Origin of the sequence: Streptomyces sp. H27-C3 (genome assembly GCF_030063415.1) — a bacterium.
Lineage (GTDB): Bacteria > Actinomycetota > Actinomycetes > Streptomycetales > Streptomycetaceae > Streptomyces.
In genome coordinates, this window is sequence record NZ_JASITA010000044.1 from 1 (window position 1) to 54,574 (window position 54,574).

General features: G+C 70.2%; 66 protein-coding genes and 1 pseudogene (1 of these 67 cut by a window edge). 42 read left to right on the forward strand and 25 right to left on the reverse strand.

All coding sequences use genetic code 11. The annotated features are described in order from the left end of the window. From QMK30_RS31745 to tap, 6 genes are all read right to left on the reverse strand, one after another. Positions 1-563, reverse strand: a 563-nt coding sequence (locus tag QMK30_RS31745; protein WP_283521790.1) for a reverse transcriptase N-terminal domain-containing protein, incomplete at its 3' end; no start/stop codon positions are given. Positions 564-1,210: 647 nt separating this feature from the next. Continuing rightward, entirely contained in the window at positions 1,211-1,492 is a 282-nt protein-coding gene (locus QMK30_RS31750; RefSeq protein ID WP_283521791.1) for a hypothetical protein, read from the reverse strand. A 106-nt stretch (positions 1,493-1,598) separates the two neighbouring features. Next, positions 1,599-2,186 (reverse strand): telomere-protecting terminal protein Tpg, encoded by a 588-nt coding sequence (gene tpg, locus QMK30_RS31755; RefSeq protein WP_283521792.1) that lies wholly within the window; start codon positions 2,184-2,186, stop codon positions 1,599-1,601. A 53-nt stretch (positions 2,187-2,239) separates the two neighbouring features. Then, positions 2,240-2,743 carry a hypothetical protein gene (locus tag QMK30_RS31760; RefSeq protein WP_283521793.1) on the reverse strand — a complete coding sequence of 168 codons (504 nt, stop codon included), beginning with the start codon at positions 2,741-2,743 and terminating at the stop codon, positions 2,240-2,242. A gap of 106 nt (positions 2,744-2,849) precedes the next feature. Then, positions 2,850-3,413: a telomere-protecting terminal protein Tpg gene (tpg, locus tag QMK30_RS31765; protein WP_283521794.1), complete on the reverse strand. Its 564-nt coding sequence runs from the start codon at positions 3,411-3,413 to the stop codon at positions 2,850-2,852. Positions 3,414-3,421: 8 nt separating this feature from the next. Continuing rightward, entirely contained in the window at positions 3,422-5,689 is a 2,268-nt protein-coding gene (gene tap / locus QMK30_RS31770) for a telomere-associated protein Tap (RefSeq protein ID WP_283521795.1), read from the reverse strand. A 122-nt stretch (positions 5,690-5,811) separates the two neighbouring features. On the opposite strand from tap, the gene QMK30_RS31775 reads away from it, so the two are divergent. Next, positions 5,812-6,078, forward strand: coding sequence for a type II toxin-antitoxin system Phd/YefM family antitoxin (locus QMK30_RS31775; protein WP_283521796.1), 267 nt, complete (start codon positions 5,812-5,814; stop codon positions 6,076-6,078). Next, the gene (locus QMK30_RS31780; RefSeq protein ID WP_283521797.1) at positions 6,075-6,320 is read left to right on the forward strand and encodes a type II toxin-antitoxin system RelE family toxin; all 246 of its coding nucleotides are present in this window, start codon (positions 6,075-6,077) and stop codon (positions 6,318-6,320) included. The genes QMK30_RS31775 and QMK30_RS31780 overlap by 4 nt, the downstream gene beginning before the upstream one ends. A gap of 652 nt (positions 6,321-6,972) precedes the next feature. Here the strand turns inward: QMK30_RS31780 and QMK30_RS31785 are convergent. Both QMK30_RS31785 and QMK30_RS31790 read right to left on the reverse strand, forming a co-directional pair. Then, positions 6,973-7,917: a hypothetical protein gene (locus QMK30_RS31785; protein WP_283521798.1), complete on the reverse strand. Its 945-nt coding sequence runs from the start codon at positions 7,915-7,917 to the stop codon at positions 6,973-6,975. Positions 7,918-8,072: 155 nt separating this feature from the next. Continuing rightward, positions 8,073-8,705: a serine/threonine protein kinase gene (locus QMK30_RS31790; RefSeq protein WP_283521799.1), complete on the reverse strand. Its 633-nt coding sequence runs from the start codon at positions 8,703-8,705 to the stop codon at positions 8,073-8,075. A gap of 200 nt (positions 8,706-8,905) precedes the next feature. On the opposite strand from QMK30_RS31790, the gene QMK30_RS31795 reads away from it, so the two are divergent. Continuing rightward, a complete protein-coding gene (locus tag QMK30_RS31795; protein WP_283521830.1) occupies positions 8,906-9,196 on the forward strand; it encodes a transposase family protein in 291 nt (96 codons plus the stop codon). On the opposite strand, the gene QMK30_RS31800 is transcribed toward QMK30_RS31795, so the two are convergent. Together QMK30_RS31800 and QMK30_RS31805 are read right to left on the reverse strand one after the other, a co-directional pair. Continuing rightward, positions 9,161-10,744: an ISL3 family transposase gene (locus QMK30_RS31800; RefSeq protein ID WP_283521800.1), complete on the reverse strand. Its 1,584-nt coding sequence runs from the start codon at positions 10,742-10,744 to the stop codon at positions 9,161-9,163. The genes QMK30_RS31795 and QMK30_RS31800 overlap by 36 nt on opposite strands. A gap of 112 nt (positions 10,745-10,856) precedes the next feature. After that, a pseudogene (locus QMK30_RS31805) lies at positions 10,857-11,060 on the reverse strand (ATP-binding protein); the annotation flags it as partial. On the opposite strand from QMK30_RS31805, the gene QMK30_RS31810 reads away from it, so the two are divergent. Further along, complete coding sequence (locus QMK30_RS31810; RefSeq protein WP_283521801.1) at positions 10,984-11,664, forward strand: hypothetical protein; 681 nt, start codon at positions 10,984-10,986, stop codon at positions 11,662-11,664. The pseudogene QMK30_RS31805 and the gene QMK30_RS31810 overlap by 77 nt on opposite strands. Positions 11,665-12,055: 391 nt before the next feature. On the opposite strand, the gene QMK30_RS31815 is transcribed toward QMK30_RS31810, so the two are convergent. The 9 genes from QMK30_RS31815 to QMK30_RS31855 all read right to left on the reverse strand — a co-directional run bounded on the left by QMK30_RS31815 (position 12,056) and on the right by QMK30_RS31855 (position 23,090). Further along, positions 12,056-12,880 (reverse strand): DciA family protein, encoded by an 825-nt coding sequence (locus QMK30_RS31815; protein WP_283521802.1) that lies wholly within the window; start codon positions 12,878-12,880, stop codon positions 12,056-12,058. Further along, positions 12,877-15,510 (reverse strand): hypothetical protein, encoded by a 2,634-nt coding sequence (locus QMK30_RS31820; protein WP_283521803.1) that lies wholly within the window; start codon positions 15,508-15,510, stop codon positions 12,877-12,879. The genes QMK30_RS31815 and QMK30_RS31820 overlap by 4 nt, the downstream gene beginning before the upstream one ends. A gap of 1,021 nt (positions 15,511-16,531) precedes the next feature. Beyond that, the gene (locus QMK30_RS31825) at positions 16,532-17,755 is read right to left on the reverse strand and encodes a ParB/RepB/Spo0J family partition protein (RefSeq protein WP_283521804.1); all 1,224 of its coding nucleotides are present in this window, start codon (positions 17,753-17,755) and stop codon (positions 16,532-16,534) included. Further along, entirely contained in the window at positions 17,752-18,903 is a 1,152-nt protein-coding gene (locus tag QMK30_RS31830; RefSeq protein ID WP_283521805.1) for an AAA family ATPase, read from the reverse strand. Before QMK30_RS31830 ends, QMK30_RS31825 begins: the two co-directional genes overlap by 4 nt. A 142-nt stretch (positions 18,904-19,045) precedes the next feature. Then, entirely contained in the window at positions 19,046-19,513 is a 468-nt protein-coding gene (locus tag QMK30_RS31835) for a deaminase (RefSeq protein WP_283521806.1), read from the reverse strand. Beyond that, positions 19,513-20,193: a RibD family protein gene (locus tag QMK30_RS31840; RefSeq protein ID WP_283521807.1), complete on the reverse strand. Its 681-nt coding sequence runs from the start codon at positions 20,191-20,193 to the stop codon at positions 19,513-19,515. Before QMK30_RS31840 ends, QMK30_RS31835 begins: the two co-directional genes overlap by 1 nt. A gap of 3 nt (positions 20,194-20,196) precedes the next feature. Beyond that, positions 20,197-21,642, reverse strand: a complete 1,446-nt coding sequence (locus QMK30_RS31845) for a helix-turn-helix domain-containing protein (protein WP_283521808.1) — start codon at positions 21,640-21,642, stop codon at positions 20,197-20,199. A 122-nt stretch (positions 21,643-21,764) separates the two neighbouring features. Then, the gene (locus QMK30_RS31850) at positions 21,765-22,328 is read right to left on the reverse strand and encodes a GNAT family N-acetyltransferase (protein ID WP_283521809.1); all 564 of its coding nucleotides are present in this window, start codon (positions 22,326-22,328) and stop codon (positions 21,765-21,767) included. Positions 22,329-22,331: 3 nt separating this feature from the next. Further along, a complete protein-coding gene (locus QMK30_RS31855) occupies positions 22,332-23,090 on the reverse strand; it encodes a GntR family transcriptional regulator (protein WP_283521810.1) in 759 nt (252 codons plus the stop codon). Positions 23,091-23,282: 192 nt separating this feature from the next. Between QMK30_RS31855 and QMK30_RS31860 the strand changes: the two genes are divergently transcribed. From QMK30_RS31860 to QMK30_RS32000, 29 genes are all read left to right on the forward strand, one after another. Further along, entirely contained in the window at positions 23,283-23,663 is a 381-nt protein-coding gene (locus QMK30_RS31860; RefSeq protein ID WP_283521811.1) for a hypothetical protein, read from the forward strand. A gap of 789 nt (positions 23,664-24,452) precedes the next feature. Next, positions 24,453-24,719 (forward strand): WhiB family transcriptional regulator, encoded by a 267-nt coding sequence (locus tag QMK30_RS31865; protein ID WP_283521812.1) that lies wholly within the window; start codon positions 24,453-24,455, stop codon positions 24,717-24,719. A gap of 294 nt (positions 24,720-25,013) precedes the next feature. Then, entirely contained in the window at positions 25,014-25,208 is a 195-nt protein-coding gene (locus QMK30_RS31870) for a DUF5999 family protein (protein ID WP_283521831.1), read from the forward strand. Positions 25,209-25,309: 101 nt separating this feature from the next. Continuing rightward, positions 25,310-27,856, forward strand: a complete 2,547-nt coding sequence (locus tag QMK30_RS31875) for a hypothetical protein (RefSeq protein WP_283521813.1) — start codon at positions 25,310-25,312, stop codon at positions 27,854-27,856. 188 nt (positions 27,857-28,044) lie between these two features. Beyond that, on the forward strand, positions 28,045-28,659 hold the full coding sequence (locus QMK30_RS31880; RefSeq protein WP_283521814.1) for a hypothetical protein: 615 nt from the start codon (positions 28,045-28,047) through the stop codon (positions 28,657-28,659). A gap of 1 nt (position 28,660) precedes the next feature. Then, the gene (locus tag QMK30_RS31885; protein ID WP_267823155.1) at positions 28,661-28,876 is read left to right on the forward strand and encodes a hypothetical protein; all 216 of its coding nucleotides are present in this window, start codon (positions 28,661-28,663) and stop codon (positions 28,874-28,876) included. A 683-nt stretch (positions 28,877-29,559) separates the two neighbouring features. Then, positions 29,560-30,030, forward strand: coding sequence for a hypothetical protein (locus QMK30_RS31890; RefSeq protein WP_267823153.1), 471 nt, complete (start codon positions 29,560-29,562; stop codon positions 30,028-30,030). 16 nt (positions 30,031-30,046) lie between these two features. Next, on the forward strand, positions 30,047-30,439 hold the full coding sequence (locus QMK30_RS31895) for a hypothetical protein (RefSeq protein ID WP_283521815.1): 393 nt from the start codon (positions 30,047-30,049) through the stop codon (positions 30,437-30,439). A 13-nt stretch (positions 30,440-30,452) separates the two neighbouring features. Next, a complete protein-coding gene (locus QMK30_RS31900) occupies positions 30,453-32,657 on the forward strand; it encodes a hypothetical protein (protein WP_283521816.1) in 2,205 nt (734 codons plus the stop codon). Next, complete coding sequence (locus QMK30_RS31905; RefSeq protein WP_283521817.1) at positions 32,654-33,115, forward strand: DUF6197 family protein; 462 nt, start codon at positions 32,654-32,656, stop codon at positions 33,113-33,115. Before QMK30_RS31900 ends, QMK30_RS31905 begins: the two co-directional genes overlap by 4 nt. A 17-nt stretch (positions 33,116-33,132) precedes the next feature. Further along, a complete protein-coding gene (locus QMK30_RS31910; protein ID WP_267823146.1) occupies positions 33,133-33,333 on the forward strand; it encodes a hypothetical protein in 201 nt (66 codons plus the stop codon). 134 nt (positions 33,334-33,467) lie between these two features. Further along, the gene (locus QMK30_RS31915; RefSeq protein ID WP_267823144.1) at positions 33,468-33,803 is read left to right on the forward strand and encodes a hypothetical protein; all 336 of its coding nucleotides are present in this window, start codon (positions 33,468-33,470) and stop codon (positions 33,801-33,803) included. 271 nt (positions 33,804-34,074) lie between these two features. Beyond that, the gene (locus QMK30_RS31920; RefSeq protein WP_267823142.1) at positions 34,075-34,536 is read left to right on the forward strand and encodes an RRQRL motif-containing zinc-binding protein; all 462 of its coding nucleotides are present in this window, start codon (positions 34,075-34,077) and stop codon (positions 34,534-34,536) included. Between the two features lie 113 nt (positions 34,537-34,649). Then, complete coding sequence (locus tag QMK30_RS31925) at positions 34,650-35,159, forward strand: hypothetical protein (RefSeq protein ID WP_283521818.1); 510 nt, start codon at positions 34,650-34,652, stop codon at positions 35,157-35,159. After that, entirely contained in the window at positions 35,156-35,467 is a 312-nt protein-coding gene (locus tag QMK30_RS31930; protein ID WP_267823139.1) for a hypothetical protein, read from the forward strand. Before QMK30_RS31925 ends, QMK30_RS31930 begins: the two co-directional genes overlap by 4 nt. Further along, the gene (locus QMK30_RS31935) at positions 35,464-35,676 is read left to right on the forward strand and encodes a hypothetical protein (protein ID WP_267823137.1); all 213 of its coding nucleotides are present in this window, start codon (positions 35,464-35,466) and stop codon (positions 35,674-35,676) included. Before QMK30_RS31930 ends, QMK30_RS31935 begins: the two co-directional genes overlap by 4 nt. 14 nt (positions 35,677-35,690) lie before the next feature. After that, positions 35,691-35,996: a hypothetical protein gene (locus QMK30_RS31940; RefSeq protein WP_267823135.1), complete on the forward strand. Its 306-nt coding sequence runs from the start codon at positions 35,691-35,693 to the stop codon at positions 35,994-35,996. A gap of 101 nt (positions 35,997-36,097) precedes the next feature. Further along, the gene (locus QMK30_RS31945; RefSeq protein ID WP_267823133.1) at positions 36,098-36,400 is read left to right on the forward strand and encodes a hypothetical protein; all 303 of its coding nucleotides are present in this window, start codon (positions 36,098-36,100) and stop codon (positions 36,398-36,400) included. Positions 36,401-36,486: 86 nt separating this feature from the next. Further along, the gene (locus tag QMK30_RS31950; protein WP_267823130.1) at positions 36,487-37,164 is read left to right on the forward strand and encodes a GGDEF domain-containing protein; all 678 of its coding nucleotides are present in this window, start codon (positions 36,487-36,489) and stop codon (positions 37,162-37,164) included. After that, positions 37,161-37,604, forward strand: coding sequence for an ASCH domain-containing protein (locus tag QMK30_RS31955; RefSeq protein WP_267823128.1), 444 nt, complete (start codon positions 37,161-37,163; stop codon positions 37,602-37,604). Before QMK30_RS31950 ends, QMK30_RS31955 begins: the two co-directional genes overlap by 4 nt. Next, positions 37,601-37,879 carry a hypothetical protein gene (locus tag QMK30_RS31960; protein WP_267823126.1) on the forward strand — a complete coding sequence of 93 codons (279 nt, stop codon included), beginning with the start codon at positions 37,601-37,603 and terminating at the stop codon, positions 37,877-37,879. Before QMK30_RS31955 ends, QMK30_RS31960 begins: the two co-directional genes overlap by 4 nt. 21 nt (positions 37,880-37,900) lie before the next feature. Beyond that, complete coding sequence (locus QMK30_RS31965; RefSeq protein WP_267823124.1) at positions 37,901-38,107, forward strand: hypothetical protein; 207 nt, start codon at positions 37,901-37,903, stop codon at positions 38,105-38,107. Beyond that, positions 38,107-38,592 carry a hypothetical protein gene (locus tag QMK30_RS31970; RefSeq protein WP_267823122.1) on the forward strand — a complete coding sequence of 162 codons (486 nt, stop codon included), beginning with the start codon at positions 38,107-38,109 and terminating at the stop codon, positions 38,590-38,592. Before QMK30_RS31965 ends, QMK30_RS31970 begins: the two co-directional genes overlap by 1 nt. Then, positions 38,589-38,762, forward strand: a complete 174-nt coding sequence (locus QMK30_RS31975; protein WP_267823120.1) for a DUF8839 family protein — start codon at positions 38,589-38,591, stop codon at positions 38,760-38,762. The genes QMK30_RS31970 and QMK30_RS31975 overlap by 4 nt, the downstream gene beginning before the upstream one ends. 22 nt (positions 38,763-38,784) lie before the next feature. After that, complete coding sequence (locus QMK30_RS31980; protein ID WP_267823118.1) at positions 38,785-39,231, forward strand: NUDIX domain-containing protein; 447 nt, start codon at positions 38,785-38,787, stop codon at positions 39,229-39,231. Then, complete coding sequence (locus QMK30_RS31985) at positions 39,228-39,647, forward strand: hypothetical protein (protein ID WP_283521819.1); 420 nt, start codon at positions 39,228-39,230, stop codon at positions 39,645-39,647. The genes QMK30_RS31980 and QMK30_RS31985 overlap by 4 nt, the downstream gene beginning before the upstream one ends. Positions 39,648-39,786: 139 nt before the next feature. Then, on the forward strand, positions 39,787-40,392 hold the full coding sequence (locus QMK30_RS31990) for a hypothetical protein (protein WP_267823114.1): 606 nt from the start codon (positions 39,787-39,789) through the stop codon (positions 40,390-40,392). Further along, the gene (locus QMK30_RS31995) at positions 40,374-40,811 is read left to right on the forward strand and encodes a RapZ C-terminal domain-containing protein (protein WP_267823112.1); all 438 of its coding nucleotides are present in this window, start codon (positions 40,374-40,376) and stop codon (positions 40,809-40,811) included. The genes QMK30_RS31990 and QMK30_RS31995 overlap by 19 nt, the downstream gene beginning before the upstream one ends. Further along, the gene (locus tag QMK30_RS32000) at positions 40,808-41,491 is read left to right on the forward strand and encodes a hypothetical protein (protein WP_267823110.1); all 684 of its coding nucleotides are present in this window, start codon (positions 40,808-40,810) and stop codon (positions 41,489-41,491) included. Before QMK30_RS31995 ends, QMK30_RS32000 begins: the two co-directional genes overlap by 4 nt. A gap of 88 nt (positions 41,492-41,579) precedes the next feature. Here the strand turns inward: QMK30_RS32000 and QMK30_RS32005 are convergent, their stop codons facing one another. The 3 genes from QMK30_RS32005 to QMK30_RS32015 form a co-directional block, all read right to left on the reverse strand. Continuing rightward, positions 41,580-42,392 (reverse strand): hypothetical protein, encoded by an 813-nt coding sequence (locus QMK30_RS32005; protein ID WP_267823108.1) that lies wholly within the window; start codon positions 42,390-42,392, stop codon positions 41,580-41,582. Then, positions 42,392-43,177 (reverse strand): ParA family protein, encoded by a 786-nt coding sequence (locus QMK30_RS32010; RefSeq protein ID WP_267823106.1) that lies wholly within the window; start codon positions 43,175-43,177, stop codon positions 42,392-42,394. Before QMK30_RS32010 ends, QMK30_RS32005 begins: the two co-directional genes overlap by 1 nt. A gap of 442 nt (positions 43,178-43,619) precedes the next feature. After that, a complete protein-coding gene (locus QMK30_RS32015) occupies positions 43,620-43,817 on the reverse strand; it encodes a hypothetical protein (RefSeq protein WP_267823104.1) in 198 nt (65 codons plus the stop codon). A gap of 159 nt (positions 43,818-43,976) precedes the next feature. On the opposite strand from QMK30_RS32015, the gene mobF reads away from it, so the two are divergent. Then, positions 43,977-45,746, forward strand: a complete 1,770-nt coding sequence (gene mobF, locus QMK30_RS32020; RefSeq protein ID WP_502963265.1) for a MobF family relaxase — start codon at positions 43,977-43,979, stop codon at positions 45,744-45,746. Between the two features lie 896 nt (positions 45,747-46,642). On the opposite strand, the gene QMK30_RS32025 is transcribed toward mobF, so the two are convergent. After that, the gene (locus QMK30_RS32025; protein WP_283521820.1) at positions 46,643-47,077 is read right to left on the reverse strand and encodes a hypothetical protein; all 435 of its coding nucleotides are present in this window, start codon (positions 47,075-47,077) and stop codon (positions 46,643-46,645) included. 511 nt (positions 47,078-47,588) lie between these two features. Between QMK30_RS32025 and QMK30_RS32030 the strand changes: the two genes are divergently transcribed. From QMK30_RS32030 to QMK30_RS32065, 8 genes are all read left to right on the forward strand, one after another. Then, the gene (locus QMK30_RS32030; protein WP_283521833.1) at positions 47,589-48,791 is read left to right on the forward strand and encodes a hypothetical protein; all 1,203 of its coding nucleotides are present in this window, start codon (positions 47,589-47,591) and stop codon (positions 48,789-48,791) included. Between the two features lie 137 nt (positions 48,792-48,928). Next, a complete protein-coding gene (locus QMK30_RS32035) occupies positions 48,929-49,387 on the forward strand; it encodes a hypothetical protein (RefSeq protein WP_283521821.1) in 459 nt (152 codons plus the stop codon). Positions 49,388-49,669: 282 nt separating this feature from the next. Continuing rightward, positions 49,670-50,620 (forward strand): hypothetical protein, encoded by a 951-nt coding sequence (locus tag QMK30_RS32040; RefSeq protein WP_283521822.1) that lies wholly within the window; start codon positions 49,670-49,672, stop codon positions 50,618-50,620. 77 nt (positions 50,621-50,697) lie between these two features. After that, entirely contained in the window at positions 50,698-51,009 is a 312-nt protein-coding gene (locus QMK30_RS32045; protein WP_283521823.1) for a hypothetical protein, read from the forward strand. Continuing rightward, positions 50,978-51,505: a DUF6879 family protein gene (locus QMK30_RS32050; RefSeq protein ID WP_283521824.1), complete on the forward strand. Its 528-nt coding sequence runs from the start codon at positions 50,978-50,980 to the stop codon at positions 51,503-51,505. The genes QMK30_RS32045 and QMK30_RS32050 overlap by 32 nt, the downstream gene beginning before the upstream one ends. A 30-nt stretch (positions 51,506-51,535) precedes the next feature. Further along, the gene (locus QMK30_RS32055) at positions 51,536-52,387 is read left to right on the forward strand and encodes a helix-turn-helix domain-containing protein (RefSeq protein ID WP_283521825.1); all 852 of its coding nucleotides are present in this window, start codon (positions 51,536-51,538) and stop codon (positions 52,385-52,387) included. 97 nt (positions 52,388-52,484) lie between these two features. After that, positions 52,485-52,667 (forward strand): hypothetical protein, encoded by a 183-nt coding sequence (locus QMK30_RS32060; protein WP_283521826.1) that lies wholly within the window; start codon positions 52,485-52,487, stop codon positions 52,665-52,667. A gap of 44 nt (positions 52,668-52,711) precedes the next feature. After that, positions 52,712-53,104 (forward strand): DUF6415 family natural product biosynthesis protein, encoded by a 393-nt coding sequence (locus tag QMK30_RS32065; RefSeq protein WP_283521834.1) that lies wholly within the window; start codon positions 52,712-52,714, stop codon positions 53,102-53,104. A gap of 7 nt (positions 53,105-53,111) precedes the next feature. Here QMK30_RS32065 and QMK30_RS32070 read toward each other — a convergent pair whose 3' ends face one another. Both QMK30_RS32070 and QMK30_RS32075 read right to left on the reverse strand, forming a co-directional pair. Beyond that, a complete protein-coding gene (locus tag QMK30_RS32070) occupies positions 53,112-53,816 on the reverse strand; it encodes a hypothetical protein (protein WP_283521827.1) in 705 nt (234 codons plus the stop codon). 336 nt (positions 53,817-54,152) lie between these two features. Then, on the reverse strand, positions 54,153-54,574 hold the 3' end of the coding sequence (locus QMK30_RS32075; RefSeq protein WP_283521828.1) for a DEAD/DEAH box helicase. The gene runs 2,416 nt beyond the window's last position; the window shows 422 of its 2,838 coding nt (coding positions 2,417-2,838); its start codon lies off the right edge, out of view; it ends in the stop codon at positions 54,153-54,155.

Here is a 54,574-nt window from a genome sequence, read left to right on the forward strand (position 1 = left end):
CCCGCAGCCGCCTGAACGTCCACCGAGACAAAGGCGGCCGACTCAGCATCCCCTGGACCAGGGAAAACGAGGCCATCTGCCATCAACTCGCCGCTCAGACAAGGCCGCACACTCCAAAATCCCAAATCGTCACAGCAGGAGGCGCAGTATGAAACCACCATCGGAATTCCTAACGGTCTGGACTTTCCGTTAGCCTTAGGAATGTACACACGTCTGACAGGTGATGGTTTCACGATTGTGCCTGCGATGAGTTGTCGGGCGAGTTTGCCCCGCTCCGACGGCCCCATCGCGACGGCACCGTCCACCCCTGCCGTCTTCTTGCCGGTGCTCATCTGCGCCACTCTGCGGACACTTGTCAAGGTATTCGCTCGGGAACGCAGCATGAGCTTTTGCAGGTTGCGCACCTGCTTCAGATTTCCACTCTTAGATGCCCTGAAAATTCTCTGACGCAGTTTCTCGACGGCCAGGTACTCCGCCTTCCAGTCCACACTGGTCCAGAATTGGGAGTTACTCGGCTCGCCATCAACTCCGTTCGGGATGACCTCGCAGTCATCATGTTGCATGCCGCTCACCCGTCCCGTCTAACTTGCGTCGATGTATAAGGTCCCGCTCATCGTCTCTTCAGTGTCCACCTGGTTCGCGTGGGCTCCCTTTCGGGCCGGGCCACAGTCAACCCGTATCCGCCGGGTTATAGGAACGTCAGGCGTGAGACCTTGTGCGACGTTCCCCTTCCCCTGAACTTTCGCTCAAGCGGCTTTTGCTTATCGAACCATCCTGTCCCGCATAGGGTTTCGACCATTGTTGCCTCCGGCTTACCGGTTGACTATTCCGGACCTATACGGGGTTTCCATGTTCCGCTGTGATGAGTTGCGTTCGGGGTGGGTGCCTTCTCTGAGCCGACTCCTGCGGTAACCTACGGTCGGGCTGTCCTCGGCCCATGGCCCCCGCATCAGGGCCTCCGTCGCACGGTGTTTCTCAACACCAGGAGTTATCGCCGCCGAATGCTGGCCATCGGCGCGGCGTTGTGGCTAACGACTCTTTAAATCGAAGATTCACTTGCGTTCACCCGTCCGAACTTCCCCTTCGCTTGTTCCCCCACGATGGCCCGCGGGAGTCTTGAGCTTGACCACCTCCGCTCGGGACCTCGGATTGCTCCTCGGCCCTGGAGGCTGGGGACCGACCATCGGTCACAGGTCAGGGAGTTGGCGTCTCACTGCCCAACCCCTCTCATCGTCAGCGACCTCATGTCGCACATGCGCGCCCACTCCGCGAGCTCCGCCGGCCCTCGCTCATCGTTGGCCAGGTCCTCGTGCCGGGAATCCTGCCGGGCCGCGAAGTGCGCGTCCTCGAGCGCGGCCGCGGCCTCCGTATGCGTCATGCCCCGGGCGCGGCGGCGCACCGAGCCGCGGCCCACCTTCGCCTGGTCGACCGGTGCGGGCCCGGGGCCGCCGGTGAAAGGGCGGCGCGGTCGCCGGTGAGAGGGAGTATTCATCCGGGGGCCTCGCTGTTTCATTGCGGAAAAGGGGTACGGCCCGCTGCCAGAGCGCTCCGTCGGCGGGCCGTACCCCAGGTTTATAGCAGGCGGAGATTCACCGCACCTAAAACGACAGATTGATGTATCCGACTGACGTGAAATCGGAGCGCAATCCCTTCGCGCGCGTGCCCCAGTCGGTGAAATACGACTCCGTTATGGCCTCCGCGACAATGGGTTCCAGGTCTTCATCCGTTGCACCGTCGTCGCGAGCGGCCAGGATCTGAGCCACGTACGTGGGGGAGATCGGCGTGCTGATGTACCGCACACGGCCGTCGTCCGAGCTGCCGTTCGCGGTGAACCCGAAGTATGCCTCGCACTCCACCCACATCCCGCCGGAGGTGGCCGCGCGCTCCCTTGCCTGCGCCCTGACCTGCGGTTGCCACTCGGATTCGGTCTCCCTCACCAGGGCTTCCTGGAGCTTCTTCTGTGGCTTCTTGAGCTTCCCGGCGCGGTAGCGCTCCACTGTGCGCCGGGAGGTGTTCAGGCGCTCGGCGAGCTCCTTGGTCGAAGCCTTCGTGCGCGTGAGGAGGAATTCGACTTTAGCCTTGGCGGACTGCGGGATCTTCCGGGTGAAGACGGCGCGTTCCGCGCGGGCCAGGGCGTCCAGGACCTTGCCCCGCGCGGGGACCGGCTGCTCGTGTTCTTGGGTCATGTCCGCATGCTCGAACGCGGAACCTGTGGACAGAGGCCAGGCGTTCGGGTGGCTCAGGCCAGCGCGGTGCGTCCTGTGACTGGCCGCGATAGCTGGCGGTTGGCCACGGAGTTGGCGGGTCCAGAGCCGAGGACCACGTGACCTGCGGATTTGTCCGCGAAACCGGCCGTTTCGACCGCAGGGCCGCCAACTATCCCGGCCAGCGCCCGCCAACCGCGTTGGCCAGAAACTCCGTGACCAGCCAGAACGCCAACGTCCGGCCGCCAACAAGCGTGTCCAGTCACACGTCCTGCGTCCGTGGCCTCGACCAGGTCCGGCCGTTCACCGTTGGCCGGCTGGACGACCCGCACCAGGTTCTTCTGCCACAGCGAGACCGACGCCCCGTAGAGCGCGAACTGTTCGTCTGCCCAGGCGACGCGGATCGGGTCGTCCTCGGGGGCGTGCACCTCGGGCGGGACAGCCCGGGTGAGGGCGGGGAAGAACGTGGACATCGCGGCCGGGGCAGGCGCCTGGGAGACGGCGGCCAGCAGGGCCCGTTCGTGGGTGTTCAGATCCATCGCCTCAGCGTAGAGGTCGTGCCACCGGCGCGAAGTCCGCCGTGCCCCCGGAATGCCGTGAGCCCCGGACGACGGTCCGGGGCTCACGGGTTGTTCGGGGTACGGCCTACAGCTGGAAGCCGAGGTTCAGCACGTCGTTGATCTGGACCTCCTGGAGGGAGCCGGCGCGGCGGCCGCTGTCCTGGAAGTAGACCTCCTTGAGGGCTTCGGCGGTGAGCTCGCGCAGCCGGTCCTCGGTGGCGCCCTGCTCCTGGGCGTCGAAGAGGCGGGCCGCGTACTGGGGCGGGAGGGCGACGGTGAGGTGCCGTTCGCGGTCCTCATCGGTGGAGTCCATCGACGCTCCGGCGTAGCCGAGGCGGGCGTGGACGTCGATGACGATGCCGCCGGTGGTCGCCGCCTTCTCCTTCGCCTTGGCCCTGATCTGCGGCTGCCACCGGGCCTTCACCTCGCGCTCCAGGCGCGCGGCGAGGTCCGGGCGGGGCTTCTTGATCTGGTCCTTCACGTACCGCTCCACGGTGCGCTGGGAGACCCGCAGCATCTGGGCGACCGCCTTCGTGCCGCCGAGCTGCTTGACCAGGTACCGCATCTGCGGGCCCGCGTTCTTCGGTGCCGGGCGGGTGAACGCCTTCGCCACCGCCTGGTTGAGGCCGTCCCCGAACTCCTTGGTCATGCCGCTTCCTACTCCCCGTTGTCCTTGTCGGTGACGGTGCCGTCCTTGATGTACCGGGCGAGGTTGAGCTCAGGGGCCTGGAACTGCTCCCGGGCTCCCTCTCCCCACAGCGTGGTCTGCGTGCCCTCGTGCTTCACCAGGCCCGGGTTGACCCCGAGCTTGAAGCCGCCCGGCAGCGGCTTGCCCTCGCGGTAGGGCAGGAAGTCCAGCGGGCTCTGGCCGTCGGTCGCGTAGACGACGCAGTCGGAGAGGATCGCGACCGGGTACTGCCCGGTGAACGCCGCGTGCTTGACCATCTTCCTGTGCAGGTTCATCCGGGTGCGGGAGATGACCGCCGCGCGGATGTCGGGCCGCCACGTCGGGCGGGACAGGGCCCGCCACCGCTCGCCGGACGTCCAGCCCTCACCGCGGGGCCGCTCGCGCAGCTTCCCCAGCCCGCCCTTCACCGTCGCCTTGACCGCCCCGACGACGATCGCCATCTCCGGGTCGCGGCTCTTGTAGCCGTCCATCGCCGCCAGGAAGTCCTCGGGCGACAGATCAGCATCGACACCGAGATCGGCCATCGTGGTCAGGTAGGCGTCGCGCAACCGGCCGTACCAGCCGTCCAGGTAGCGGCCGGTCTCGTACCGCACGTGCGCCTCGGTCGGCGTGACGTCGTATCCGAGCTCCACCGCGTAGGCGACGGTCGGCGTCGCGTACCAGGCCGGCCCCGTCGGGCGGTCGCCCTTCGGCGTGAACGGACTGGGCAGCAGCGCGCCGTCCAGCTCCACCCACTCCTTGCCGGCCTTCACCCTGGAGAGGTCGACGTGGGACAGGTCCACCAGCCACGAGCCGGGCAGCTTCGGGTCGAACACCGGGTTCTTGACGTGCGTCGGCTCGCCCAGGCCGACGACCAGCCCGTTCGCTCCGGCGGCGAACGCCATGTTGACGTCCAGGCCCACGAGGTGGCTGCGCATGCATTCGGCGTCGGTGAGCGGGCGCGCCCAGTCGTACGCCTCCTCGAACAGCTTCTCGCCGGGGCCGCGGACGTGGAAACGCGGCAGGTCCACCAGGAGCGGGTGCCCGTCGGGGGCCTCGCACGGCGCGCAGTCCACCGGGTCCGTGCCCAGCGACCCGGGCGTCTTGTCGTCGGCGCGCCGCATGAGGCCGGTCTCCTCATCGCGTACGGCGTGGGTCGGCGGGTGCAGGGCGGTCATGAGCTCGAGGCCGGTGACGGCGGTGGAGCCGCGCGGCGTCATCACCCGGGACGCGTACACGCCCAGAACACGGGCGAGCTCCGCCGCCGGCAACTGGGCGGCGCCACCCCAGAACCGGGCGTCCAGTGCGTTCCACGAGGGGATGCACAGCTGGACGCACTGGCGGTCGGACCCCTGGGCGGGGCGGTAGATCCGCGCCCACGGCCCGAACCCCCGCTTGGTGAGCTGCCAGTCGGCGCGGGTCAGCTGCTTGGCGACCTTGTGGCCCTCCGGGATCCGCCCGGCGATCCGCTCCTGCTCGGTGAGGGTCACCGGGAGGCCGTAGCGCTCGCACGCGGCCGCGGTGAGCACGATCAGCGGGTCGGCCGGCCGTCCCGGGCCGGACAGCTTCGGCTGACCGAGCTTGGCCTCCTTGAGGGTCCAGTCCACCAGGGACGGCAGGCTCTTGGCGGGCACGTCCAGGACCAGGCCGCCGACGCAGTACGCCATCACCTTCCCGTCCTCGACGTCGATCACCGCGAGCGGACCGTTCTCGAACCGCGGGTCACTCTCGCCCGCCGTGGTCGCGGCCGGGGCCGCCTTCTTCGCACCCGGACGGCGCGACGTCGACGTCGGCCTGGCGGTGCCCGCCGAACGCGGCGCGGCCACCGGAGCAGCAGCAGCAGGAGCAGCGGCGGCAGGAGTGGGAACGGAATTGGTCTCGGTGTTCTCAGGTGCAGTCATGACCGCAGCCTCGGACGCCGCCCCTGTGGACAGAGGCCGCGCTTCCGCCGGGGCGGGCGTAGCGGTGAACGTGTCCGGCACCGCGACGTCGGGGGCGGGCACGGTGGTGTCGGCCGGGGCGGGGTAGAGCTCCGCGAGCTTGTCGAGCAGCCGGGCGTAGGCGTCGCGTTCCGGCGGGCGGGGCTCGGTCTTGCCGGACTCCCAGCCGCTGACCGTGGCACGGCGCACCTGCAGGGTGGTGGCCACCTCGTCGATCGTCAGGCCGTGTGCGGCACGCAGCCGCTTGCGTTCCGCCGGGGGCGGCAGTGTGGCGCGGGACGCGACCAGCGCGTCGACCGCGTCGAACAACTCGGACATGGGTTACCTCCTGACCAACACCCTACCCCATGGAACGTACGATGCGCGTACGTTTGCCGTACGAACTGCGTATGACGTGCGTTCGGTGGTGGGAATGTGCACACTTCCGTAAGGTGGTGTGCATGACGACGGAGAGCAGCACCTACTCGATCGTGGAAGCCCGCGCGCGCCTCGGTGCCATCGCGCGTGAGGTCAGCGCCACCCGGGAACCGGCCGCCATTACCGACCACGGCCAGACCATCGCGATACTGGTCAGCCCCGCCGACGCCCTCGAACTCCAGGAGCTGCGGGCCCTGGCCGCCTACCGCGCGCGCCAGGAACGCGGCGAGAGCGCGGGCGTTCCGCACGATGAGGCGTACCGACGCGTCTTCGGCGGAGCCCAGGCGTGAGCTACGAGGTCATCTGGGAGCCCGAGGCCCTCGCCCAGGCAGAGCGGTTCGCCAAGGACGACCCCGCCGGAGTCCGGCAGGTGTTCACCGCCGTCGACCGCCTCGCCGAGGAACCGCGCCCCGAGGGCGCGTTCGGCAGCACCGACGTCCTGCGCATCCACGTCGGCCGCTACCGCGTGATGTACGCGATCAGCGACAGCCAGGTCCGCGTCAGCGTCATCCACCTCGGACGCCTGCGCTGAACGACGCACGAAGGGGCGGCCTCTCCCATGAGGCCGCCCCTTCGCTCTGTCTGCGCGGCCCGGACCGGACAGGCCGGGGCTGGAAGACGGAGCCGTTCAGCGCGTGCGCGGCCGGGTCATCCGGGCGTGCAGCAGGGTGCTGCGGGTGAGTTCGCTCCCTTGCTTGTGCTGGTCGTTGAACAGGGCTGTCAGCCCTTTGGGGGCGTTCCAGTGCTCCCGCAGGTTCACCGTGGCACCCAGGTCGTCCAGGAGGGCGTTGACGACGGACGCGGCCTCGCTGGGCCGGTCGCCCCAGCCGTCGCCCCACCACAGGTGCTCGGAGGGTGTGCAGGGAGCGGGATGGACGTGGCCGTCGCTGGTGGTGATCCACACGGTGTGGTGCAGCACCGCCGAAGCGAGCTCCGCGCCGCCGGCCGGAAGGGACAGCGGAGCGTAGAACCGCCAGACCGGCTTGCCGCGATCGCCCGATGTCCGCAGGACGGGCATGTCGGTCAGCGGGTCGACGAAGAACGCCTCTGCGGAGTCGCCGCGGGCGAGGACGGCGTGGGCTGCGGTCGGATCGCACAACGTGAGCCGGCGGGCCCACTGCTCGATGACCGTGCCGGACCGGTCGGGCACTTCGGTGAACGCCCCGTAGGGCAACAGGTCCGGTTCACGGCCGACGGCGACCTCGAGCGCGGCGACGGCGTCCGGGTGGTTGCTCAGGGCCAGTTTGTGCCAGCCGGATTTGAGGACCTCGCGATCGCCGCCGGACCGCAGAGGGTGGTGGGTGGTGTCGGGCACCGCGGCGATGACGACGGGGTTCGGCGTGTCGCGGGAAGATCTCGTTGTCGTGCCCGACGCTGTTGGTGCGGTTGTTGCGGATGTCGTTGGCCATGTCGGTGACGGCCAGGTGCGAGGTGACATCGAAGTGGTCGTTGCCCGCGATGCGACGCAGGATCTTCTCGTTCTTGTTGGAGGGCACCTGAGCGACGGCGGCCGGGGTGCCGGGCTTCCATTCGCGGATCAGTTCCGGCACGCGCAGCAGTTCGGGCCACCAGGGCAGCGCCTGGCCGGCGAGGGCGGCGACGTTGCCCCACTCGACTTCGTACTCGATGCGGGGATGGGCGGTGTCGGCGGCGACCAGGGCGGGGCCGGTGAAGCTCATGTCCCCGTACAGGGCGCAGACGATGCGCACCCCGTCCGGGTTCCCGGCTTCGGTCAGAGCGGTGGCGACGTCGGTGGCGACCTTGCGATCGTCGTTGTGCACGATGCGGATCGTGCCGATGGCCGTGTGCCAGTCCAGTGCCGGCCCCCGGGCTGTGTCCTTGTATCCGTCCCACCTACCGGGCGTCAGGTCCTCGGGCAGCGGGCGGAGCAGGATGGCGCCGCGGTGGGTGAACTCCGGGGTGTCGGCAGCCCACCGGTAGAGCTGGGTGCCGTCCCACACCTCCTCGGGTTCCTTCTTGTTGCCGAGCCCCGCGAACGGGTCGTGCGGCGGCTCCGTCGGCTGCGGAAAGTCGTCGTACTTCCGTACCAGCCGCCACAGCCCGAAGGAGTTGACGCCCAGCATCTCCTGGACTTCTGTCTTGGACAGATAGCTGTCGCTCACGCCCATGCCGATGTTCCTCACCGTCCGGGGCCGGTAGTGGCCCAGCCCAGATCATGTGACGGACCGGCAATCGGCACGGGCAGAGCTCAAATGCCCGCCCGGATTCCCACCCGCATTGGCCGAGAAGACGCCCTTGCCTGGGTAGTCCGGACGGCCGGGTCTTATCCCTCGATCCGTATGACGACGAAGAGGTCCCCCGCCTCCCCGCCGTTTCTACCGGGCCAGCCCAGTCCTCTGAGTCGCAGTCGCTGCCCGGGTCGCACTCCTGGGGGAATCCGGATCCGGTGGGCCGTTTCTGCGGAGACCTCGCCGCTTCCTTGGCAGGATTCGCAGCCCGGTGTGACGTGCGCACCGGCTGTGGAAGCGCAGTCCGGGCAGGGGTTCCGGTCGGTGAGGAGAAGCTGTGTGACTGCGCCGAAGGCCGTGATGCGAGGGCTCACGGCGGATCGGACGTACCTGTCCGGCCCGCGGGTGGGCAAGTCCTCGTCGAAGTACCGCCGGTCGATCTCGCGGAGGGCGAGCATGACCTCGAAGGCGTCGGCGGGGCGGTCGTCGGGATCCTTGGCCAGGAGCCGGGTGACGAGCGCCACCAGTTCCGGCGGGGTGGCGAGCCGGCGTTTGAGCAAAGGCGCCGGCTGCTCGTTGAGGTGCTGGTTGATCAGGTGCCAGGAGGCCCCGGGGAACGGCGGCTGCCCGGTGATCATTTCGTAGAGCACGCACCCGAGCGAGTACAGGTCGGATCGGTGGTCGAAGGTGCCGTTGAAGCACTCGGGTGTCCACGGACAGTGGGACATCCGGGTGAGCGGACAGTTCAGGTGGTTCTCGCAAGATTTTCGTGAACGGGTGACAATCCGTCACGACGGTGGCATCGTCCGTACTGTGTGCTGACTTGCTGGACATCGTATTTCCGCAGCTTGGCCCGGTAGAGGTGGGGCGGGTGCAGCGGGATGGTGGCGTGGTGCACGTGACCGCGCGTACTCGGGAAGGTGTCCCCGTGTCGTGTCCGGGGTGCGGCGTGGAGAGCGTTCGGGTTCACAGCCGCTACCAGCGACGGGTCAAAGACTGCGCTGTCGGCGGGCAGCCGGTGGTAGTCGAGTTGACGGTGCGTCGCCTCTTCTGTGACCAGGACTCATGCCCCCGGCGAACTTTCGTGGAGCAGGTTGACGGGCTGACGGTCCGCTATGGCCGCTACACGCCAGGTCTGCGGTTCTCGCAAGATTTTCGTGAACGGGTGACAATCCGTCACGGATCATCCGCAGATGACGCGTTTGCGGAGGAACGGTAGGCCGGCGCGGCCGTAGGTCTGCCGTTTGAACAGCTTGATCCGGTTGTTCTGGCCCTCGACCTGGCCGGAGCTCCATTCAAGGGTGACCCCGGCGTGGACGGCGGCCAGGTCGCGGGTGAGGCCGTCGGCGAAGGAGACCAGCTCTGCGATACCGCCGTCCTTCGCAGTGACGATCCAGGAGTCGATCTCGTCCGCTCCCAGCCGGTTGACCAGGACCTTCGCGAAGCCGGCGACCAGGTCCCCGGTGGTGGCCAGTTCGGGGCAGCGTTCGCGCAGTTCCTTGAGCTGCAGCCTGTTCTGTTCGGTGTGCTCGTCGGGGTGGGTGAGCAGAAGCCCGGCGACCTTGCGGGGTGTGGGGGCCGCTTTGGCCGGTGCGCTGCCGCCTTCGCGCAGGCGCTGCACGAAGCGCCGGACCGTGCGTTCGCTGGTGAGGACGCCTCGGGCTTGGAGTTCGCGGTGGAGCAGGTCGGCGCGGTGGCAGCCCTCAGTGAAGCGACGCACCAGGTAGTCGGCGTGTCGGTCCAGGACGCCGTAGCGGCCGCTGGGGCCGAGGCCGAGGAGGTCCTCGGCGTCATGGGCCTGCATGTACCTTCGCACCGTCTTGTAGTCCAGGTGCAGTTCGCGGGTGATGACGGTGATGGTCGCTCCGTGGTCCATCAGCGCGTGGACAGCAGTGTGCCGATCCCGGGTCCGCGTGACCAGGCGCGATTCCGCCGGTTCGGCCAGTGGCGCGGCACGCTCCTGCGGGGTGGCCGGGGCAGGCGTCCAGCCCCGGCGCAGGCGTATGACCGTCTTGTCGACTGCCCGCCCCAGGTTGTGCCACAAATGCCACCGATCGGCGACCTGTACCGCGTCGGGGGCGCCCTCGCGGGCGGCCTCCGCGTACGCCCCGCTGCGGTCACGACAGATGATCTCGACGCCGGGATGGGCACGCAACCACTCCCTGACGACCTCCACGGTCCGACCGGGCAGCAGATCGATCACCCGGTGGGTCTCCAGATCGACCAGACACGTCCCGTAGTGATGACCACGTCTGGTTGCGAAATCGTCGATCCCCAGCACCCGCGGGCACACCAGAACCGGCTCCGGCAGCGCCATGACCAGGGAGATCAGCGCGACCCGGCTGATGGCGACCTGCAGCACCCGGGCCAGGCGCGCTCCGGCACTGCCGGCCAGCGCCAGACCCACCGCGCCGAGCACGGCCAGCAGACCTGGCGTGTAGCGGCCATAGCGGACCGTCAGCCCGTCAACCTGCTCCACGAAAGTTCGCCGGGGGCATGAGTCCTGGTCACAGAAGAGGCGACGCACCGTCAACTCGACTACCACCGGCTGCCCGCCGACAGCGCAGTCTTTGACCCGTCGCTGGTAGCGGCTGTGAACCCGAACGCTCTCCACGCCGCACCCCGGACACGACACGGGGACACCTTCCCGAGTACGCGCGGTCACGTGCACCACGCCACCATCCCGCTGCACCCGCCCCACCTCTACCGGGCCAAGCTGCGGAAATACGATGTCCAGCAAGTCAGCACACAGTACGGACGATGCCACCGTCGTGACGGATTGTCACCCGTTCACGAAAATCTTGCGAGAACCGTTCAGGTCCTCGTGTGCGGACAGCTGATCTCCCTGTCCGGTATGACTATTTGTCCCTCGGTCGGGCTCAGGCCAACGGGGTGACACCCTGGCCTGTGGTGGCTTGGGTGAGCCGAAGCGAGGAGCCCTCGGTGAGGATGATGTGGGCGTGGTGCAGGAGCCGGTCGACGGCCGCGGTCGCCAGGGTTTTGGGCATGATCGAATCGAATCCCGAGGGGTGCAGGTTCGAGGTCACGATCACCGAGCGGCGCTCGTATGCGGCGTCGATGACAGGCGCCCTCCTTGAGCTCCAGCTCCGCGCGGACCGCCCGCAGGTTCTGCGCTATCGGCCCGTTGATGACAAACGCCGGCGGCCGCTGCTCACGCTCCAGGCGCCGGGTGACCGCACGGTGCAGGACCGCCAGAGTCTGCTGCTCGAGGTCGCCCTCCTGCAGCAGCTGCTCCCAGCCGGCCAGGATCTCCCCGAACACCTGGTGCACGACGTCTTCGGCCGCGCGGCGGCTGCCGAGGTGGATCTCGGCGAAGCCGTGGAAGAACTCCTGGTGCCCGAGGAAGAAGCCCTCGAAGTCCAAGGGCAAGGACAGGGGCGCCGCCACGGGCCGGCTGTACTGGTCCTGGGGCGATACATCACCGAGGACGCCGTCGTCACTCATTCGGGCCTCCGGCATGCAGTACTCATCGCGTATCGGGTCCTCTTCGTTGAGGGCGGCGCAGCACAACAGGCCCGCACCGAAAGCCCGTTGGCTCTCAAGCACCACCATGTCGAGAACCGCGACGGATCACTCAACGCCACGGCAGAAAAATTACCCGATGATCACGCGCAGGAACGCTACGTAGTTTCGGGCGTCGAATCTCCGTCCAAAAAGGACCTCTGAGCAGGGAAGACCCGCACCCGTCCGCAGGGTCACCCCACGGCCTCACTGCTTGAAGTGTCCTAAATCACAGCCGAGTTGAGCGGAAATCGGCACCACTCGAAACGCCCTGGTCGATTCCGGTGCCCGGCGCCAGCCTCTGCACCCGAACGGGTGAAAATCCTCGATCACGGCAACCCAGAGACGTGCCCCTGTGCCCTGAACCGGTCTCTCAGCCTGTAGTTGGGCACGGTTCCGGTCTCCGCCCGTACGCCTGATGCCCGCCTCCGGGTGACACGCCCCCGGAAAGCGGAGAGACGGCGCGCCGCCCGGGCGCCACCGTCCCCCGGTTCGAGCGACGGCTCGTTGTTTCCCACGTGAAACAACGAGCCCAGACGCCGTACGGACAGGCCGCTCACGCTGTCGTGCGCAGTGCAACGGCCTGCGGCACGGCGATGCCCGCGCGTTCTTCCCGCGCCCTGCGCAGCGCGGCGGCCTCGGTCAGGGCGGCCTGGCGGCGGCGCTGGACGCGGGCCTGGTCGATCGGGGCCGGCGCGTCATCCGGCACGGCGGGCGGCTCGGAGAACGCGTGGCGGGACATCTCCCGCATCGCGGCGTCCTGCCGCTCCACCGCGGCTGCGATACCCGGGTCGACCCGGGACGGCACCACGGCCTCGCGGTGCGCTTCGAGGGCGCGGCGGTAGCCGTCCGGCGGCGTGCGGCGCTCCACCGGCACGGCGGGTGCGGTCGGGTGCGGGGCCGGTTCGGCGGCGACCGTGGCGGGGCCGGCCTTCACGGGGGCGGGCGCCATGACGTGCAGGGCGCGGACGTTTGCGCCGGACACCTTCTCGTTGGCGGCCGCGATCAGCTTCGGTGCGCTCCAGCGCAGCTGCGTGCCGACGGCCGGGGCGTCGGGGACGACGTCCAGGCGCCCGCTCGCTACGTCGAACGCCGTGGCCTTCACGCGTCCGGCGAGCTCGGGTGCGGCCGCGGCGAGGATGGCGTCGAACTGGGCGAGGACACTCCCGCCAGCGGCCGGGGCGACCATGCCGCCCTCCGTCATCATCATGCCGATCGCGCTCCCCAGCCCGAGCGGCTCGCGGCCGTCACGTCGTACGGCGGTGCCGGTGCGCCGCTTCGGCTTCTGGCGGGTGGCGCCGTTCTTCTTCGCTGCCTCCCGGGCGGCGAGCAGGGCCTGGCGCGCGAGGTCGACGCCGCTCAGCTCCGTCTCGGTGGTCACGCGATCACCGCCGTGTCGCCGTCCAGCTGGCGGGTGGCGAGCTCGGGCAGCCGGTCCGTCCACGGCGCGGGCACGGCCGTCTCGGTACGGGCCGCCGCCTGCTCGCGCAGCTGCTTCAGACGCGTGGCCAGCAGGTACTCGACAGCGCGCTCCCGGGCGGTGTCGGCGGCCTTTGTCGCCGCCGCGACGGCGTCCGCGCCGTTCGGGTTGTGCTGGAACCAGCGCCGGTTCTGCTCGGTCCGGTACGCCCGCCGCGCCTCGGCTTCGGCTTCCTCGCTCCGTCCCAGCATCGACAGGGCGTTGCGCCGGTACTCCGCAAGGGCCTGCTCAGCGGTGTGGAGAGCGCCGAACGCGAGGACGGATGCGGTGCCCGCCGGGTCGCCGTTCTGGTCGGCCGGGTCCATGGCGCGCAGGTAGTCGGCGCGGACAGCAGCGATCTGACGCTCCAGCGCCTCCCGCACATCGGCGGTGACGGCGGCGACGGCGCCCGGGTCGGTGAGATCGGCGGACCAGGTGGCCGCGACCATCCCGGCCTCCACAATCAGGGCCTCGGTCCGGCGCCGGTAGTCGCACGCCTCGCACAGCCCGGCCGCCCGGTGCTGCCCGCAGTCCTCGCATGCCAGTGCCTGGCGCACCGCATCGGCAGCAGCCGCGGCCGCCGCTTCGCGCTCCGCCCGCTCCTGGTCAGCCGCACGGGCCGCTTCCCGCCGGGTCTGCTCCGCGCGGGCCTGCTCACGGCGCCACACGAAGTTCTCCGCCTCGATGGCCGCCTGCTCGCGCAGCCGCTCCTCGAGGACGCGCCGGCGCTCGTCGTCACCCAGGCCGGGCAGCGCCTGGTCAATGTCCGCAGCGAGCCGGGCGCGGCGGGCACGGCGGACGTGGATCACGTTGGCGCAGTTCTCGCAGTCCTCCTCCGTGTCGAGCCGGACCCCGTCGTCGCATTTGCGGTGCGAACAGGCCGGCCGCTGGGGCAGGCCCCGCCCGATCAGCCATCCGTACGGGCCGGTGACCAGGGCCTCGCCGCCGGTCTCCGCCAGCCGGTCGGTGAGCCGGTCGGCCAGCAGCCGCGGCGCACCCTCCGGCGCCACTCCCAGGCCCACCATCTGCGCCAGCTCCGCCTTCGCGGCCGCCTCCACCTGGTCCTGCTGCCAGCCGTTCTTCAGCCGCTCCCACAGCCACGAGACCGGCCCCAGAGCCACCCGCAGACGAAGATCAGCCGGAAGGCCCACCCTCCGCTGCTGCTGCGTCTTTCCACCACCCACGACCTTCAGCCGGCCACCAGCGCCAGCTACGGCAGCGCGCTGCCCCACCCGCTCATCGACCGAGGACTCATTCGGCTTTTCCCCGCGCAGCGGGCCAACCCCGGCCACCGGCGACCCGGTCCCGGCAATGGCGGCTTCGCTGTCGGCGGCCTGGTCCTCGCGTACGCACACGCGCTCCGGCCGACGGCCTTCAGCCCCACGGCCTTCGCCGGAAAAGCCACAATCAAGCTGGAGAGGAACGACGGGAGTAGCCATAGAAGCGTGGTCTGCGTGGAGCTCTGCACTACCGGGACGCTCCTGATCCGCCGGATCTCCGGGGTGCTCAGCACCGCCGATCCCAGACGTACCAAGGGCACCAGCAGCACCGGCCGGAGCATGATCTCCGACTGCACTATCGGGACGCTGCGAAAACACGGCACCGGGCCCCGAAACAGCCTCCACGGGGGCCAGGGTGCGGCCGTACGCGCGGGCCACGGGGAGCAGCATGACCCGGGCCCGGCCGCGCATCCGCGTCGACGTCGCCTTGCGCTGCCGCGCCACGACACCGGCCTCCGTCAGCCGCGCCAAGACCTTCCGCGCCCCCGAGGGCGAGCAGCCCAGCAGCCGGGCCAGCGTCGCCGCTCCCCGCCCCTCCTTGGCCTTCACCGAGCCGCCGCACAGCTGCAGCCAGCCCGAGGCCCGGGTGTTCAGCACCATCAGCAGCAGTCCGAGCCGGTCGGTCGCAGCGCCCTTGCCCCGGCGGCCGGCCAGCAGCCCCGGCGGCGTCGGCTTCTTGTTCTCCGGCGTCCAGCCGTGCCCGAACAGCGCCTCACACAGGTGCAGCAGCGTCGCCAGCTCCGCCTTCGTCAGCGCCAACGGGTGCCCCGCTCCCCCGCTCTTACGGGCCTTCCACAGCGGCATGACCAGGCAGTCCAGCCCGGTCGGGTGCCCCTTCGCGTTCCTCTTCTCCTTGGTGTGCACGCCGTCCGACTTCCGCAGCGGCGCCAGCACCCGGCGGTTGACCGTCGACTCGCCCACCCCCAGCCAGCGGCCCAGCTCCGCGACCCAGATCGAGGTCTGGTTGTCGTTCTTCTGGCCCTTCGGTGCCCGCGACTTCGCGTACAGCACCACCGCCGCGAGCCTCGCCACGTCCGACTGCCCCGCGATCGACGGATCCGCCAGCAGCGCCTGAACCGCGCCGAGCAGCCGCAGCCGCATCGGGCGACCGAGACGCAGCGGGTCCTCCGGGCCCTTGCTGTCCGGCTTCCCGGAGGCCGGCACCGACCGCAGCGCGGACCGCTGCCCGGGAAGCAGGGCTTCGCCGACGGAGTTGTCGACGTCGTCCCACAGCGGGTGGTCCAGCACGGCGGCCGCCGTACCCGCGCTCATCGGCCCACCGCCCCGACCGGAGCGGCGGACACCGCACGGGCCGAACATTCCAACATCGTCTGTGTCGTCATCGGGCCGGTGTACACGCCAAAGCGGACACCCCCGTTTAGAGCGGTCAGGACCCTCGTTTCGTCATCCACCCGCCGACCCTGCACCGGGCCGCCTGTGGACAGAGGCCCTGACGCCCCGATACCCCCCGGCGCTCCCGCACGGCGGGCAACAATCTTGAAATCCGTCCCGCCACACGGGATGACGCTCTCGTGAACGCCGATCCGGTGCATGAGCGGGGCGTCCGGCGCGACCATGGCGCTCACCGGTCCGCCCAGACGGAGACGGGGGCGCGGCGAAGAGGAACAGATCATCCGGCGAGCCTGGAGGAGCGGACCTGTGGACAGAGTCCGGGCCGCGAGGGCGTACAGCCCCCCGCGAGAAGAAGGTGCGCAAACCTGCGACGGTGTGACACCCGTGACCAAGTTGTTATGGGGAGTAATGCCGCGAACTACGCAAATAGCATGAGCAGATCCCGTCACACGGGAAGCCCGCGCCCCCCGAACCGGGGTGAAACGGGCAGACTCAGGCTGACAGGGGACACCACTCTCGTGCACTATGAGAACGACCCACCTTCCATATAGCTGGACCGACCCGAGCCCCTCGGGGCTGGACCTGGCCAGATGTGCGGATGTGTCGGGTAAGCCCCCCTTCGTGAGAAGCGGGGCGTACTCGGACCGGGTGGGGGGAGATTTCTCCTCCCCTCCCGGTTCTGCTGAACCGCGAAGCCCCTGTGGTGGGGGCCGGGCGGGTGATGCAAGTTGCTGATCTGGCTGTGGTGGCCGTGGTTAGTGGCCGGTGGTGCAGGCCCTGGTTAGGGGCCGATTGGTATGAGCGGCTGGTAGCCGCAGCTCAGGACCAGCTCCAACTGGAATCTGAGCGACCGACACGGGTTTTGAGCCCGGTCGGTAGACGGGCCGCGCGAGGCCAGCGGATGGTTAGTCCGCTTCTTGGCGCGCGCGGCCGATGGCCGTTAGGTCATCCCGACCCCCTTGATTCCGAGGCCGGCGTCGGCGTCCGCGGAAGCGGCCGGGGCAATGTGATCATCTTGCTCAAACGGCTGGGTAGGGCCCGGAGTTCCACCCGCAGACGGGGACGGAACGCGAGGCATCTCCGATTCGGTAAGGAGTCTGCCAAGGAGTGCCTGGGCGTCTGGCGCCATCCTCCGCTGGATGAGTCGGTGGACGGCGTGGGCATCGGACCAGGACACCCTGTCCGGGATCGTTTCGCCGCTAGGGGAGGACGACATTTTCAGAACGCCGTTCTGAACTGCGCTCGCACTCGGTTCCGGAACGGCGTTGTGAAGGCCAGGCTTGGAAGCTTCGGGAGGGGCACCGCGCGGGGCCTTCCGGGCGAGGCGCTTTGCCTCAGCTGTCTGCTGCGCTTCGGATCGCTTCGCGTCAGCTGCGGCCCGCTGCTCCTCAGCGGGAAGATGGCCAACGCCCCGCAGGTGGGAGACCATGCGTTTGCCGTCTTCAAGGTCCCGCTGCAGTTCCGGCGTCAGTTTCAGCAAGGACAATCGCTGAGAGACCCACACCTGAGTGACATCGAGGACTTCTGCCACTCTTTCCTGAGACCCGTAAAAGGCGATGAGGTCCCTGAGCGCCTGGGCAGTCTCGAGTGGCTCATGCTCTTTGCGGAGCGCGTTGGCGACTAGGGCGGATTCGAGGACTTCCTCGGGGCTCGTACCAAGCTGGTCGTTGACGACGACCTTCAGCACGGCCAGACCGGCTTCGGTCGCGGCGGCCAAACGCCGGTTGCCGTCGATGACGACGTACTGGGCGGCGGCGGGAAGCTTGGCCTGCTGGTCGGGCTTGGCCGCAAGGTACGCGGCACGGGTCATGACGGCGGCTGGCTGCAGCTGACCACGGCGTTTCATGCTGGCACCGAGGCGGGTGACATCGCCTAGATCGTCACGGGGGTTGTCCGGGTTGTGGCACACCTCTGCGAGGGGCAGTTCCGTAGGAGGGCCGACGGTTGGGGCCGGACGGCGCATCCCCATGGGGGTGGGCACTTCCCCCGCAGCGATCCTGCGCGCCTGGGCTTCCTCCCACTCACGCATCTCCCGCTCGTCGTCGCTCTCCTCGCCGGAACCGAGTCCGTAGTGGGCGAGAAGGTCATTGCGGGTGGGCTCGTCCGGGTCGCGTTCCTCGCTCTGGTAGCGGGGAACGGTGTCCTTCTTGCGTCGGGTCGTCACGCCGCCAGCTCCTTTGCCATACTCCGCAGTCCGCCCACAAGTTCACACTCCGGCGCCCATTCGAAGAGCGGCGTGTGATTGTCCGTCGCGTCGCGCTGCTCCTTCAAATCGCCGAACAACGCCAGGACGCCGGGGTGAGTGCGCTCCTCCCACTCCTCCCGCTTCCTCTGCACGGAGGCGCCGCGTCGACCGTCGTAGGCGTTGATGATGAAGCCCAGCTCGTCGACCTGGACCCGCGTCATCCGCATCAGATCCAGTCGCTGGTTGTTGAACAGGTCGTACGCCTCAAAGGAAGGAGTGTCGGCCCACACCGGCATCAGGACACCGGTCCGGTCTGCGAGTTCGCCCTCACGACGCTGGACGTAGTGCATCGCGATATCCATCGACAAACCGAGACTGGGCGGGCCATCAAGGATGATCACGTCGTAATCCTTCTCGACCGGCTCCAGGGCGCGGGCGAGAGACTCCTCACGGCCCGTGCGCATCGCACTCATCACAGCGTCGAAGAGAAATGCGTCGTTGCAGGCCGGGAGCAGGTGCAGGCGCCCGGCGAAGCGCTCTTGCGGCATGACGACAATGGAACGGCGGATGTGACGGCGCGCGTTGCCCAACATGTGCGCCAGCAGGCTCGCGCCGGTGTTGATCGGGATCAGCTTCTGTCCCAGCCGGCGGGTCATGTGCCCCTGAGGGTCATAGTCGATCAGCAGCACCCTCAGACCCAGCGCTTCGGCGAATGCCTGGGCAAGCCCGGCGGCGATGAAACTCTTTCCCACCCCGCCCTTCTGAAGCGCGACCAGGATCCGCTGCACCGGCTGCGCCAGGAGGTGCTTGGCCGGGGACGGGTGGCTGATCAGCCAGTTGGTGATGGCCTGGGCGATTCCCTGCACCTTGGTGATGCCCCGACAGTCGCACTCAGCGACGAAGCGAGCCACGCCACCGGCCGGGAGGTAAGTGCCCCACGACCGTGCGCCCTTGACCTCGACAGGCTCGGCACCCGGGTTCTCGTACCAGAGCCCCAGCGCGTGGGTAGCGGCGTCGGAGACATTCAAGCCGTGCTCCGTCGCCCGGATCTTCAGATCGCGGCGCATCTCTGGGGTGAGGTTCACTACCAGTTTATCAAGGGGAGCCTCGCCGCTCGAAGTCGTCATGCGGGCAACTTACCAATTATCTTCGTGTGACACGCCGATGACGTACCGACAAGATGCTGTTCATGCTGATGGAACCGGGAAGTATGGAACCAAGTGCCTTCAGCGAGGGTGAGCAACTGGACGTCGCCGAAGCGCCACTCCGTCATGACAGTCCTCCTAGATGGGCGTTGACCGCCTTCGCGGCCGCCGCCAGTTCGGGCAACTCCACGACCGTCACCCCGGCCTCCACCAGCTCCTCGTAGCCGACGCAGTCGTCGACGAACAGCGACGGCTCCCGCCAGGCGATGACGACGCGCGGGATGCCGGCCTCGAGGATCCGCTGCGCGCACGGCGTACGGGAGGCGCTGCGCTGGGAGCAGGGCTCCAGCGTGCTGTAGATCGTGGCCCTCGTGAGGCGCGGGTCGTCATCGGAGAGTTGAGCGAGGGCGACCTCTTCCGCATGCTCGTGTGGCCCGGTCGCCCGGGAGTAGCCGGACGCCAGCTCGGTGCTGTCCTCGCCGACGATGACCGCGCCGACCGAGTAGGCCCCTGCGGCCGGCGGGCACAGCGCGGCGAGGTCGATTGCACGCTGCATCCAGCGCAGGTCCTGGTCTCGGTCGGGTGCGTACATCAGCCGCGCTCCTTCGGGGCGTAGCGGACGAAGACGACGTCGTCGATCGCGCGGACTTCCAGGACCTTCATCCGGGCAGTCGTCCCGCCCGGGTAGTCGCCGGCACCGAGGAACCGTGCCGCTTCGGGCTGGCCCACGAGCAGCGGGGCGATGGCGAGATGGACCTCATCAGCCAGGCTCTGCGCCATGAGCTGGGTGTGGATCGTGCCGCCGCCCTCCACCATGAGCCGGTCGACGCCGCGGCGACCGAGCTCATCAAGGACCAGGCCCCAGTCGAGCTCGGTGCCGACGCTGACCACGTCGGCCAGATCGCCCAGGGTGGCGCGCACCTTCTCCACCGCGCCCTCCACGGTGACCACGAGCTTCTTGCCGCCGTGGTGCCAAAACTTGAGATCTGCGGACAGATCACCGCTTGCGGTGACGGTCACCTTCAGCGGGAATTCAGGCTTGCCCTCGGAGACGCGCTGAGCTCGCCGCGCGTCGCTGTTCACCAGCAGGCGGGGGTTGTCCCGGCGCATGGTGGTCGCGCCGATCAGGATCGCGTCGGATTCGGCGCGGACCTGATCGACGCGGTCGAAGTCTGCCGCGTTGGACAGGCGCAGCCGCTCGGGGCTGGTGTCGTCCAGGTAGCCGTCGACCGATGTGGCCGCGGAGAGGATGACGTACGGACGCGTGGTCATCTGCTAGGCATCCATTTCTGTTTCGTGGACAAGTACGGCGTTGAAGGAAGAGCGGAAGTCGGCGACTTCGGGGAGCTGGCTCCAGGTGGTCAGCCCTTGATCCAGCCGAGCGAGCTCGTGAATGATCCGTCCGCTTCCTGTGTCCTCTGCGATGGCGAGGGCGTCCAGGCCGACGGCGGCGGCCTGCTCCGGAGCTCCCGCGCCGGCGTGTGCGACGGCCTCGCGCGCGAGGTAGACACCCCGGTCCCGGTGGTAGTCGTCGGGCAGGGAACGGATCGCCGCGGCGAACGCATCCGCCGCGTCAGCGTGTTTGCCCATCACCTCCAGGCCCTGCGCGCGGTGCACCTCGACGTAGGACGCGTTGAGCCACACGCCCCAGGGGCTCGGGTCGCTCGCCACGCTGTCGAGCGCGTTGTGCACCTGGTCGATAGACCGCGCGCTGGCTGAGGACTCGCCTCGCAGGGCGTGCCCGTACGAGGCGTAGGTCTGCCCGACGGCAGCAAGCCGGCTGCGCGGCCGCGCCATGCGCTGAGCGGCCTCCGCAAGGTCGACCACATCCGCCAAGTCCCTGGTGTCGCCCGCCAGCTGCGCCTTGCGCGCCATCACGTAGGTGGTGAGCTCGTTGTCGTCCACGCCGTGCGACCAGGTGAGCGCGCGGTCCAGCCAGTACTGAGCCCGCTCGTTGTTGCCCAGGTCCTGGTAGAGCCAGGACGTGAACTCCGCGAACTGGGTCTGGAGCTCCATCAGGTTCCGGCTGTCCGAGCCGCTCGCCTCGCGGCGCAGCGTCTGGATGACCTCGATGTGGGCCCGTGCCGTACGGAGCACCTGGCGGGGGCCAACGAGGTTGTCGGAGTCGATGAGACGACGACGCGTCTTGTGCAGGTGCTCCAGGGGCGTCGACCCGTACGTGGATGCTGCCCGTGCCCGTCGTACCAGCCCTGCCACCGCACCCGGGTCCGCGACTGCCGGCGTTCCCACGCCGAACGCGGCCCCCGCTCCCAGCCCCACCCCACTGCGCAGCAGAGCGCGCCGATCGAGCGACACAAAAACCACCTGTCCATCACGTAGGCGACAGGGGACGGAGATCCCCTCATCGTCAGACGTTGCCTGCCCGGACAAGGCCGTCGCCAGGTCAAACGACGGTTTGGATACATGGACCCCTGAACTGGATACATGGGACCGCTCGGATACATCGGCCTTGCCGATGCGCTCCCAGAGCTCGATCAACAGGTGCCGCGCATCGAGGGCCGCGTCCAGCACTTCGGCGTCGGCCAGACGCGGGACGCGCTCTGCGTGCTCAAGTTTCGCCAGCTGAGAGTGGCTGATGAACGTCGTCTCCGAGAGGTCGCGCAGGCTGATTTTGCGGCCGTTGCGGAGCTCGCGGACCATCCAACCCCAGTAGTGCAGGGGCGACTTCTCGGGCGTCAGCGCCTTCGGTCGCTGCCCCATTTCACCCCCCTCTCATGTGTCCATGTCGCCAGTATCTCTGGCTACATGCCGGGCCTAGCACGGCCTCCTGGCTCAGGTCTAGAAATCAATCACCAGCGAAAACGACTCCAGCCAGGAGGTGTTCAGTGAACGTGTTGCTTCTCGGTAGGCCGCTCAGTCAGATCGTGAGTGGAGTTCCGCTCAGCGCGACGCTGAGCGAGCCAGCCGGACTTGCGATGCGACGGGGACTCAGTCCTGATGTACTCGAATCCGCGGTCGACGTAGTACTTCTGGAGACCGTGGTTGGTGCGCCAGCAGTCGATGCGAACCCAGGTTCGGCCCTCGGCTGCGGCTACATCATCAGCCCACGCCAGAATCCGGTCGCCGAGCCCGTTTCCGGAAGCGGAGCGGGCGACGATCAGCTTGTAGAGGTAGAAGGCGGACTCTGGCTGGTCGCTCGCGCGCCAGAAATCAGGGTCGGCAGGTCCGCGGCTCACAGTGGCAACGACGGCCCCCTGGTCGTCCGTGACCACCCAGGAGCGCCCGTCGTCGATGGTGGCTCGCCAGCGTTCGAGGGCGCGGCCGGCGATCTCCGAATGGGACCACTGGTCCGTGCCGACCGAGGAGAGCCAGCCTTCCGCCTCGGTGCGCAGCGCCATCAGCGCATCGACATCGGAAGTACTGGCGGGGCGGATGCGGTAGCCCACGGATCAAGCCTCCATTTCGTAGATCAGGACGTGCCGGTCGCCAGGAGCGATCGACACCATGCAACGAACCGGGCGGTCGTCGCCGTACCCGATGCGTGTGTGCTGGGCGACAGGGGTGGCGACTGGGAGCTTGAGTTCGCGGCTCTCATCGGGCAGGGGCATGCGAACGGTGATCTCGTCTCGAAGTCTGCGCTGCGGGAAGCCGCTGGCAGCGAGGATCCCGCCGTTCATCGTCACGGTTCTCTCCTCCATCAGCGGTGTGCCGCGAGCGATGTCCTCCGGGAACCACGAGGTCGACAGTTGGAAAGGGACGTCGTCGATCGTCCGGATGCGGTGCCGGCGCACGACCAGTTCATGGACGGGGAGCTCCAGGCGTTCGGCCACGTAGCTAGGTGCCGGCTCGATGGAGACCTTGATGGTCTCGCCGGGGGTTCGTCCCTGTTCTTCGACCCCCAGGCCCCAGGCGTCTACGCCCCTGGCGGGATCGTCGCCTCGCTCACCTCGCTCGAATTTGCTCAGCTCCCACTTGAGCGATTCGGTACGCCGGACCGTACGTCCCAGCCGCCCACGTCCTTCGGTGACGAGACCGTCCTGCACCAGCCGAGTAACGGCGGTGCGGATGGTGGAGCGGCTGACGCCGTGCTCCTCCGCGAGCGCGAACTCGCCAGGGAGTTGATCTCCAGGGCCTAGCGACCCTTCGTCGATTTTGCGGCGGAGGTCGTCGTAGACGGACTCCCACCGCGCTCTGCGGCTGTTGCTCATAGATCCATCTTCGCAAATGTTGGTTCTGTAGGTACAGAACCTTGACGGCGAATTTTTCTGTACCTACAGTACCGACATAAGCGCTAAGCGATCGACCGATCACGCAGGGCCTCTGGTTTGACCTGCACGAATGCACCTGATCGACGTGGCCCGGCCTTCGGATCGGGCGCCTACCGAAGGGAGCACCACCTCATGAACGTCACCCGCCGCCCCGCCGCCAGCCTCGCCACCGAGCACTTCGACACGGAGACGCTCGCGCTCCTGGAGGCGGTCGAGGTGCCGCTCCCCGACTTCGCCAGCATTGACCTGGACGTCGCCTTCGGCACGCCGCTGGAGATGTACGCGGCCGGCCCGCTGCCCCACGAGCATCTGGACGGTTTGGACATCACCGCCGCCATCGCCGCGATCGAGGCCCGCGAGAACCGGATGCTCGCCGCCCGCGACATCGTCGCCACCGACCCGACCCCCACCGAGCTGGTGCGCGAGCGCCTGGTCGACGTGCTCCTCCCCTACGCCGCGCAGCTGCGCCTCACGGGGCCGGCCGCCGCGGCGCCTCTGCCGCTCGCGGCCTGACCCCAGCCCTTCCGGCTCTGACGGTTCCCATCGTCGCCACTTCGTGTGGCGGCGGTCGAAGCGGCCAGATTCACCGACCGCCTAGCCCTCTGTGAACGCCGTGTTCATCGCGGCCGGATCGGCGGAGTGCTCGTTCCTTGAGAACTGAAGACGCGACCACCGGGTGACGACTACCGCCCCTGACCAGGTAACTGGCCGGGTGTTGTGGCAAGGGTGACCGGTTCGGAAGCGTCAGAAGGGCAAGACCGGAGCCAGAATCCCGGTCACAGTGAACGGCGGTGCGAGTCGGGGAAGTGAGAGCGACCCTGCTTCGTGCCACGGAGCGGCAGCAAGGCGGACCTCGGTCTGTTTCGGCTGCCGCGTGGGCCGAGCGATCACCCTCCCCCGCAGAACCTTGCGGCGGTAGCGCGACGACGCCCCCAGCCGGTAAGCGGAACATCGCACGACCCGGCGGGTGAGCCAGTGGTCGCGGGCACGCCACCTCCCGGACGAAAGGTGGCCAGCGCGGAAGGCAGCAGGCCGCGCGCCGCAACACCCCAAGCACTTCGCAGCCCCGCGCTGCCCAGTCGCCCGCCGCCCGGTCTTCGGGCTGTTCGGTGGGCGGTGGAGAGCGCGGTGGACACCCGCTCTACCAACCGCGACAGCCCCAAGGATCGGACCCCCGGGGCTGTCCAGGACCTGGATGGAGGCCCTGATGCGCTTCAGCATCGCACGCCCGATCGGCAACACCGACTCCGACCCGGACATGGACGAGGCCCTGCGCCGCGCCCGCGGCGGGAAGTGATCGGCATGGACTGGCGACACAACGCGGTCTGCCGCGAAGAGGACCCTGAGTTGTTCTTCCCCATCGGCAACACAGGCCCGGCACTCATGCAGATCGAGGACGCCAAGGCCGTCTGCCGCCGCTGCCCCGTTATGGAGCACTGCCTCCAGTGGGCGCTGGAGTCCCGACAGGAGGAGGGCGTCTGGGGCGGGCTGTCCGAGAGCGAGAGGCGCGCGATGAAGCGCCGCGCCGCCCGCAACCGGGCCCAGAGGGCGAAGGCGGCGACGGGATGACGGACGCCGACCAGAAGCGCCTGAAGGACGACCTCCGCCGGACCAACCAGGACCACGACTTCGGCCGCCGCGCTCACGGCTGAGCGGCCCGCACCACAGGACGCAAACCCAACTCCCATCCCGCACCACGCTGATCCACCAGGTCGGGCGCCCGCACGACGGGCGCCCGACCTTTCGCACGCCTCCAGCCCGGGAGAGTCTCGGGCCCGCACCCCCGCAGGAGCGCCCATGCGTAGCAGCACCCAACTCGACACCGCGACGGCCACGACCGACAACACCCGGCTGCCGTCCTCTTTGTGCACGCACACCCCGACGTGTCCGACCGCCGACAGCCCCGACCGGGAGGCCGCCCGCACCATTGCGAGCCACCCGGAGCAGGGCTGGAACCTTTTGTGCAACGCCGTCCTTCTTTTCGAGGACACCGGGGAGCTGCTCCCCGACGGCCGGATCATCGCCCCGCACCGGCCCCTCGCGGTCGCCGCGGTCTGACGGCTGCCTCTGATCCGCCCGCACCGACACAACGGCCCTACCCACCGCCGTAGATCCACGGTGCCCTTCTGTATGGAGGCGCCCGGAAGAAAGGACACCCCGTGGCCACCAAGTCCGCCTCGCGTCGCAGGCGCCAGCCCGCGGCGAACACGAAGCCCCGCAACGGGCGCGCCAAGGCACCGGCGACGCCGGCCTCCATGCCCGCCCAGGCCGCCGCCCCCGAGAGCACCGTGCCGCTGGTGCACCTGGAGGCCGACCCGGTCGTGGCCGACGCCGCCGACCGCGCCGCCGACCTCCGGGACCTGGCCGCCGACGACGCGGACCGCATCCTGGCCGATGGCCGGGTGCTCGCCGCCAAACTGATGGAGGGCGCCCGTACGGAGGCCGCTTCGTTCACCGAGGCGGTCAACGCTGAGCAGGCGCGGATCATCGCCGACGCGATGAAGGAAGCCGACCGGGTCCGCACGGATGCCGCCACCACGGCGGCCACTGACGCCGACCAGGTCCGCGCCGCCGCCGAAGCGGCGGCGGAGCAGCTGCTCGCCGACGCTCGCCGCCAGGCCGACACCGTCGCGGCGACGGCGGCCGGTGAGGCCGACCAGGTCCTCGCCGACGCCAGCGCGGCTGTCGAGCAGCTGCTCGCCGACGCGCGCCGCCAGGCGCAGGAGGTCGCCGCCACGGCGGCCGTCCAGGCGGAGCAGGTCCGCACCGAGGCCGCGAAGGTCCTCGCCGACGCGGAAGCCGTGCGCACCGAGCTGCTGGCCGGTGCGGAGCGCACGGCGGCGGAGACTCGCACCCGCGCCACCACTGACGCCGGGCACCTTCTGGAGCGGGTGCGGGGTGAGGCCGGCCAGGTGCGCGCGAGCGCGGACGGCCAGGCCGTGCAGGTGCGGGCCGGGGCGGAGAAGGTGGCCGCTGAGCTGCGTGAGGATGCCGCCCGCGAGCTGGAGGCATCGCGTGCGGATGCGGCTCGTGTACAGGCGCTGGCGAAGGAGGACATCGGCCGGCTGCGGGCGGCGGCGGCCGAGGACGCGGAGCGTCTGACCCGCATGGCCCGTGAGGAGGCCGACCGGATCCTGGCCGCGGCCCGTGCCAAGCGGGAGGCGGAGCTCAAGGAAGCCGGGCAGGCGCTGGCGCAGGCGCGGCTGCGGGAAGCCGATGCGGACGTCACGCTGAAGGCGGCCGACGGCATGGTGGCTGAGGCTGCTGCCCGGATGAAGCGCGCCACCGACCGCACTGAGCGGTCCCTGGAGCGCAAGCGGCTCAAGCTCCAGGCCGGTGAGGAGCGCCGGGAGTTGAAGGAGACACGGAAGGCGAAGTCCCGTGCCGGTAAGCCGACCATGGCTGAGCGGGCCAAGCGCTTCGTGAAGGTCAACGCGGAACGCCTGATGGTGATCGGTCCGATCACCGCTCCGATGGCCGTGGCGTGGACGGGGCAGGCCGGGTTTGCCGAGGACATCCTCGGCTGGGTCGCCCCGTTCACGGTTTTGTTCGCCGCAGCGTGGGAGCTTTCGACCGCGTTCGTCGCCTGGATGTACCACCAGTCCCGCCAGGGCGGCGACGCCGGAACCCTCTACCGCGTCAGCACGTGGATCTTCGCTCTCGGTGCCGCCGTCATGAACTTCTGGCACGCCTCCGGTGTACCCACACCCGGCAGCCGGGTGTGGGACGCGAAGGCGGAGATCTGGACGGAGCAGATCACTTACTGGCACTTCACGCCGAAGGCGGTGGCGTTCGCCGCCATGTCGATCGTGGGGATGGTGCTGTGGGAGCTGTACGCCTCGCTGATCCACCGCCGCAAGCTCCGTGAGGACGGCAGGGTCGCCAAGGCCCGCCCTTCCATTGGGGCGGTCCGCTGGGTCCGTTACCCGGTCCACAGTTTCACCGCCTGGTCCCTCGCGATCACCGACGCGAAGTTGAGCACGCTGGACCGGGCCTGGACCGCAGCGGGCACGCAGCTCGCGGACCGCAAGGCGGTCCGGACCGGACTGACCCTGCACCGGGTGGTCATCCCCCGGGTCCGGGCCGACGATCACGGACCGGCCGCCATCCCCGCTGTGCTCACCCTGACCCGCACGGACCGGCACGGACCGCTGGAAAGTCCCGCCCCGGTCCGTCCGGTCCAGCACGGCGGCTACGCGGTCCGTTCCGGTCCGGACGATCGCAACGCGGTCCACGGTCCGGTCCGGACCGCAGGAACCATGGACCGCACCGGCGGACCGGCGCTCGCCCTGGAGCCCGGTCCGGCCGGACCGCAGAGCGCTGACCTGCCGACCGGCCCCGGTCCGGACCGGCCGGACCGCGACCAACGGGCCGTGCCCGCCACCCGGACCGCGACGGCCGCACGCGGGGTGACGGTCCGGACCGCCGACGTGGCCCCCGGACCGCAGGAGCCGAACCCGTCCGGACCGGCCAACGAAAAAGCCCTGGAGGACGTGGCCGGTCCGGACCAGAACGAGGGCGGTCCGGACCGCACGGTCATCACGCTCACGGACCTGGAGCGGACCGCACTGGACCGGCTCCGGACCGCGAACGAGGCGCTCAACCGAAACAACATCGCCCGCGCGGTCCGGACCGAAGGCGGATCCATCGCCACGGACCGCGCCGGACAGATCGCCGTCGCCCTCAGGCAGCACACGGTCCGCTGACCGGACGTCAACGACGCTCTGCCGCTCATGGTCGCCACCGGATCGCGCTCGCCCACCGGGCGCGGTCCGGTGACGGCCACGGCCGGCAGGCCGCTCGCCCGCACCCCCGTCCGCTGAACCTCGCCTCCGGCAGGTATCGGGGCGGGCTTGAACGGCCGCATTCACAGCACTGGAAGGAGAGAGCCCCCATGTCCGGAATCGACTGGGACGAGGAGTTCACCCGCATGAACCCCCAGACCCCCGAGAAGCCCACCACGTCCAAGTTCTCCGTCAAGGCCGGCGGGGTACGCCGCAACACCGTCGCGCTCGCCGTGTGCGGCACGATCGCCGCCATCGCCGTGTGCGGCACGGTCGTGACCGTCACCAGCATGCAGGGCGAGCAGTCCGCCCAGGACCGTGCGCGCGCCCAGGAGAAAGCCGCGAACGCCCTGGTCGAGGCGGAGGCCGGCAAGGAGCGGGCGCAGACCGAGGAAGCCGCGGCCAAGACCCTGTACGGGCGGGAGATGGCCGTCTACCGGGAGTGCATGAAGGTCCGGGCGGCGGCGGTGGCCAAGGCGGCCTCCTACGAGGTCTCGAAGATCGCCGAATGCGCCGCCCCGACCCTCGGCACCGCGGCCCCCAAGACCCAGGAGCCCACCGGCGACGACGGCATCACGTCCAGCCCCTGGCTTTGGGTGGCTCTCGTCGGCGGCGGCGGTCTCATCGCCTACAAAAAGCTTTCCGCGCCCTCCGGTTCCAATTCTGGTTCCGGTGCGGTCACCTCCGCGAACAATAAGGGATTCACCTTCGAGAAGGGTGCGTGACATGACGCTTCAGTTCTTCGCTCTGGCCCTGTTCTGCTGGGCCCTGTTCTTCACCTTCAAGAAGACGAAAGGAAAGCAGCAGCTGGTCTGCCTGATGCTGATTGTCTCCGGGATCTTCCTTCCGTATACGCCGTTCAGCAACGAGATCCGCAGCACGCTCGAATCGGTTTTCAGCACGGCGAACGAGACGGTCAGCGACATCGGATCGTCACGCTAAGTACGCGAGTGTCGGTTACCGGTTACCGGTTACAGGGCCCGGGGATGTCGCCCCGCCCCGCCTTGAGCGCCGCGAACCCGCGTCTGCGGGCCCTGTAACCGGTAACCGGTAACCGCCGGAAACTACACAACGTTACGGAAGGGAGGCTCGTGGAACTCCTCGTGCTCCTCGCCATCACCTACCTCGTCGGCGTCGACAACACGCACGGAAAATACGAGCAGGCGGGAATCAAGAAACCCCCGAAGAAACCGAAAGAAAAATGGGCTCCGACCAAGGCGCCGGATACCTTCCGGAACGGTTCCTACAATGCGGCAGCGAAAGCGCATCACGGTTTGCTCGCGGGTGCCCACTGGGCCGGGGGACTTCGTGACGGATGGCGTTCCGCCTACCTGAAAAAGCCGGGTACTGCACCTTCCGGCTCGCCTTCCGCCACGCCTCCTACCGGGCCCTCCGCGCCCACCCCGGGAGCCACTTCGGGGGCCACCGTGCCGCCGAAGCCGACCACGCCCCCGACCCCGCCGACCCCGCCGAAGCCGACCACGCCCCAGACCCCGCCGAAGCCCACCGCGCCCCCGACTCCGCCGCCTGCCGCCGGGCCTCTCAGGCCTACCGTCCCGCCGCCCGGCACCATCCCCCCGCCCCCCACGATCACGCTCCCCGACCGCATCAGGAAGGACCCCGCGATGCAGCCCAATCCCCCCGTTCCGCACACCGCGACCGTCGACGACAAGGGTGTTCACGTCACCACTGCCTCCGGGAAGAGCCGCACCTACAGCGGTGGCGAGGTCATGACCCTCACCCAGGTCATCGATCTCGCCGAAGGCGCCGCGACCCTGTGCCAGTCCAGCTCCGAGACTTGCCTGGAACTCGTGGACGAGTCAGGGCAGCTCGCCGGGGACTGCGACGTGCTCATCGCCGAGATCACGGAGAAGGGCGTCGGCGCGAACCTCATCGGCAAGTGCGAGCACCTCCAGGAGCAGCTCGGGCTTCAGGCGGCGGCAGCCAAGAAGCTCCACGACCAGATCCAGGGCGGCGAGGAGTCGTGCCGCACGGCGTCGGCGAACGCGGAGGTCCGCCACGGTGCCATCTTTCGGGCCGTCGCCGACTCCCCGCTGACCAAGCCCGCCGAACGCGACTTCTACAACGCCCGATAGAAGAGGAGAGGCCCGCATGTCTGTCACCGAATCTCTCAAGGACGCCGCGACCTACGCGGCCCTGCGCACCAAGCTCGCCTGGCTCACCCGCCAGGTCCACGTCCACGGCGAGACCGTCACCACCCTCGCCTCGACCATCGACGACACCGCCGAACAGATGCAGGACGCCTCCGAGACGATGAAGGCGCTCGCGGTGGACAGCGCGACGACCGCCGAATTCGCGGACGCCGCCGTCGTGATGACCACCGCGAAGGAAGCGGCGGGCGAGTACACGGCCGCGGCGGACAGCGCGGCCGCGGCCGCCGACGACGCGAAGACGACTGTCGAGTCCGACCACGGGGGCATCGCCGACGCGGTGGACACCTCCTCCGTCGAGATGGCCGAAGCCGCCTTCTACACCCAGCCGTAAGGAGAGCAGGACCATGGGGCCGACCCGAGCACAGTTCATCCAGTACGCGCCCGCCGCTCTCGCGGTGGCGTCCGCCGCCGCCGGCCCCTGGTCCGCCCTCGCCGCCGGAGCGGCCGGAGCGGGGGCGTGGGCCATCAACGCCTCCACCCCGGCCCTGCGCTCCCTGATCGCCTGCGGGATCACCGCCACCGGGTGCGGCATCGCCGCGCACCAGGTCCTCGCGTCCGGCATGAACCCACTATTCGCCCTCGGACTCGCGGTCCCGGCCGGGGCAGCCGCCCTCGCCCACCACCGCAACATCACCGGCGAGTTCCCGACGCTCCCCGCCGCGACCACGGCGACCACCGGGCAGACCTCACAGGCGCAGCTCATCACCGCCTGGTGGAAGGAGTTCATCTCCGGCCCCACCCAGACCGAGGGTCGCAAGCTGATCCAGGAGGGTGCCGGCCTCGCGCACCTTGCCCTGGAGGTCGGCGACGACCACGTGTCGTTCACCGGAATCATCACGCTGCCTCAGGGCCAGCAGGTGAGGGTGAAGGCCGCCGACATCGCCTCTGTCTACAACGTCCCTGTCTCCCAGGTCGAGATGGGCGACCCCAAGCACTACGCACCCAACGCCCTGCCCGTCACCGTCCACCTGACGGTCCCGGCCTCGGCACCAGAGATCACGGCCGGCGCCCCCACCACCCCTGAGGAGGAGTGGGACGCCTTCGTCGGCGTCCCGGAAGGGGCGATGCCCGGCACCACCCTGACCCTCACCCGCTACGACGGGCCCCTGGACTGGGAAGGGATCGCTACCCGTGAACGCAAGGCGATCGGGACGGTCAACCTCCAGGACCTGGCCGGGAACCTGGACCTGTCGATGATCCAGATCACCCTTGCGCCCGGTGACAAGCCCTCGCAGATGGGGGTGCGCGTGATGAAGGAGCACGCGCTGATGCACGGCACGATGCTCTCCTCGGTCGTCGACGAACTGGCCATGGACGCCCGCGGATACGTCCGCCTGGGCACCTACGTCGACGCCCGCCCGGCCCTGGTCCCCTTGGCCCAGCCCGGTTCCGGCGCCCGCCACCTCTACCTCGTGGGCGGCTCCCGCTCGGGGAAGTCGGGAATCCTGGAACAGATCCTCCTGTCCGCCCACCGGTCGGGCATCGCCACGATCCTGGCCTCTCCGCAGGCCGGGACCATTGCCGGTGCCCACCTGGCCGCGTACTGCGGGGACGGCCTGAACGAAGCGATGGGCGCCCTGCGCCTGGCCTACGCGATGATGCTGGACCGCGAGTCCCGCTACCGCTCCCCCGCCTTCCCCTTTACCGACCCCCTGGTCCTGGTCGTCATCGACGAGGCGCACATGCTGCTGTCGACGTCCTCCCCGTACCACGCGGAGGCGAAGGCGATCGTGGAGCAGATGACCCGCCGTTCCCTCAAGCGGGGCATCGGCGTGGTTCTGGCCACCCAGACCCCGCTGGCCGAAGACCTCGGCAACTCGACGATCATCCGCTCGCAGCTCCTCATCGGCGGCGGCGCGGTCTTCCTGCGCTGCGCCAAGGGGCAGGGCTCCCTGGTCGGGGTGAACGCGGTGGAGGGAGCCGAGGGCATCGACCTGTCGAAGATCCCCGCGTCGTGGCCCGGCCTCTTCGCCACGGTCGCCGACCGGGAGATGACCGGCCTGGACACCGAGGCCGTCATGGCCCCCGAGGACGGCACCTTCGGCCTCGGGTACCTCCTGACCCCGGGCTCGCAGGCCGTTCAGTTCCGCTCCCTGCACCTGGACGTCTCCCCCGTCTCCCTCGCGGGAGGCGAGCCGCCCGTCGGGCTCGAGGACTGCGACGCCTGGCGTGAGCGGGACGCGATCACACAGACCCCGATGGTCGACGTCCGCGGCAAAAACCTGGTCGGCAACCTCGAAGACCTCCTGTTCTGGGCAGAACACGGACGGCCCGCCCCGCAGCAGCAGCAGCGCACCGGTCCCGCCGGCCAGCAGCCCGGGCCCGCCGGTCCGGGCGTTTTCGCCGGACCCGCTGCGGGGGCGGGTGACGGACAGGAGCTGATCAAGCCCCGCATCCTCGAACTCTTGAGAGAGGAGTCCATCCCCCTGACCGCGGAGACCATCGCCCGCAAGCTCGGGACCAGCGCGAAGAACATCAAGCCGCGCCTGTCCGAGCTGAAGAAGCGCGACGAGGTCACCAACGAGAACGGACTGTGGAAGGCAGCATGAACACGAACACCACCGTCAGCGGGTTCACCCCCGTCGAACACGACCTGTACGCCCAGGCGTTCCGGCTCCTGGACCCGGCCCCCACCCCCGCGCCGGGCGCCGCCGCTCCCCCGCCGGCGGTGGCCCCCGCCGCCCCAGTGCTCCAGACGGTGCTCCCGACCGGGGCGGTCGAACGGACCCTGGCCGACGGCCTGCGGTTTCTCGATACCCACGGCTGGGTCCAGCGGTCCCTCATCCACTCCGGCGGCGCCCGCTGCTCCATCGGCGCGCTGCGCGCCGCGGCCGGCGCCCGCACCCCCGCTTACCAGGACGCCGGGAACCTCCTCCTGGACGAGGCCCGCCGCCAGAACGGCAAGCAGTGGACGGCGCTCCCGTCCTGGAACGACTCCCACACCCGAGGACAGGTGCGTAGCGTGTGGGAGGCCGCCATCCGGCGCGCCCACCGCATGAACATCTGACCTGTGGGAGCCGTCCCGTGTCGTTCTCGTTCACCAACCCCGAGCAGAACCGTGACGACCGCTCGTTCTCCTTCACCGACCCTCAACCACGCAGCGACGACCGGTCGTTCAGCTTCACGGCCCACGCGGACGTTGAGCAGAAGCTGGACGTGATCAGCGACATGGCCCGCGAGATCCTCCGCCTCGTCGCGGAGGTCCGCAGGCAGATCGACAACTGACCGGCCCGGCCCCTCCGCGCTCCCGCGGAGGTGGTCACTCACCACCAGCTCGACCCCGCGCCCCGCCCGGAGAACACCCCGGGCGGGGCGTCGCCGTTCCCTGCCCGCCATCACCCCCGGGAGACCCGAGCCCTGTGCGCCGCTACCGCTACCGCTGCACCGTCTGCCGCACCACCAGCCCCGTCGTCCATCAGATCCACGACCTGGCCGCCGAGGGCGAGGCCCACCGACTCGCGCTCCACGGCGGGCACATACCCGACGACGAAGCCGCCGGCCAAGTCGACCGGCGCGGGCGTTGGTACGCCGCCCTGTCCCCGCTGGTCGCGATCCACGCGCACATCGCGGACGGGCTCAGCGACCTCCACGACACCAAGACGATGGGCCACTACTGGTGGGCCAGCAGCGGCGCCGCCCTCATCCTCGCCAGCGCGGCCGCCCTCATCCTCACCGTCGTCTCCGCCGCACTCTGACCCAGCTCCGACCGCCCCGCCTGGCCACCGGCCCCGGCCTGCCCCGCACTCCGGGGCGGCTGGTCCCGGTGACCCGGGCAGGCCGGCCGCCGTTCCCCGCGCCCCGCCGACGCGCCGACGTCAGCGGGGCGCGGTGTCGTCCACCTACCTGCTGGAGACCACTCGTGCTCATCCCCCGCCCGCGCCGCCGCATCGGCCGGCCCCGCCCGCAGCGTCCCGGCCCCCGCTACCCGCACCGCCCCGACCGTCTGCCCGGCACCTGGCGCCGGTGATGCCGCGCCGCCGAACGCGGCGCCGCCGCGAGGTGAGGCGGGTGCTGCGCAGCGACGCGACCCTGCCCGAGTTCGATCGCGGCGCTGTCCCAGAGGGCCTGGTCACCAGGCGTCAACTCAGGGACATGCGTCTCAGCCCCGGAGGTAACGACGGGCCGGCCGCGATCCTGCGCTGCAAGTGGTGCGGATACCGGCCGCAGTGGGCGTGCATCCACCCCACCCGCGGCTACCTCCTCCGCGTCGACCTGGCCGTGCCCAAGCGCGTTCCGACGCTCGCTCAGGAATGGGCCCTGGACAAGGCGATGGCAGCTCGCCAGACCTGCGGCGACTGCCGGAGGCGCTTCTACTTCTGCCTCTCCAAAAAGCTCGGCTGTTGCATCGAGTGCTTCGACGGCACCCCCGTACACCCCAGCAGCTACTACGCGCCCTCGGCTCCCGCCGCTCACCGGCTGGCCGCCTGAACTGCGAACCCCGTCCCGGCCACACAGGCCGGGACGGGGCACACAGGGCGGCCGCAGCACCGGCAAAGGCCGGCCGCCCCTCCTTCACCCCTTCGAGATCAGGAGAAACCAGCATGACGCATCGCCCCGCCACCTTCGCCGCCCTGCTCGGACTGACCCGAGCCGCTAGTGCGATCGGCGATTTTTGGATCCAGGACGATTTCTGCGCCCGCGTGAAGGGCGCCTCCGACGACCACCCGGTCACCTACCAGGACCCGGTCACCGAGGCGAAGACGACCCACGGCACGGCCGACGGCCGAAAGGCATGCCTCCACCACTGCCTGACATACACGGCCACGCAGGCGCTCGTGGCCGGGGCTGGGGCCCGCGCGCTCGGCATCCGGGTCCATCCGGCCGCCGCCGCGGCCGCGCTCGCCCTGTCGTTCGGAACGCACTACGCCGCGGATCGCAGGGTTCCCGGCAAGGGTCTGCTGGAGAAGATCGCCATTAAGACCGGCAAGGGCGGCTTCTACAAACTGGCCTCGCACGGAATCAATGGGGCGTTCCACCTCGACTCCGCCTGGCATCACGGCTGGGAGACGGCCGCCGCGCTGATCGCCACCACCAAGGCGACTGCGCGGTGACCGGCCGACCTCGAGACGCAGGTCCAGGAGGCGATCGGCGGACGACGACCAAGTCCCCCGCCTGTGGCTGGGACCAGGCCGTTTTCCGATGCGGACGGTGCGGCACCGAGCACACCACCACGACCGAGGACGACTACCTCAAGGCCGTCGGCGTACACGGTGACGCCCACGCCGTGTGGGACCGGCTCAACCCCACCGAGCGGTCCGGCTTCGCCTCGGTCCTGCGCATCATCCTGGCCGCGCCGGAACTCGCCGCGGAGCTCCTGGCGCTCGCCGACCGCCAGCCGGCGGGAGGCGAGGACCGGTGAGCCGCGCCGCGGACGGGCCGCACCCGCACCCGCTCGCCCCCGCCGACCTCCCGCCCGGGGACGACGACTGGGCCAGCGGTTGCCCCGACTGTCATCTGCCCATCCAGGGCGGGAGCGCCGGCCTCACCGCGCACCGCCGGACCGTCCACAACCCCCGCCGCGACTACGGCGACCGCCGCACCCCCATCACCATCCGGCTCGATTCCTGACAAGGGGAAACCCCATGACCGTTCTGACCAAGGCCGACACCTTTGCCGCGCTCGACGCCTGCTTCACCGCAGACCTCGCCGCCCTCAGCGGCAGCCAGCCGACGCGCGGCCTCGCCCCGACCCGGTTCATCGACCTGGTCGAAGAGGTCCGCGACCTCCTGGCCGACTCCCGCCTCCCCCACTACGAGGACGCCAGCGACGACCTGGACCACGCCGCCGACTACCTCACCGAAGCGCTGACCAGCCCGGCCGACGAGCAGCACGCGCTCCTGGCGCAGGCGCGCACGCACCTGCGCTCCGCCGTCGCATCGGCGGGCTGAACCCCTCGCCTGAGTTGAGCGCACTCTGTGCCGCCCCGGACCCCGCACCCGCCGGGGCCGGGGCGGTCGCAGTGGCCCCTCAACACAGAGAGGAGACGGACGTGCCGCTGCCCTACTTCGAGGTGGAAGTCCCCATACGCAGCACCAAGCAGCCCGGCGCGCACGGTCTGCATGTCTTCACCGGCCGGGCCGACAGCCGCAGCGCCGCCGTACGGATCGCTCACGAGGTCTACGACGCGGCACGCGCCGCGACGGAGGCCGGACGCGAGATCCCCCACGGACGGTCGGACGGCTGGGGCGCCTGCGGATTCCGGCCCGGCTGGGAGCTCGACTGGCCCGCCGCGACCGCCGGCCGCTGGACGAACCCCTACCGCTGGACCAAGCCCAGCACCTTCGAGTTGTAGCTCCGCCCCGGGACAGCCGCCCTGCTTGCTGGCTGACGACTGCCCCGGGCCACCCATCCCGTACGAGACGAGAGGGAGACCTCAGTATGGACTCCGTCCTGCACACGTCGGGCCGGTTCGGCCCGCGCACCCTCCTGATCACCACCGCCGCCATGCCGCTCACCGGCTGGGCGGTCCACGCCGTCGCCCTGCACAAGAAGCTCGCCGCGACGAAGCGCGACCCGCTGACCGGGCTGCTGCGCCGCGACTCCTACACAGCCCGCGCCCGCCGGCTCCTGGCCCGCCACGGCGACGACACGACCGTGGTCATCGTCGATGCCGACCACTTCAAGCAGATCAATGACGACTTGGGCCACGCGGCAGGGGACGCCGTCCTCGCGTCGATCGGGGCCCGGCTCACCGCGTGGGCGGGCCCGCGCGCGGCCGTCGGTCGCCTCGGAGGCGATGAGTTCGCCGTGGTCCTGGAGCTGAACGCCGACCGGCGCGCGCTCCGCCTGGAGCAGCTGGTCCGGATGCTGCACACGCCCCTCGTCCTGGACGACGGGCGCACGGTCGACGTCGCCGCGTCGGTCGGCGCCGCGACACCGGACATGATCGGCAGCCGCGACTTGACCCGGCTCCAGAGGGCCGCCGACGCAGCTCTGTACGACGGCAAGCACTCCGGCCGCGCCCACCTCGCCACCGCCGCGCACGTCACGGTGCCGTCCATCAACGGGCGCCGCTCCGGGCGCCCGGGTACAGCGGTGTGGGGGCGAGCCGCGTGAGCGCCGCCGAACTCGAGGGCGGCGACTGGATCCGCGGCATCACGGTCCGCCAGCCGTGGGCGGCCTGCATCCTCGCCGGGAAGCGCACGGAGAACAGGCCGGCCAACTGGCCCTGGCGGGGGTGGGTCCTGCTCCACGCCGGGAAGGCGAAGCCGGAACCCGCCGTGCTGCGCGACCCGCTGGTCGCCACCGCGATCCGCGGCCGCGAGCTACACCTCGGTGCGGTCATCGGTGTCGCCCGGCTCACCGACTGCCACCTGGACCAGGGGCCCGCGCACTGCACCAGCCCCTGGGCACAGCGCCACGCTCACCACCTGGTCCTCGCCGACGTCCACGAACTGCCGCTGCCGGTGCCCGCCACCGGGGCGCTCCCGGCCTGGAAGCCGACGCAGGACCTCGTGGACCAAGTCCTCCAGCAGCTGCCGCACCTGCGGCCGTGACCCGCAAGCCGGGCAAGGAGCCGCCGTACGAGCCGGGCTGCGTCCCGGCTCCCGGCGGCCTGCTGGACTGGCGCGACGCCCGGCACTACGACCGCTGGCAGATGCGCCCCTGCGCGCTGTGCGAGCAGCCCACACCGCTGCGCTCCCACTCCGGGGAGCCCGCTCACAAGGTGTGCGCTGAGTCCTGGATCTCCGAGCACCCCACCGAGGCCCGCCTCGGTCGGTTCGCCTCCGACACCCAGCCCAAGCGCCGGCGCGACGACAACCACGCCTGACCCACCCGCCCGGAGGCTCCCATGAGCAGCACTCCGCAGGACGACGTCGATCCCACCCTCGCCTACCCCGAGCCGCCCGCTTCCCCGCTCTGGCACCGCCAGGGCCCCAAGCCCCGGCCGATCACCCCGGAGCAGCAGCGCCGCAACTGCGAGCTCCTGCTCCGCGCGCAGTACACCCCCCGACCCCGCTCGCCGCGCACCACCAAGACCCTGGCGGAGGCCAGCTGATGGACACCAAGCACTGCACCGTCGACGGCTGGGTCGACGCCATCCCCGCCCCCGGCCCGCACGGCACCGCGATGTTCGACCTGACCGTCCGTCCCGTCGACGCGGACACCCTCCCCGAGGACGCCCCCGACACCGTCGTCTCCTGCACCGCCACGGACGACGGGATCGTCCACGAGCTGCTGAACGGCGTACAGCCCAGCGACCTGCTGCGCGTCACCGGCACCCTGGCCCAGCCCCGGACGCCTGGCGAGCCCGCCCGGCTCACCGTGGACGTCCTCGAGGTCCTCGGCACCGCCCTGGTCCCGGCCCTGCGCGAGATGGTGCTCGACAGGTTCGGCGACTACGTCGTCATCTTCGACGCCGACACCGACGCCGTGCCGGTCTTCACCGCGCGCGGGAAGTGGGTCGGCCTCGCGGACAACCCGGACGCCATCGCCACCCTGATCGACATCCACGAGCGCGTGCACGGCGGTGACGACCGATGACCACCGCCGCACCCTCCCGCACCGTCCTGGAGCGATTCCCCGCCGGCCATCCCCGCGGCTCCTGGCCCGCCGACGAATGCGCCGCTGCCCAGCGCGCCCAGGGCCACGACGCCCACGTCGTGATGGACCTGGACGCCGACCAGTTCCTCGTGGTCACCACCACCCGATAGCCCGCCCAACCGAGAGGCGAACATGACCGAGACCGAGCCCGAGCCCGAGACCATCCGCTACACCGCCGACGTGGTCGCCCTGACCCCCGGCGGCGACGTCCTGCTGATCGAGCGGGGCTGGCCGCCGCACGAGGGCGAATGGGCCCTCGCCGGTGGCCACGTGGATCGCTCGGAAACCAACCGTGATGCCGCCGTCCGCGAACTCGAGGAAGAGACCGGCCTCCGCGTGACCGCCGACAGCCTGCGTCAGGTCGGCGTGTGGGACGCGCCCGACCGCGACCCGCGCGGCCGGTACGTCACCGTTGCCTACGTGGCCGTCGTCCCCGCCGACACCCCGGTCACGGCCGGGGACGACGCCCGCGCCGCCCGCTGGTGGCCCCTGGACGCGCTGCCGCCGCTGGCGTTCGACCACGCCGACATCGTGAACGCGGCCATCGCCTTCACCGCTTCGAAGGGGGTGGCGCGGTGAGCGTCATCGGACAGGAAGCCGGGATCGACCACGGCAGTATGCGCGGCTACCGGCAGCACACCTACCGCAAGGTCGCCGCGACCGAGGAGTGCGGCTGTCTGGCCGCTGTCCGTGAGGCGCAGCGCACCAGCAAGCCGGTGCCGGAGCGCTCGCAGAAGCAGCGGGAGTGGTACGGCGGGCAGTACGTCACCGCCGCGTCCGGCTCCCAGCCCGGACGCCGGATCCTGGCGCCGGGCGACTGCCCCGTCGACGGATGCGGCCAGGAAGTCGCGGGCCGCAGCGTGCAGCGCCGCGGCTGGGTCCGCATCCACGTCCAGGGCTCCACCATGCCCGCCCGCGCGTTCTGCTCCGGGTCCTGCGCCACGGTCGGGATCGCCCTGGCCGAACTGCGCATGGACACCCCCGCCAGCAGCTGACCGCCGCCGCGATCAGCACGGCACCCGAAGCGGCCCGCCCCCGCGGCGGGCCGCTTCACCCATGTACGGCCCGGGGCGGCCGCCGGCCACGAGCCCGGCCGCCCCGGCGCCACCCCTCAACTCGAGGAGATCCCCCCCCGTGACCGCCTTCACCGACGCCGCACCCGGCGAGCCGTTCACCCTGTCCGGCACCGAGCCCGGCTTCGACCACCTGCACGGCATCCCGGCCGCCGCCCTGGGCGAGGAGAGCGACCGCCTCCTGACCCTGGGCCACCTCACCGACCGCGCCGTACTCGCCGTCACCAGCGCCTACCACCGGCGGGTCCTCGGAGAGCTCATCGTGCCCACCAACGAACTCGCCGACCTGCTCACCTTCGGCACCAGGCGCACCTACATCCAGGCCGTCAGGGCGGGAAGCGACGGCGACTGCCCCTGGTACGTCAACGACGCCGACCCCGACGCACCCACCGCCCAGCCCGCCACCTTCATCGCCATCGAGTGGCTGGAGCGGGAAGACATAGCGACCCCGTCCCGGTGCCCGGCCTGCACCCGCACCAGCCGCTCGACACGGTTCACCAGGAGGCCCAACCGCACCGGATGGAGCAACTGCCACCGCTGCCGGCACTGCGCCCACCAGTGGCTCCCGCCGGTGACCGAGCTCCGCCCGGACCCACAGCCAGCCCTCCCCCAGCCCCGCCCCGCCACCCACGACCTGGAGACGTCCTCATGCACCCGATCCGCCTGACCAGCTTCGGCTACCTCCACCTGCCCACCGGCCCGGACGGCTCCCCCGTCCCGCCCGCCGCCGACCGGATCGAAGACGTCCGCGACCGGCTCCGCGACCCCGCCGCCGCCCGCGACATCCTCAACCTCGACGGCCACCACCCCCGCGTCCAGGACGTCGTCCTCAACACCCCCGGCGCCCGCGAACTGATCGCCAACCTCGCCGACTACGCCGACCTGCCCGCCGGCCCCCGCCGCATTGCGATCGGGTGCGCAGGCGGCAAGCACAGGGCATGCGGCCTCACCGAAATCCTTGCCCGCGAACTCCGCGACCGTGGCCGACAGGTCGAAATCGAGCATCTCCACGCACACCTGCCGCGCGTCCTCAAGGCACCCGCCAGCACCCGCCCCGCCCACCCCGAGCAGGAGACCGCCCGATGATCCGTCGCATGTTCAGCAGCTGCGCCACCACATCCAACGCGGTCTCCCCCGAGGACCAGGCCGTCGTCGACAGGTTCCGCGCGATGCTCGCCGCCGTCCGCAACCCCGAGCCCTGGACGCCCGACCTCGCCCGGGACGTCGCCGTGCGGGTCGGCCCGTTCATCGAGCGCGCGCACCCCCGCCCCGGCGACGACCACGGCACCGAGACGATCGCCGTCGCCCTGGTCCACCCCGACACCCCACACGCCGCTGCCTACCTCCACGGCCACCAGCTCGGCTACACCAACCGAGGCTGGCTGCGCTGCGAGACGACCACAATCCTCGGGACCTGGCAGCCGGCCTACGCGATGCTCACCCACGCCTCCGCCGGCCTCCCCCTACCCGACGACGTCGGCATGACCCCCGCCCACTACGGCGTCCACGTCGAAGCCCGCCGCACCGACGGCACCGGCCACACGCTGCTGCGCCTTGGGCCGTACTTCCAGACCTGGGTCGCCTCCCACGACGCCGGCCGTCTCAACACCGACCTCGCGAGCCGGGCGGCCACCGTCATCCCCGGATTCACGGTCACCGCGAAGGACGCGCTGTTCGACGTCAGCGACCACGAGAGCTACGCCGACCCGTACGTCGCTGATGTCACCGCGCTCTTGGCCGACGCCCTCGCAGGAGCGAGCGCGTGACCTGGGTGGCCTGACCCCCGGAACACCCGAAGGCCCGTACCCCCTGCGATCGCCAGAGGGGTACGGGCCTTCTTGCGTTTCCGGGCCGTCAGGCGACCGCTGGCTCCGCTTCGGGCTTGATCTCAACCTCTATGCCGACGGATGCGGACAGCGCCTCGATCAGCTCCCGCACCATCGTGCGAGTGCCTTCGGGGTTGCGCTCCATCGCAGCCTGGAGTGTGCCCGCGTCCAGCTTCTTCGTTGCCCGGGTCAGCGCCTTGTAAGGGTCGCGGGCGGCTGGGAGCTGGGTCTTGCCTTCGATGCTCGCGAGGTAGACGAGCACGGCTTCCTCGGTGGCCTTCTTCTTGCCAGCCGCCTCCGGGGGGAGCGCCTGGACGGCGCCCTTCACCATGTCGGACGTGACGCTCAGCTGCTTCACCTGGATGAGTGCCAGGTAGAGCAGTGCGGCAGCATCGACACCGTGCTCTTCGGCGAGCGAGACCAACTCCCGGGCCTGAGCGATGCCCAGCTTTTTGGAAACTACAGTTTCCAAATCGTTCGATTTCCCGTGGACCAATTCGAACAGCTTCTCTGTGATCTTCCACGTCTTGATCAGCTGGTTCGCGTACTGCGGCGTGATGTCCCACAGCTCGTTGCAGTAGTCCTCGAACGTCCCGCGCGTCGCCCGGTACAGCTTGCCGTCCCGAACGACCTGGAGCGCCTTACCCGCAGCCCAGTACGCGATCCGCAGGTTCTCGAGCGCGGCCTCGCAGCGCACCAGGAGCTCCCGCTCCTGAGCGATGAGGACCGGAGTGTCGGAGAGCTGCTTCGTCGGCAGGTGGTCGATCGCGCGGGCCAGCGCCACCGCCGTGTCCGGCTTTCCGGGGCCCTGCGGCCCACCCGTGTTGATCTGTCGTCCCATCAGAGCATCTGTTCCATCGTCAGGGCGACGCGCATGAAGTCCTCGCGGGCATTCAGCGCGGTGCCGCTCATCTTGTACTCGGTGACGAGCGTGCCGTTCTCGTAGGCGTGCTCGTGGATCGTGTACCGGCGGATCGGGTCGGCGACGCGCGGGTAGTTCCGCTCGTCGATCCACGCCTTCACCTTGTTCAACTGCACTTCGTGCCGGTCCTTCCCCGGGTCGTGCATGTTGATCACGACGAGGAAGGGGATACCCCGCGGCTTGAGAACGCGCTCGATCGTGAACTCACACTCGTCCCAGGTGATTTTGGACGGGGTGATCGGCACGATCGCCAGGTCCGCCACATCCAGGACCTCGCGAAGAGCGTCGGCCGTCCGGCTCTCGCCCAAGGGGTCCGCGCCCCACTCAGCATCAGGATCGACATCAAGGAAGCCCGGGGTGTCGACGACGACGCGGCGCCGTTCCGGATCCTCGACGATGCCCGGGATGATGCCGAGCTTGCTCTTGGTGACGACGTAGTCGAACGGCAGCGCCGCCTCGCGTACGCCTGCGCACCATTTCTCCAGGGTGCCCTGGACGTCGATCCCGGCCGCGACGACGGGGGAGCCGGCGGACTCGTCTGCGTTGGACATCACCGCTGACCGGCCCGCGCAAGCGGCCGTGTTCACCGCGATCGTGGACTTGCCCGCGCCGCCCTTCTGCTGAATGACGACGATTACCTTTGCCGTCCGACCGTTGCGGGCTGCCGTATCGGTGGCGCGTTGCACGGCTGTGGATGTGGTCATCCGGTGGCCTTCCAGTCGTCCGTTGATTTCGCCGCCCAGCGCGGCTACTCGGACGCGGCACAGCTTGCCAGACCCCCAAGATCACACGCAGCCACCCCGCCGCAAGGTCACCCGACGGTGCGATGAGCGTCTGTGGCCCTCCACGCGAGGGCCCGGTTTCACGCGGGAAGCGAACGGGAGCGCTTCGATTGAAGCGCTCCCGTTCGAGAGGCTCGAACGATCCCGTTCCAATTGGAACGTTGCCGCCCCACCGGCTGTCAGATCGTCGTGGAATGCCGAACCCGTAGAGAGTTGATCCCCGGCGTTGAGCGGGACTTCCCCAATTGGGGAAGTCCCGCGTGTTTTGGGGGTCTGAGTGCTCGGTGGCGGTGGAGTTGAGTGCGGTCGGGTTCTGGGGTTGGTGGTGCTCGGGTGGTCGGTGCGCAGTATTCGCACGACGTCGTCAGAGGTCGCTGCGGAGTGGCGGCATCACCTCCCGCCACCGGGCGGGGTGGGCCAGGTGGCAGCCGGCCGGGCACCAGCGGTCCCTGATCACCTCCCGCTGAGGAAAGGACGACTGGTGGCTGAGGACCAGGTACACCCGCTCCTGGGTGGTCGTACGGCAGAGGGCGCAGGCGATTCCGTCTCGTGTGATCTCCATGGGCGGAAGAGTGCACACACCGTCGGCTTACCGTCTCGGGCGGCCGTCACGGCCCGCCTGGCGGGCCCCACGGTAAAGACTTGGTGATGGCCTCCCGCCCGGCGGGAAGGACCCCCGATCGCGCTTTTCCGCAGGTCAACGCCGGTGTTTCATGTGCCGGTGATCAGCAAAGCAGAGCTCCGCCCGGGTGACGGGGTGCGTTACCTCTTCCGCGGCGTGATGGTCGGCGACGGCCACCGCCCCGCGGGCAAGGCGCTGCGCGACGCCCAGGACGAGGCCGGTGTCCCGCCCGGGATCTGGCGGGGCCGGGGCCTAACCGCGGTTGGCCTCACGCCGGGTGACGAGGTGAGCGAGCGGCAGGCCGAACTGCTCCTGGGGGAAGGCCGGCACCCGGACGCCGACCGGATCGAGCGCGAGCGCCTTCAGGCGGGAGACGATCCGGCGAAGGCCCGGCGGGCGACCGTGCTGGGCAGACCCATCGAGCACAACCGGTCACCGAAGACGGATAAGGCCAAGGAGCGCAGACCCTGGCTCGGCATGGACCTGGTGTTCCGGCCGCCGCCGACGGCCCACATCGCGTGGGCGCTGATGGGTGACGAGGAACGGCGGGTGCTGGAGGAGTGCCAGGACATCTCCGTGGACAAGACGCTGGGGTGGCTGGGGGAGTCGGTCGCGCAGATCCGGTCGGGGAGCGGCGGCAAGCACCGCAAGCCGATCCGGGACGGCGCTCTGATCGTCGCAGTGTTCCGGCACTACGAGTCCAGAGCTGCCGAGTCGAAGCCGCTGCTCCACGATCATGCGGTGGTGTCGATCCGCGCCCGCCGGCCGGACGCCAAAGGCACGTGGGGAAACCTGTCGGCAGACACGCTGCTGGCCCACATCGTTGCCGCTGACACTCTCTACCTCCTGTTCTTCATGGAGGAGGTCTCCGCCCGGCTCGGGTGGGCGTGGGAGCCCCGAGAGGTGACACCCGGCCGCCGTCCCGTCATGGAAATAGCGGGCATCGATCAGCGGCTCATCGGCTGGCAGTCGACGCGACGCCAGCAGATCGAGGAGGCCCTGTTCGTCCTCACCGCCGAGTACGTGGAGGAGCACGGGCACGAGCCGGGGGAGCGGGCCGCCTACGGGCTGGCCTGCCGGGCCGCCGACCGCACGCGCCCGCCGAAGCGCAAGGACCTGCGGTCGCTGTCCGAGCTACGTGAGCGGTGGCGGGAGTCGGCCATCGCCTCGTTCGGCGCCGACGTCGTGGATCGCCTCGCGGAGCGGGCGCGGGCGGCGGCCGCGGCGGTGTGGGCGCGAGTGCGTCCGGTGGTCGACGTCGTCCTGGCGGCCGTCGACGTTGTGGCCGTGGTGTACGTGATGCGCGGGGCGTTCAAACGCCACCACCTGCTCGCCGAAGCGCGCCGCTACCTCTCCTACGTCCTGCGCGGCCAACCGCACCAGCCGGGCCTGGACGAACGGATCGTGCAGACCGTCGTCGACGACTACACCCGCCCCGTCGGCCGGGGCCGGAAGATGACCGCTGATCTGCACGCCCTGTACCCGCGCGACACCGACGACCAGGCCGTGCTGCGCCCGCTGATCCGCACGCGGACCGCTCCCCTCTACGCGCGGGCCCGCCTAGCCGCCGGAGCGCTGAGTGCCCGGGTCTACGAGCTGCGCCGCGCGGACCGCCTGGACTCCCGCACCGGCCGGAAAGCCGGCCACGCCCTGGAGCAGGAGACCGATGTTGCCGCGTTGGAGCAGACCCGCGCCACGATCGAGGCCGTCGCGAAGATGGCCGCCAAGCTCCAGGACGGCATCCGGGAGCGAGCCGTCGCCCAAAACCCCCGGCCGCAGCCCGCTCCGTCGGCGCCCGCTCCGTCACACACCCCGCCGCCCGGCGTGCAGCAGACGCCCGGCCGGACACCCACTGGAGGACTCACATGACCACAGGTGCGGCACTCCAGTGCCTGGCTGTGGTGACGATGCCCGGCATCGTCCACCGAGTGGAACCCGCGATGTCGTGCATCCAGTGGACGATGCCCGGCATCGGTCGCAGAACATCGAGTGCCACCGCCCGGTGGGCGCACCACGATGTTCCGCACGACTCCCGGTGCGCCTCCCGACGATGCCCGGCACTCGTGCGCGCACCACGATGTCGAGCATCCGATGCGCCGCGCGCCGCGCGCCGGACCACCTCACCGCACCGCACCGCACCGCGCCGCGTATCCGGTCCGGGGCGCGCCACTGCACCGCACTGGGCGCGCGGCGCGCGGCGGCGGGCTCTATATCACAGCCCCCCTTGACCATGATCTGATCGGCGGCCGGGACCGGCGCTGTCAAGGGGAAACGCTCCGATATCCAACGTGGTCAAGGGGAAACGCGCGGCCGCCCGGACCTGGACAAGGGGTGGCTGAGCTCCCGGCCGGAGCTGGACAAGGGGTGGCTGAGCTCCCGGCCGGAGCTGGACAAGGGGTAGGCCGCCGGTGCGCGCGATCCGGGCGGTGGGCATCGCGTGCGGTGCGGAACATCGGATGCTCGACATCGTGATGCGCGCGCGAGTGCCCGGCATCGTCGGGAGGCGCACCAAGTGCGGGCGGTGGGCATCGCGTGCGGTGTAGAACATCGGATGCTCGACATCGTGATGCGCGCGCGAGTGCCCGGCATCGTCGGGAGGCGCACCAAGTGCGGGCGGTGGGCATCGCGTGCGGTGTAGAACATCGGATGCTCGACATCGCGATGCGCGCGCGAGTGCCGGACATCGTCAGTCGGTGCGATGGCGCGGCGCGCGGCGGTGGTGCGGTCCCGATGTGCGCCGCACCACCGCCGTCCCGGATGCGCGGCTACGCGGTGGTGCGGTGCGCCTCCATCGCCTGCTTCATCCCCGCGGCCTCCAGCTGGCGCAGGACGTCGGCGACCTCGCCGTGCTCATCGGTGAGGATGTTGTCGGTGAAGCGGATGATGGTCGCGGCGATGCCCGGAGCATTCGCCAGGCACTCGCCGTGGCAGAGGAGCTCCAGCAGGAGCCGGCCGAGTGCGGCTGCCAGGAAGGAGTGCGCGCACGGCTCCCCGTCGCAGTCGTCCGCGGCGGTGACCGGGATGAAGACGCGCGCGGCGACGTCCACGAGCAGCAGGTGCAGATCCGGGCCCGTGTCGTCGGCGACCGCGCAGGCGGTGTCGATGTCGCCGGCCTGCAACGCCCGGATGTAGGCGAAGGCGTCGGTGACGTCCTCCAGCTTCATCGGGGCGAGCGGGGTGGTGACGGTGTTCTCGGGCATGACAGCTCCTCAACGACGGGCCGCCCCGCTGATCGCGGCGACCTCAAGAGGAGCCTCCAGCGGCGGCCCTGTGGACAGAGTCCGGCCGCTGAGGAGGGAGAACTCTCCCCCTCCCGGTTGATCACGATGCGGTCACGGCGGAGAGGTTTTTCAAGATCGGCGTCACAAACTCGCCGGGGACGACACCTGTAGAAGGTGAATGGCGGGATAGGCCCGCCCCACCTTGCAGGAGCACCCTGTGGCGAGCACCGCAGACGACCCCGAGCAGCCCCTTGTCCAGGCCAGAAGGCCCCCCTCCGTGGACCCCTCCATCACCCCCTCCGCGCCCCGACGCCAAGCGCCGGGCGTTTCCGCAGGTCAGACCCGCCGAAAGGGGGGCCGTCGCAGGTCCGACAACCCTCTTGTACAAAGGCGTCCCCAGCACAGAAGGACTTCGACCGAACCTCGACGCCGGGAACTGCTGCAAGCGCTGGGAATCTTCCAGAGGGCTACGCCCGACCAGCTGTGGAAGCTGACCCGCCCCGACAACCAGCACGACAGGCTCGTACGGGACAACCTGCTGGATCTGGAGGAGCACCAGCTGGTGAGGATCGAGACGGTCCGGGAGGACCAGCGGCAGGTGTGGGTGCTGACGAAGCGAGGACACGGCGAGGCGAAGAAGCTGCTGGAGCCGAAGGGCATACGGATCTCGGTGCTGCGCGAGAAGAAGTACGACCCGGTCACCGGGAAGCTGCTCGGCACCAGCTACGACGACCACGCCGCGGCGGTCACCTCGACAGCCGCCGAACTCCACCGCGCCGGGATCGGCCACCAGCTCGGCTTCCAGACCGAGATCGGCCACCGGCTCGGCAGCAGCTTCGTGCAGCGGGCGGACCTGGTGGTGCGGGCGCAGGAGGCCGGGGTGCCGGTGATGCTGCTGGAGATCGACCGCCGCAGCGAGGACGCCCACGACCTGGTGGTCAAGCTGCGCCGGTACTGGGAGTGGGGCCGGCTGCTGCCACGGGATGCGGACAAGCAGATTGCGGACCGGGTCCGCTCGCGGCCGGACGCGATCGAGCACGTCGATCACGAGAAGCGGCTGTGGCGCCGGTTCTACCCGCCGACCGGCCGGGAGGGCCTGGTGCCCCTCGCGTTCGTGTTCGCGGACACCACCGAGGCGAAGGTCGACAACACGGTCGCTGTGCTGGAGGAGGCCGGCCGCCGCTACTGGGCGCCGCGCCGGTACGAGACCCTCTACCCGAAGGCGGTCACCGCGAAGGACTACGGCCAGGCGGTGCCCGTCGTCGTCACCACCCTGGAGCAGCTGACGGAGCACGGCGCGGACGCGGCGGTGTGGCGGCGGCTGGGACGCAAGGGCGAGCAGAAGCTGACGGCCGCGCTCGACAACCCCGACGGCGACGCCCTCTACCGCGACCAGGAGGCCCGCGCCGACGCGGCGGACAAGCAGCGCCGGGCCGCACAGCGGGAGGCGGAGCGCCCAGTGTGCAAGCGGTGCGGAAGGAAGTTCACCGACCAGCGCTGGGAGGAGACCACCGCGCACCGCACGGCCTGGAACGCCGGGGACGCGTCCCTGTGCGGCACCTGCCGTGCCGACGACGTCGCCCGAAAGGAAGCAGCCGCCGAAGCCGCCCGCCTCCAGGCCGCCGCGCCGGCGGAGCCGGAGGACGACCAGGAGGCGGACACGGGCCGCGGCTGGTTCCGCCGGCGGACCTGACCCGGGCAACCCGCCCCCGCCGGGCCGGGCGTGAGCGCCCCGCCCGGCGGGACGGCCCGGGAAGTCGCGGCACCACCGTGCGGGAGGGAACAACCCGAGCCCGGCTGTACGCCGGTGCCAGGCCGTAGACAGGGCTCATGAGACGCAGCAGAGAAGAGACCGCGCCGGATCTGCCGGGCGACCTGTGGCACGCCCTGGTCCAGCTCCAGCACACCCATCCCGAACCGGTGGGCCGCTACGGGCCGCTCGCCCGCCCGGCCGGACTCCTGACCTTCACCGCGGCCGCCGACACGATCCTCGCGGCCCGCGTGCAGCTGACCGGCGCGGAGACGACGGGCCAAGTGAACGACGCCCTCCGCTCGATGACAGAGAACCTTCCCCACGCTCACTTCACCGGCCCCGGCGTCGCCCTGGAAATCACGCTCAGCAGACGGCAGGAGCTCCCGATCCACGCGGCGCACACCGCCGGACTCACCCGGCTCTTCCAGGACGCCACCTACAGCATCAGCCCCCGCGACGATGCCGGGAGCGGCTACTGCTTCCACTGCGAGGGGAGCGGGCTCGCCCACTCCCTGTGGGAGCCGGCTGATTGTTGACGAGGCGGCTTGCTCACTCGCACAGCACGCGCAGCCGCCGGGGACTTCGCCCATTCGAGGGAACCGGCGGCTGGTGGCTTCGGCCGGTGGGGCTGCGCCGGTTAGCATCCTGCCCGGCTAGTGCGTACTGCCGATCACCGCCCGCTTCCGGAGCCACGCCACCGGACGTGGGGGTCAAGGTCCTGCGGGGCCCGCTCCTTCCCGTTCTGCGTTCCGTCGTGTCCACGGCAGTCGTACGAGCCGGAGTCGGGGGCGTGGCCCGGCCCGGCAGAGGAGTACGTCATGCCGAAGAACCAGTCCACCGCCGCGCAGTCCGCCCGCCGGGCGAGCCAGGCCGGGGGCAAGTACACCGAAGCCCTGCGTCGCGCGACCAGCGATACGCCGCCCGCACCGCATGTCCTGCGGTTCCTGGCGGAGCGCTCGGGCCACCTCTACCACCTGGTCGGCGGGATCGCGGCGGCCTGGGCACACAGCGGACAGCGGGTCCTGCTCCTCGAGGAAGCCGAGGACTACTGGCGCTGGACCATGCGGCCCCGCAGTCGGGGCCGCCGCAAGAAGGAGATCGGGCCGGCCACTCCGCCCGAGCCGACGACCAGCACACTGTGGGCCTCGCTGGACGGCTCCGGCCTCCTGACACGCCACACCTGCATGTGGCAGGTCCGCCACCCCTCGCAGGAGAGCGACCGCGGCTTGCCCCGCACCGACCGCAGCCCGCTCGCGGCGGCGGTGGCCGACGCCCAAGACGCCTACGACGCGATCGTCCTTCTGCCGAAGAACTGGTCCTACCCCGACCGTGAGAACGCGACGGCGCACGTCGTTCTCGGGGAGATCGACATCTTCCCGGACACCGACTGCAGGACCGCGCTGCCCGGTCCCGGGGGCGAAGAGACGGGCATGCCGCTGAGCCCCGAGCAGAGCGCGGCGGTTCTGCGCGAGCGCTGTCTGGGATTCCTCTTCGGATCCCCGCACCTCCCCATCGCCCTGGACGGGGTGATCTGGCAGACGAACGGGGAGCCGCCCGTCGACGCGGCCTACCTGGTGGGCGTCGACCAGGACATGGACCGCGCCGGACTCCGTCCTCTGGGCTGGACGTTCACCGGGCACTGGTCTATCCCGCACAAGCAGCTGCCCGAGCCCGACCAGATGAAGGACCCCGACTTCGTCCAGCAGTACCAGCCCATCGCCAGACTCCTGCGCACGGCGCTGGACGCCCGCCCCGTCGGCAGAAGCTGACTCCAGAGGGCTGGCCCCGCACCCCGGCCCGTGGGCCAGCCCGCCGAAGTTCTCGTTCCTCTTGACCGGGAGTGCCGGTGCGCGGGACGGTCAGTTGTGCAACTCCCCGCAACTGGCTTTCTCCGGAGGCGATCATGGCGTTACTTTTCTTCGGCACGGACCCGAACTCGGGCGGCGGGAACTGCCCGGCGGTGTGGGTGGACACCGAGGCCGCTGAGGGGCCGGAACTGGTTCTGCAGGGCAAGTTCGCCAACGCGGCGATGCGGGCCGCGTGCAGCCAGGACAGTCCGCCGGCGGATGACGAGGGAGTCATCCGGCTCTCCGTGCGGATGGTCGATCAGATCAGAAAGGCGTGCGATGCCGCAGAAGCCGCCCGTCCTCAGCTTTGAGGACCTGCTCGACTCCGCCCGGCAGCACGCCCTGCACCTGGAGCTCCGCGACGTCTACGCCGTGGGGGAGGAGCGGGAGGTCTACGACGCCTTCCTGCGCGACGGGAGCGTGCCCGCGGACGACTCGGAGTACTGGAGCGGGTGGTTGCCGCTGGTGGAGCGGACCGTTGCCCGCGGGGTGAAGGTCCGGCGGGCGCGCATCGTGTCCGAGCCTGTCACCGACTACATCCGCTTCGAGCACGCCATCACTGACGCCAACCTCCGCGCGGGCGAAGAGGTCCGCTGGCTGCCCCGCCGCCGTGCCTCCGCGCTCGCGCTGCCGGGCAACGACTTCTGGCTCATCGACGACCAGGTCGTGCGGTGGAACATCTTCTCCGGCGACGGCGAGGCACTGGAGCCCGACCACACCGAGGACCCGCAGGCCGTCAAGCTGTGCGCGGAGTCGTTCCGTACGGTGTGGGACCTAGCCACCGACCACGCCGACTACCGCATCTGACGAAACGCGCACCCCAAGGGCCGCCACCTGATGACGACCACCTCTCCCTCATCCAGCGCCCAGTCGGCCCGCGAGGCGCTCGCCGTGCGGCTCACGCACCTGCGCAAGGACGCCGGCCTCACCGGGAAGGACCTCTCCGCCCGGTGCGGCTGGCACCCCGCCAAGACCACTCGCATACAGAAAGGTGCGGCGCTGCCCTCGGACAGCGACATCCGCACCTGGTGCACGGCGTGCGGCGCGGACGACCAGGCCGACGACCTCATCGCCACCGCCCGCGCGGTCGACTCGATGTACATGGAATGGCGGCGCCTCCACCAGGGCGGCATGCGCCAGGTCCAGCAGGACTGGTACGACCTGCACGCGCAGACCCGCATCTGCCGCGTCTACCTCTCCAACGTCCCGCCCGGCTTCCTCCAGACCCCGGCGTTCGCGACCGCCCTCATGCACCAGATCACCCGCTTCCAGGGCACCCCCGACGACGTCGCCGAAGCTGTCGCCGCCCGGGTCGCACGCTCCCGGTTCCTCTACGAGGGCGGCCACCGCTACGTCGTCCTCATGGAGGAATCCGTCCTGCGCTTCCGCACCGCCGACCCCGAGGCGATGCGCGGGCAGCTGCGCCACCTTCTGACCGTGATGCCGCTCGCCTCTCTCTCCCTGGGGATCATCCCGTTCACCGCGCAGCGCACCGTGTGGCCGCTGGAGGCGTTCTACGTCCACGACGACAGCAGCGCCGTGGTGGAGACGCTGACGGCGGAGATCAAGGTGACGCAGCCGCGCGAGATCGCCGACTACATGAAGGCGTTCGCCGGCCTCGCGGAGATGGCGGTCCACGGCGACGCGGCCCGCGACCTGATCCGGGCCGCGATGGACGCCCTGGAGTGAAGCCGCCGCAATTACCCGCAATCTCGTTGAGGTCAGCCGCCAACGCTGCGTAGCGTCGAAGTCACCGACGGACCACCAGCCGGAGAGGCGGGGCCGCATGCGCGCACACACCGACACCACCGCCCCGGCCCCGGAGGGCCGCGGCCTCCAGCCGCCCGCCTACGGCGTTCCTTCCCCGGCTCTGCTGGCCCGTGCGGACCGCGGCTTCGCCCGGTTCCTCGCCCAGCAGAACGAGGACCAGGGCGACGGGGACGGCGGCGGCGAGGACACCCAGCGGTGACCGCCGGCCACCCGCGCGAGACCGTCCCAGCAGTCAGGCCCGCCATGCACACCAGCACGCACACCGTCCTGTACGACCCCGACGGGCTGATCGAGGCGGAGCTCCCGCTGGATCGCGAACCGTACGAGTGCCTCGTCAAGGCCGTCCTCGCGTGGACCGACGAGGACACGCTCGCCGAACGCGACTACGAGCAGATCGGCCTCCAGCTCACCGGCCACGCCCGCGCCATCGCCTCCGACGTACGGCGCCGCGCGAACCAGCTGCCCAAGAGCAGCGGGCCCCGGGCGCTCGCCGACGTCGTCCTGCGCGAGACGGAAGGCCGGCTGTCCACGACGATCGAGGGCACCGTGCAGTGCGTCCAGAACCGCGCCCGCCTGGTCCGCGCCCTCTACGCACGCCTGGACCGCCTGGAAGCCGCGCTCGCTCAGGCGGTCTGAACCGCCACTACCCCATGGCGGCGGCCACGGTCTCCAGCACGGCGCGCTGCTGCGGGTCGATGGGCGCGTCGGCCTCGCGCACCGAGCGAAGCGTGGTCCCTTCGGCGCACAGCCTGCACAGCCCCATCACCGGGAACGGACCAGCACCGATGAGGGTGTGCGAGGCGGCGCTCTCGTAGACGGGCCGGTAGCAGCCGGGACACAGGCGGCAGTCCTCGACTTCATCCGCCGCCGGCGCGTCCGGGCCAAGCAGCGGGACGATCCGGCGGAGGTTCTCGCCGGCCTCTGCCCACAGGCTCATCGGTCGTTCGGCTCGCCGCTCGAAGGTTCCGCCGTCTTCCCCGTCGACGGTACGGACTCGGGCCAATGTGCCGATGCCTTCCTCCGGGTAGTCGGGGAAGAACAGCAGGGCGGTCTGGAACCCGGGCCCTTCGTCCATGCCGATGCCGTGCTTCTGCCCGGAGGCGAGAGCCGCGCCCAGATCGGTCAGGCCCTGGCCGTTGTCGTCGTTGCGCAGCCGGAGCGCCCACGCGGCTGGCACGCCATCCATCTCGGCAGGTGAGGAAGTGATCAGGATGCCGTTGCCGGACTGGCGAACGTCCAGGTGGTACATGCCCTCGGTGGAGTGGAACGCGGTGCCGAACCATTCCGTGGTCGGCTGTTCCCTCTTGGCCTGCGGGCGGCGCGGCTTGTGCTGCTTGTGACGTCCCATGATGTGCCTCGCAGAAGTGGCCCGTGCACGGGCCGAACGGTCCGCTGAACCCACAACCGCCAGGCCGACAGACCGGGTACGCCAGAGAGCCAGCGTTCACCCGCCCGGCCCCCAGGGGCCGCAACACCGCCCTGCAACACCGCTCTGCAACACCGCTCTGCAACGCGAGTCTGCAACAGGCACCGTTGCGCCCCTGACCTGCTGGAAAGCCTGCCAGGAGTAGGGGCAGGGCATGCGTGTTGCACTCCGTGTTGCAGGGCGGTGCCGATGTCCGGCCGGTGACAGCGCGAGACCCCGGCCTCAAGAGGTCCGGGGTCCGGTCGGGCGCGGGAGCGGTCAGTAGTCGTCGCGTTCGGAGGGCGGTCCGTACTGCTCGATGAGGTCGCAGGTACACGTACCGCCCTCGTGCAGCGCCTTGTCGCACTCATCGTGGTGGTCACGCTTGCGCGGCGCGGCCTCGATGGCGGCGGGCTGCGCCGGGACGGCCTCAATGGCCGGCACCGCTCCTGCCCAGTCGACGCCCAGCGCGGCGAGGGAGGCGAGCTGGTCCGCGGTCAGCTTGTCCCGCCTCGATTTGGTGTTCGAATTCCACACGCCCAGCTTCACAGTCACCGGCTCCGGCTCGCCGTCGACCGTGATCGTCTCGCTGTGCCCGCGCGGCACCGCCCGCTGCCCCTCCCGCTCGACCCACTGCGCGAGAGCCGCCAGACCCCGCTGGAACGCCTGCTGCGCCTTGGCAGACCCCTTCGCCGCACCGA

Coding starts and splice junctions, on each gene's coding strand:
- QMK30_RS31750 (WP_283521791.1), bottom strand. CDS start 1,492: ATGAATACTCCCTCTCACCGGCGACCGCGCCGCCCTTTCACCGGCGGC.
- tpg (WP_283521792.1), bottom strand. CDS start 2,186: ATGACCCAAGAACACGAGCAGCCGGTCCCCGCGCGGGGCAAGGTCCTG.
- QMK30_RS31760 (WP_283521793.1), bottom strand. CDS start 2,743: ATGGATCTGAACACCCACGAACGGGCCCTGCTGGCCGCCGTCTCCCAG.
- tpg (WP_283521794.1), bottom strand. CDS start 3,413: ATGACCAAGGAGTTCGGGGACGGCCTCAACCAGGCGGTGGCGAAGGCG.
- tap (WP_283521795.1), bottom strand. CDS start 5,689: ATGTCCGAGTTGTTCGACGCGGTCGACGCGCTGGTCGCGTCCCGCGCC.
- QMK30_RS31775 (WP_283521796.1), top strand. CDS start 5,812: ATGACGACGGAGAGCAGCACCTACTCGATCGTGGAAGCCCGCGCGCGC.
- QMK30_RS31785 (WP_283521798.1), bottom strand. CDS start 7,917: ATGGGCGTGAGCGACAGCTATCTGTCCAAGACAGAAGTCCAGGAGATG.
- QMK30_RS31790 (WP_283521799.1), bottom strand. CDS start 8,705: ATGTCCCACTGTCCGTGGACACCCGAGTGCTTCAACGGCACCTTCGAC.
- QMK30_RS31810 (WP_283521801.1), top strand. CDS start 10,984: ATGATCGAATCGAATCCCGAGGGGTGCAGGTTCGAGGTCACGATCACC.
- QMK30_RS31820 (WP_283521803.1), bottom strand. CDS start 15,510: ATGAGCGCGGGTACGGCGGCCGCCGTGCTGGACCACCCGCTGTGGGAC.
- QMK30_RS31830 (WP_283521805.1), bottom strand. CDS start 18,903: ATGACGACTTCGAGCGGCGAGGCTCCCCTTGATAAACTGGTAGTGAAC.
- QMK30_RS31835 (WP_283521806.1), bottom strand. CDS start 19,513: ATGTACGCACCCGACCGAGACCAGGACCTGCGCTGGATGCAGCGTGCA.
- QMK30_RS31840 (WP_283521807.1), bottom strand. CDS start 20,193: ATGACCACGCGTCCGTACGTCATCCTCTCCGCGGCCACATCGGTCGAC.
- QMK30_RS31845 (WP_283521808.1), bottom strand. CDS start 21,642: ATGGGGCAGCGACCGAAGGCGCTGACGCCCGAGAAGTCGCCCCTGCAC.
- QMK30_RS31855 (WP_283521810.1), bottom strand. CDS start 23,090: ATGAGCAACAGCCGCAGAGCGCGGTGGGAGTCCGTCTACGACGACCTC.
- QMK30_RS31860 (WP_283521811.1), top strand. CDS start 23,283: ATGAACGTCACCCGCCGCCCCGCCGCCAGCCTCGCCACCGAGCACTTC.
- QMK30_RS31865 (WP_283521812.1), top strand. CDS start 24,453: ATGGACTGGCGACACAACGCGGTCTGCCGCGAAGAGGACCCTGAGTTG.
- QMK30_RS31880 (WP_283521814.1), top strand. CDS start 28,045: ATGTCCGGAATCGACTGGGACGAGGAGTTCACCCGCATGAACCCCCAG.
- QMK30_RS31885 (WP_267823155.1), top strand. CDS start 28,661: ATGACGCTTCAGTTCTTCGCTCTGGCCCTGTTCTGCTGGGCCCTGTTC.
- QMK30_RS31890 (WP_267823153.1), top strand. CDS start 29,560: ATGCAGCCCAATCCCCCCGTTCCGCACACCGCGACCGTCGACGACAAG.
- QMK30_RS31895 (WP_283521815.1), top strand. CDS start 30,047: ATGTCTGTCACCGAATCTCTCAAGGACGCCGCGACCTACGCGGCCCTG.
- QMK30_RS31900 (WP_283521816.1), top strand. CDS start 30,453: ATGGGGCCGACCCGAGCACAGTTCATCCAGTACGCGCCCGCCGCTCTC.
- QMK30_RS31905 (WP_283521817.1), top strand. CDS start 32,654: ATGAACACGAACACCACCGTCAGCGGGTTCACCCCCGTCGAACACGAC.
- QMK30_RS31920 (WP_267823142.1), top strand. CDS start 34,075: ATGCCGCGCCGCCGAACGCGGCGCCGCCGCGAGGTGAGGCGGGTGCTG.
- QMK30_RS31925 (WP_283521818.1), top strand. CDS start 34,650: ATGACGCATCGCCCCGCCACCTTCGCCGCCCTGCTCGGACTGACCCGA.
- QMK30_RS31940 (WP_267823135.1), top strand. CDS start 35,691: ATGACCGTTCTGACCAAGGCCGACACCTTTGCCGCGCTCGACGCCTGC.
- QMK30_RS31950 (WP_267823130.1), top strand. CDS start 36,487: ATGGACTCCGTCCTGCACACGTCGGGCCGGTTCGGCCCGCGCACCCTC.
- QMK30_RS31965 (WP_267823124.1), top strand. CDS start 37,901: ATGAGCAGCACTCCGCAGGACGACGTCGATCCCACCCTCGCCTACCCC.
- QMK30_RS31970 (WP_267823122.1), top strand. CDS start 38,107: ATGGACACCAAGCACTGCACCGTCGACGGCTGGGTCGACGCCATCCCC.
- QMK30_RS31975 (WP_267823120.1), top strand. CDS start 38,589: ATGACCACCGCCGCACCCTCCCGCACCGTCCTGGAGCGATTCCCCGCC.
- QMK30_RS31980 (WP_267823118.1), top strand. CDS start 38,785: ATGACCGAGACCGAGCCCGAGCCCGAGACCATCCGCTACACCGCCGAC.
- QMK30_RS31995 (WP_267823112.1), top strand. CDS start 40,374: ATGCACCCGATCCGCCTGACCAGCTTCGGCTACCTCCACCTGCCCACC.
- QMK30_RS32000 (WP_267823110.1), top strand. CDS start 40,808: ATGATCCGTCGCATGTTCAGCAGCTGCGCCACCACATCCAACGCGGTC.
- QMK30_RS32005 (WP_267823108.1), bottom strand. CDS start 42,392: ATGGGACGACAGATCAACACGGGTGGGCCGCAGGGCCCCGGAAAGCCG.
- QMK30_RS32010 (WP_267823106.1), bottom strand. CDS start 43,177: ATGACCACATCCACAGCCGTGCAACGCGCCACCGATACGGCAGCCCGC.
- QMK30_RS32015 (WP_267823104.1), bottom strand. CDS start 43,817: ATGGAGATCACACGAGACGGAATCGCCTGCGCCCTCTGCCGTACGACC.
- QMK30_RS32025 (WP_283521820.1), bottom strand. CDS start 47,077: ATGCCCGAGAACACCGTCACCACCCCGCTCGCCCCGATGAAGCTGGAG.
- QMK30_RS32035 (WP_283521821.1), top strand. CDS start 48,929: ATGAGACGCAGCAGAGAAGAGACCGCGCCGGATCTGCCGGGCGACCTG.
- QMK30_RS32040 (WP_283521822.1), top strand. CDS start 49,670: ATGCCGAAGAACCAGTCCACCGCCGCGCAGTCCGCCCGCCGGGCGAGC.
- QMK30_RS32050 (WP_283521824.1), top strand. CDS start 50,978: ATGCCGCAGAAGCCGCCCGTCCTCAGCTTTGAGGACCTGCTCGACTCC.
- QMK30_RS32055 (WP_283521825.1), top strand. CDS start 51,536: ATGACGACCACCTCTCCCTCATCCAGCGCCCAGTCGGCCCGCGAGGCG.
- QMK30_RS32060 (WP_283521826.1), top strand. CDS start 52,485: ATGCGCGCACACACCGACACCACCGCCCCGGCCCCGGAGGGCCGCGGC.
- QMK30_RS32065 (WP_283521834.1), top strand. CDS start 52,712: ATGCACACCAGCACGCACACCGTCCTGTACGACCCCGACGGGCTGATC.
- QMK30_RS32070 (WP_283521827.1), bottom strand. CDS start 53,816: ATGGGACGTCACAAGCAGCACAAGCCGCGCCGCCCGCAGGCCAAGAGG.